The 57,671-nt window shown below is 36.5% G+C and carries 48 protein-coding genes, 3 tRNA genes and 2 pseudogenes (1 of these 53 running past the window's edge); 14 read left to right on the forward strand and 39 right to left on the reverse strand.

The window, feature by feature from the left end:
- The 7 genes from DEU40_RS08770 to DEU40_RS08800 form a co-directional block, all read right to left on the reverse strand.
- Positions 1-527, reverse strand: a 527-nt coding sequence (locus DEU40_RS08770) for a DUF6443 domain-containing protein (protein ID WP_228406474.1), incomplete at its 3' end; no start/stop codon positions are given.
- A gap of 6 nt (positions 528-533) precedes the next feature.
- Positions 534-3,968, reverse strand: a complete 3,435-nt coding sequence (locus DEU40_RS08775) for a hypothetical protein (RefSeq protein WP_110009499.1) — start codon at positions 3,966-3,968, stop codon at positions 534-536.
- Between the two features lie 9 nt (positions 3,969-3,977).
- The gene (locus tag DEU40_RS08780) at positions 3,978-5,582 is read right to left on the reverse strand and encodes a T9SS type A sorting domain-containing protein (protein ID WP_110009500.1); all 1,605 of its coding nucleotides are present in this window, start codon (positions 5,580-5,582) and stop codon (positions 3,978-3,980) included.
- Positions 5,583-5,840: 258 nt separating this feature from the next.
- Positions 5,841-7,298 carry a TolC family protein gene (locus DEU40_RS08785; protein ID WP_110009501.1) on the reverse strand — a complete coding sequence of 486 codons (1,458 nt, stop codon included), beginning with the start codon at positions 7,296-7,298 and terminating at the stop codon, positions 5,841-5,843.
- Complete coding sequence (locus tag DEU40_RS08790; RefSeq protein WP_110009502.1) at positions 7,270-10,461, reverse strand: efflux RND transporter permease subunit; 3,192 nt, start codon at positions 10,459-10,461, stop codon at positions 7,270-7,272. The genes DEU40_RS08785 and DEU40_RS08790 overlap by 29 nt, the downstream gene beginning before the upstream one ends.
- A 21-nt stretch (positions 10,462-10,482) precedes the next feature.
- The gene (locus DEU40_RS08795; protein ID WP_110009650.1) at positions 10,483-11,565 is read right to left on the reverse strand and encodes an efflux RND transporter periplasmic adaptor subunit; all 1,083 of its coding nucleotides are present in this window, start codon (positions 11,563-11,565) and stop codon (positions 10,483-10,485) included.
- Between the two features lie 146 nt (positions 11,566-11,711).
- Positions 11,712-12,098, reverse strand: a complete 387-nt coding sequence (locus DEU40_RS08800) for a hypothetical protein (RefSeq protein WP_110009503.1) — start codon at positions 12,096-12,098, stop codon at positions 11,712-11,714.
- 639 nt (positions 12,099-12,737) lie between these two features.
- Between DEU40_RS08800 and DEU40_RS08805 the strand changes: the two genes are divergently transcribed.
- Both DEU40_RS08805 and DEU40_RS08810 read left to right on the forward strand, forming a co-directional pair.
- Positions 12,738-13,130 (forward strand): multicopper oxidase domain-containing protein, encoded by a 393-nt coding sequence (locus DEU40_RS08805; protein WP_110009504.1) that lies wholly within the window; start codon positions 12,738-12,740, stop codon positions 13,128-13,130.
- A gap of 38 nt (positions 13,131-13,168) precedes the next feature.
- Positions 13,169-13,603 carry an META domain-containing protein gene (locus DEU40_RS08810; protein WP_110009505.1) on the forward strand — a complete coding sequence of 145 codons (435 nt, stop codon included), beginning with the start codon at positions 13,169-13,171 and terminating at the stop codon, positions 13,601-13,603.
- A 58-nt stretch (positions 13,604-13,661) separates the two neighbouring features.
- On the opposite strand, the gene DEU40_RS08815 is transcribed toward DEU40_RS08810, so the two are convergent.
- The 9 genes from DEU40_RS08815 to DEU40_RS08855 form a co-directional block, all read right to left on the reverse strand.
- Positions 13,662-13,922 (reverse strand): SemiSWEET transporter, encoded by a 261-nt coding sequence (locus DEU40_RS08815; protein WP_110009506.1) that lies wholly within the window; start codon positions 13,920-13,922, stop codon positions 13,662-13,664.
- 34 nt (positions 13,923-13,956) lie between these two features.
- The gene (locus DEU40_RS08820) at positions 13,957-14,991 is read right to left on the reverse strand and encodes an NAD(P)/FAD-dependent oxidoreductase (RefSeq protein WP_110009507.1); all 1,035 of its coding nucleotides are present in this window, start codon (positions 14,989-14,991) and stop codon (positions 13,957-13,959) included.
- A 55-nt stretch (positions 14,992-15,046) separates the two neighbouring features.
- The gene (gene gldN, locus DEU40_RS08825) at positions 15,047-15,985 is read right to left on the reverse strand and encodes a gliding motility protein GldN (RefSeq protein WP_110009508.1); all 939 of its coding nucleotides are present in this window, start codon (positions 15,983-15,985) and stop codon (positions 15,047-15,049) included.
- Between the two features lie 22 nt (positions 15,986-16,007).
- Positions 16,008-17,600, reverse strand: coding sequence for a GldM family protein (locus tag DEU40_RS08830; protein ID WP_110009509.1), 1,593 nt, complete (start codon positions 17,598-17,600; stop codon positions 16,008-16,010).
- A gap of 52 nt (positions 17,601-17,652) precedes the next feature.
- The gene (gene gldL, locus DEU40_RS08835; protein ID WP_110009510.1) at positions 17,653-18,345 is read right to left on the reverse strand and encodes a gliding motility protein GldL; all 693 of its coding nucleotides are present in this window, start codon (positions 18,343-18,345) and stop codon (positions 17,653-17,655) included.
- A 56-nt stretch (positions 18,346-18,401) separates the two neighbouring features.
- The gene (gldK, locus tag DEU40_RS08840; RefSeq protein WP_110009511.1) at positions 18,402-19,823 is read right to left on the reverse strand and encodes a gliding motility lipoprotein GldK; all 1,422 of its coding nucleotides are present in this window, start codon (positions 19,821-19,823) and stop codon (positions 18,402-18,404) included.
- A gap of 108 nt (positions 19,824-19,931) precedes the next feature.
- Positions 19,932-21,785 (reverse strand): glutamine--fructose-6-phosphate transaminase (isomerizing), encoded by a 1,854-nt coding sequence (gene glmS, locus DEU40_RS08845; RefSeq protein WP_110009512.1) that lies wholly within the window; start codon positions 21,783-21,785, stop codon positions 19,932-19,934.
- 30 nt (positions 21,786-21,815) lie between these two features.
- The gene (locus tag DEU40_RS08850; RefSeq protein WP_110009513.1) at positions 21,816-23,465 is read right to left on the reverse strand and encodes a DUF4270 family protein; all 1,650 of its coding nucleotides are present in this window, start codon (positions 23,463-23,465) and stop codon (positions 21,816-21,818) included.
- Between the two features lie 14 nt (positions 23,466-23,479).
- Entirely contained in the window at positions 23,480-24,250 is a 771-nt protein-coding gene (locus DEU40_RS08855; RefSeq protein ID WP_110009514.1) for a glycogen/starch synthase, read from the reverse strand.
- Positions 24,251-24,420: 170 nt separating this feature from the next.
- Here DEU40_RS08855 and panC point away from each other — a divergent pair, with 170 nt between their 5' ends.
- Positions 24,421-25,269 (forward strand): pantoate--beta-alanine ligase, encoded by an 849-nt coding sequence (gene panC, locus DEU40_RS08860; RefSeq protein WP_110009515.1) that lies wholly within the window; start codon positions 24,421-24,423, stop codon positions 25,267-25,269.
- 183 nt (positions 25,270-25,452) lie between these two features.
- Here panC and DEU40_RS08865 read toward each other — a convergent pair.
- The 3 genes from DEU40_RS08865 to DEU40_RS08875 form a co-directional block, all read right to left on the reverse strand.
- Positions 25,453-25,525 (reverse strand) — tRNA-Lys (locus tag DEU40_RS08865).
- Positions 25,526-25,580: 55 nt separating this feature from the next.
- Positions 25,581-25,663, reverse strand: a tRNA-Leu gene (locus DEU40_RS08870).
- Positions 25,664-25,698: 35 nt separating this feature from the next.
- Positions 25,699-25,771 (reverse strand) — tRNA-Lys (locus DEU40_RS08875).
- A 115-nt stretch (positions 25,772-25,886) separates the two neighbouring features.
- Here DEU40_RS08875 and DEU40_RS08880 point away from each other — a divergent pair.
- A complete protein-coding gene (locus tag DEU40_RS08880; RefSeq protein ID WP_047428102.1) occupies positions 25,887-26,402 on the forward strand; it encodes a shikimate kinase in 516 nt (171 codons plus the stop codon).
- Between the two features lie 19 nt (positions 26,403-26,421).
- Here the strand turns inward: DEU40_RS08880 and DEU40_RS08885 are convergent, their stop codons facing one another.
- A complete protein-coding gene (locus DEU40_RS08885; RefSeq protein ID WP_110009516.1) occupies positions 26,422-26,859 on the reverse strand; it encodes an RNA-binding S4 domain-containing protein in 438 nt (145 codons plus the stop codon).
- A 55-nt stretch (positions 26,860-26,914) separates the two neighbouring features.
- Between DEU40_RS08885 and DEU40_RS08890 the strand changes: the two genes are divergently transcribed.
- Positions 26,915-27,682 carry a hypothetical protein gene (locus DEU40_RS08890; protein WP_110009517.1) on the forward strand — a complete coding sequence of 256 codons (768 nt, stop codon included), beginning with the start codon at positions 26,915-26,917 and terminating at the stop codon, positions 27,680-27,682.
- A 63-nt stretch (positions 27,683-27,745) separates the two neighbouring features.
- Here DEU40_RS08890 and DEU40_RS08895 read toward each other — a convergent pair whose 3' ends face one another.
- From DEU40_RS08895 to DEU40_RS08915, 5 genes are all read right to left on the reverse strand, one after another.
- Positions 27,746-29,263: an FMN-binding glutamate synthase family protein gene (locus DEU40_RS08895; protein ID WP_110009518.1), complete on the reverse strand. Its 1,518-nt coding sequence runs from the start codon at positions 29,261-29,263 to the stop codon at positions 27,746-27,748.
- Positions 29,264-29,317: 54 nt separating this feature from the next.
- Entirely contained in the window at positions 29,318-30,664 is a 1,347-nt protein-coding gene (gene mtaB, locus DEU40_RS08900) for a tRNA (N(6)-L-threonylcarbamoyladenosine(37)-C(2))-methylthiotransferase MtaB (protein ID WP_110009519.1), read from the reverse strand.
- 66 nt (positions 30,665-30,730) lie between these two features.
- Positions 30,731-31,321: a DUF1572 domain-containing protein gene (locus tag DEU40_RS08905; RefSeq protein ID WP_110009520.1), complete on the reverse strand. Its 591-nt coding sequence runs from the start codon at positions 31,319-31,321 to the stop codon at positions 30,731-30,733.
- 84 nt (positions 31,322-31,405) lie between these two features.
- On the reverse strand, positions 31,406-33,508 hold the full coding sequence (locus tag DEU40_RS08910; protein WP_110009521.1) for a T9SS type B sorting domain-containing protein: 2,103 nt from the start codon (positions 33,506-33,508) through the stop codon (positions 31,406-31,408).
- Positions 33,509-33,707: 199 nt separating this feature from the next.
- On the reverse strand, positions 33,708-34,505 hold the full coding sequence (locus DEU40_RS08915; RefSeq protein ID WP_110009522.1) for a hypothetical protein: 798 nt from the start codon (positions 34,503-34,505) through the stop codon (positions 33,708-33,710).
- 203 nt (positions 34,506-34,708) lie between these two features.
- On the opposite strand from DEU40_RS08915, the gene glgP reads away from it, so the two are divergent.
- Positions 34,709-36,373, forward strand: a complete 1,665-nt coding sequence (gene glgP, locus DEU40_RS08920) for an alpha-glucan family phosphorylase (RefSeq protein ID WP_110009523.1) — start codon at positions 34,709-34,711, stop codon at positions 36,371-36,373.
- A 2-nt stretch (positions 36,374-36,375) separates the two neighbouring features.
- Here the strand turns inward: glgP and DEU40_RS08925 are convergent, their stop codons facing one another.
- From DEU40_RS08925 to DEU40_RS08980, 10 genes and pseudogenes are all read right to left on the reverse strand, one after another.
- Positions 36,376-37,473, reverse strand: a complete 1,098-nt coding sequence (locus DEU40_RS08925) for a formylglycine-generating enzyme family protein (RefSeq protein WP_228406476.1) — start codon at positions 37,471-37,473, stop codon at positions 36,376-36,378.
- 41 nt (positions 37,474-37,514) lie between these two features.
- A complete protein-coding gene (locus DEU40_RS08930; RefSeq protein WP_110009525.1) occupies positions 37,515-39,116 on the reverse strand; it encodes a sulfatase in 1,602 nt (533 codons plus the stop codon).
- Between the two features lie 18 nt (positions 39,117-39,134).
- Positions 39,135-40,730 (reverse strand): sulfatase, encoded by a 1,596-nt coding sequence (locus tag DEU40_RS08935; RefSeq protein ID WP_110009526.1) that lies wholly within the window; start codon positions 40,728-40,730, stop codon positions 39,135-39,137.
- A 421-nt stretch (positions 40,731-41,151) separates the two neighbouring features.
- Positions 41,152-41,340, reverse strand: coding sequence for a DUF6496 domain-containing protein (locus DEU40_RS08945; protein WP_110009528.1), 189 nt, complete (start codon positions 41,338-41,340; stop codon positions 41,152-41,154).
- Positions 41,341-41,350: 10 nt separating this feature from the next.
- Entirely contained in the window at positions 41,351-41,824 is a 474-nt protein-coding gene (locus DEU40_RS08950; RefSeq protein WP_110009529.1) for a hypothetical protein, read from the reverse strand.
- A 302-nt stretch (positions 41,825-42,126) separates the two neighbouring features.
- Positions 42,127-42,828, reverse strand: a complete 702-nt coding sequence (locus tag DEU40_RS08955) for a hypothetical protein (RefSeq protein WP_110009530.1) — start codon at positions 42,826-42,828, stop codon at positions 42,127-42,129.
- 223 nt (positions 42,829-43,051) lie between these two features.
- A pseudogene (locus DEU40_RS22845) lies at positions 43,052-43,162 on the reverse strand (hypothetical protein); the annotation flags it as partial.
- Positions 43,163-43,417: 255 nt separating this feature from the next.
- On the reverse strand, positions 43,418-43,663 hold the full coding sequence (locus DEU40_RS08965; RefSeq protein WP_146207840.1) for a hypothetical protein: 246 nt from the start codon (positions 43,661-43,663) through the stop codon (positions 43,418-43,420).
- Positions 43,664-44,037: 374 nt separating this feature from the next.
- On the reverse strand, positions 44,038-44,226 hold the full coding sequence (locus tag DEU40_RS08975) for a hypothetical protein (RefSeq protein WP_110009534.1): 189 nt from the start codon (positions 44,224-44,226) through the stop codon (positions 44,038-44,040).
- A gap of 242 nt (positions 44,227-44,468) precedes the next feature.
- Positions 44,469-44,576, reverse strand: a pseudogene (locus DEU40_RS08980) (IS1595 family transposase); the annotation flags it as partial.
- A gap of 135 nt (positions 44,577-44,711) precedes the next feature.
- Here DEU40_RS08980 and DEU40_RS08985 point away from each other — a divergent pair.
- Positions 44,712-46,841: a S9 family peptidase gene (locus tag DEU40_RS08985; protein ID WP_110009535.1), complete on the forward strand. Its 2,130-nt coding sequence runs from the start codon at positions 44,712-44,714 to the stop codon at positions 46,839-46,841.
- Positions 46,842-46,897: 56 nt separating this feature from the next.
- On the opposite strand, the gene DEU40_RS08990 is transcribed toward DEU40_RS08985, so the two are convergent.
- The 4 genes from DEU40_RS08990 to DEU40_RS22215 all read right to left on the reverse strand — a co-directional run bounded on the left by DEU40_RS08990 (position 46,898) and on the right by DEU40_RS22215 (position 49,458).
- Positions 46,898-47,719, reverse strand: coding sequence for a GLPGLI family protein (locus tag DEU40_RS08990; RefSeq protein ID WP_110009536.1), 822 nt, complete (start codon positions 47,717-47,719; stop codon positions 46,898-46,900).
- Positions 47,720-47,725: 6 nt separating this feature from the next.
- Entirely contained in the window at positions 47,726-48,250 is a 525-nt protein-coding gene (locus DEU40_RS08995) for a DsbA family protein (RefSeq protein ID WP_110009537.1), read from the reverse strand.
- Between the two features lie 7 nt (positions 48,251-48,257).
- Entirely contained in the window at positions 48,258-49,082 is an 825-nt protein-coding gene (locus tag DEU40_RS09000) for a GLPGLI family protein (RefSeq protein WP_110009538.1), read from the reverse strand.
- Positions 49,083-49,254: 172 nt separating this feature from the next.
- Positions 49,255-49,458, reverse strand: coding sequence for a bacteriocin-like protein (locus DEU40_RS22215; RefSeq protein WP_137904888.1), 204 nt, complete (start codon positions 49,456-49,458; stop codon positions 49,255-49,257).
- Between the two features lie 146 nt (positions 49,459-49,604).
- On the opposite strand from DEU40_RS22215, the gene DEU40_RS09005 reads away from it, so the two are divergent.
- From DEU40_RS09005 to recG, 7 genes are all read left to right on the forward strand, one after another.
- Positions 49,605-49,973: a helix-turn-helix domain-containing protein gene (locus tag DEU40_RS09005; RefSeq protein ID WP_317047525.1), complete on the forward strand. Its 369-nt coding sequence runs from the start codon at positions 49,605-49,607 to the stop codon at positions 49,971-49,973.
- 147 nt (positions 49,974-50,120) lie between these two features.
- Positions 50,121-51,776, forward strand: coding sequence for a peptide MFS transporter (locus DEU40_RS09010; protein ID WP_110009539.1), 1,656 nt, complete (start codon positions 50,121-50,123; stop codon positions 51,774-51,776).
- A 134-nt stretch (positions 51,777-51,910) separates the two neighbouring features.
- Positions 51,911-53,665 carry a peptide MFS transporter gene (locus DEU40_RS09015; RefSeq protein WP_110009540.1) on the forward strand — a complete coding sequence of 585 codons (1,755 nt, stop codon included), beginning with the start codon at positions 51,911-51,913 and terminating at the stop codon, positions 53,663-53,665.
- Positions 53,666-53,722: 57 nt separating this feature from the next.
- A complete protein-coding gene (locus tag DEU40_RS09020) occupies positions 53,723-54,715 on the forward strand; it encodes a YhcG family protein (protein WP_110009541.1) in 993 nt (330 codons plus the stop codon).
- 23 nt (positions 54,716-54,738) lie between these two features.
- Positions 54,739-56,274 carry a peptide MFS transporter gene (locus tag DEU40_RS09025; protein ID WP_110009542.1) on the forward strand — a complete coding sequence of 512 codons (1,536 nt, stop codon included), beginning with the start codon at positions 54,739-54,741 and terminating at the stop codon, positions 56,272-56,274.
- A gap of 41 nt (positions 56,275-56,315) precedes the next feature.
- Positions 56,316-56,849: a thioredoxin family protein gene (locus DEU40_RS09030; protein WP_110009543.1), complete on the forward strand. Its 534-nt coding sequence runs from the start codon at positions 56,316-56,318 to the stop codon at positions 56,847-56,849.
- A gap of 166 nt (positions 56,850-57,015) precedes the next feature.
- Positions 57,016-57,671: the 5' end (the start) of an ATP-dependent DNA helicase RecG gene (recG, locus tag DEU40_RS09035; RefSeq protein WP_110009544.1), read on the forward strand. 1,432 nt of this gene lie beyond the right edge of the window; the window shows 656 of its 2,088 coding nt (coding positions 1-656); it begins with the start codon at positions 57,016-57,018; its stop codon lies beyond the right edge, outside the window.

Raw genomic sequence — 57,671 nt, forward strand, 5'->3', positions numbered from 1 at the left:
GTTTTTTTGTCTGTTCCAACCGTTGTAGTTACTGTATTGGTGATAAATTTCTTTACCTCACTCCCCAGGTTTGTTTCATATTTAAATTTCTGGGTGTGTCCGCCGCTCATCTTCCATGGATCACCCGGCTGGGCCACTTGCAGCACCCTGTCCAATGGAGAATTTTCAATCTCCTTTTCTGTGTAGGCATTGGCAGTCCCATAATAGGAATTTGCCGCAGTTTCATTCACAATCCCGGTATGAATGGCCGAATTGAGCGAATTGGCAGGAACAGGAAGAATATCCTTAACCTGTCTTCCAAATCCATCATAGGTAATGGGAGTCACCAGATCTTTCCCGGTAGTGGTGGCTTTTACACTGATAATCTGTTTGGGCCTTCCTAATCCGTCAAAATAGGTAATGGTTTCCGTTTTCTTGCTGCAATCCCCGCTCAGGCAGGTTTTAGAATGTATATAGTTTTCTGTAGTGCTTTGTGCATAGGCCGTCATGGCTGTAAACAGCAGACCTATTAGTTGTATTTTTTTCATGGGTGTTTACTGTTTATAGTTATACTTGAATTCTTTCACTACTTTGAAGCTATAGTTTCCGGCGTTGTCTCTTTCCCTTATCTGAACCTGTTTCAACCGGTTGGCAGTATCATAGACATAGAGTTCCCTAACTCCTGATGGTGGTGTGATGGTCGTTACTCCCACCAAGGGATCGTAGGTATATTTGGTTACCATCCCCACAGGTTGGAAGGCATCAAGAGCCAATAAGAGTTCAGCTTCTTTGGCTGGGTTAGCAGCATCTTCATTGGATTTGGCTACGATAGTACTGATCATTCCTTCGATTTGACTATAGGTAGAGCCTACCACTTTGGCAATCGGCTTGGTCTTGTTATACCCCCAGACAATACTCACCGGAGTGCCGTCTTTCTCCCTGTATTGAAGGATATTTCCTTTTTCATCGTATTTTTCATAAGATACCTCCTTAGAGGAAACAGTTGGGTTCAGAGTATCATAGGAATATTCAGACAACGGAAGCACTAAGTTTCCGGTGATAGCATGAGGCACAGCAGTGGGATAAATAGTTTCTTCACGTGAAGTTACTTTGGTGATGCCGTTTACTGTCTGCTGGGTTTTGGTTTCCAAAGGAATCCCGATCATATTTTTGGAAATCATGAGCTGGTTATTTTTCTCTTTAGCATATTGATAATAGCTTGAATAAGTATCCCCTCCTAAAACACTTTGTGTTTCAGATAATGGATAATCTTCAGTATTATATATATAATCAGTCATGGTAATTAATTTATTCTGAACTCCATTTTCGTAGAAATAAGAAGTTTCTTCCTTTTTGGAAGGTAAGGTAACTCCGAACTTCTCAAAGTTTTTATAAGGTGTAGTAAGAGCTATCGATATTCCTGTTTGGTTTAGAGCAAATTGATAGTTCGTAAAACTAAAAAACAGGGAAATCATTGAATTGTAAAAGTTATCAATCAGTTTTACCCCGTCATTTTTAATAAATTCCGACGTAGTATATTTTGTATTCGTTTCTAAAAGTATTTTTCCTGCTTCATTATATTTTTTTTCTGAAATAACCTGTCCTCTAAGGTAATCTTCATTGGGAATTGGACGAATCGGCATCTGAAGAGCCATTGTGGAAGTATTTGGATAATCCAACGGTGATCTGTAAGTATATACCGTCTTTCCATTTGTATTTTCATCTTTATCAATCTCCTGTACTGTTACATATTTATATCCCACATCAGCCCCTTGAGTCTTTTGAACAGGGAGAATATTGTAATCAGTTGTTACGTCAAAATTAGCACTGTAAATAAGAGTAGGATAGACATGTTTGTTATTATACGAATAGCTATACGTATATTTATTGATTGGTTCAGGAAATACCAGTGAACCACTGCTTTTCTGTGCATTTTCAATATTTTTATAATTGTAAACATATTTTTTCGAAGGATCTGCCGAAGAAGCATCGGCAAAATATGCAATGCTATTAATCCTTAAACCTCCCCCCTTACGTACTTTTTCTTCAATAAAAACATCTTCTACGGTTGTTGCCTCAAACCCATCTGCCGTATCACCTGGAATTGATACAGAAAAATTACCTTCCAAAGAAGCATAATAAACACCAGGTTCAAAATAAACATCGTAATTATATTCTGAATGGATTTCACTTCCTCCATCCACTCCTCCTGTCATACAGGTAGGAGGAGGTCGGTTACAGGTTTGGCTTCCATTACCTGCTTCATAGACTTTTACAAAAGTATTATCACCTGTCTTTTTATATATCTTAAAGATCCAGTTATAATAAATCAGATTTCCCAATATATAATGAAGCTTAACATATTGTGCCGTATTTACTGTGAAAAATGGTTGTTTGTAAGTAGTACTAAATTGCCCAAAATTGATATATGCCCCAAACTGTTGTGTTTCTGTATGACCTGTAACCTCTTCCATTACTGCACCATTATAGTAATGGCTGTAATCATTCGAATCAAAATCAAAAACGGTCTTTCCTTTCGTAGGGTAAGTTAAAGATTGGAGAACATCTGTTTTAACACCGCTACCTTCACCTTTGTAATATCCCCATTGATCTTTCACAAGATTACCAGTTGGAAGAGTATATTCCATCTTATATTCCTGATTTTGACCGTTAGGAGTTATTTTTGTTACTTTGTTCAACAGCATTTTGTTTTCTGTTTTCTGTTGACCGCTAGTTTGCTGGTAAGTGGTGTTAGTATATTTATAATCAAACACATACTTATCAGTATACTGAGAAATACTTTGACCAGCATAGTTAGATTGAATAGACTTCAGTTTATACATTTCTGAAGATTCCTTGTAATTTGTATCTAATCTTCCTTTTTCATAGTTGAGATAAATCGTTCCTTTTCCTATCACCTCAACGCTTGTAAGAAGCATTGTTAACATCTCATTATTCACCGTTTGAGATTCGATAGCACCAGGCATACTATCATCAGGATTATCTAACCCTCCACTAGTATTATTGGCAGTATTATAGTAATAAACATCTTTCGCAAGTCTACGGGTTATAGTAGGTGTCTCTTCAAACTTTATTACTGAGGAAAGTTCATATTTGAAAACAGCTAACGTAATATTGTTTTGATCTTCAATCTTTGTCAAATGAAAAGAAGACCAATAATTATCCATTTCATAACTTGAATCAATATTCGATTGCAAATTGACTAATCCTGTTTTAACTGTTGTAATCGACTGATGCGATTTTTCCATTGGACTGAAAATATATCGTATTCCTTTGTCATCAACTATCGTAAAAGAATTAACCACTCCTTGAGAATCTGGTGTACAGATGATCTGAAGATTATTTTTATCCAGTTTTTCTATTTTATAGTTTCCTCCGGCATCTTTCGCAATATAAAACCGACCTGACTGACCCATAAAATTATACTGATACAAATCATATTCTGTATCAAATTTCCCCAATCCTGAAGCATATTTATATTCATTTTGATCATAGGGTTCATCCCTCATCAATTTACCCGTAGGGTTATAGACTTCGTTATAAATACCAAATTTCACTTTTGGTGGAGTTGAGAATCCAATAGTTACGTTTTTTTCATCAATACCTCCTCCTCTGATAGTTCTGGATATTGTCCCACCTGCTATTAAACTCCACCCTAAACCAGTTTCTCCTGATCTGTCCTCTGGTTTGGCACTTAAAGGATGGTATTTAAGCTGTACTCCAATTCCGATTTCTGTCCCACTGGTTGACATACCTACCAATGGAATACTTATGTCAGGAATCCCTGTATAATAACTTACCGGAACTTCTTCGAACTTCATTAGATTGTTCGCAGTAGGTGCTGCAGCAAACATCTTATTAATATCACCTACATAACTTTTACTTCCACTTCCTGGTGAGGTTTGAGCATAAAGTGTATGGCTCCAAAAAGCTATTAACAAAATAATAGCTGGAATATTTTTTCTCATAAAATATGTTTATTTTTTGATCAGCTTAGAGCTGGCAGTTTTACCTGTATCTGTTTTTATCGTCACCAGATAAGCTCCCTGAATCAAAGCCTGGGTATTGATCTTAGTAACTTTATTCTTAGTCTTTAAATTCTGAAGCTGCCTTCCACTCATATCATACAACAAAATATCAGCCTCCTTAAAATCAAAGCCGATTTCTACATATGCATAATCAGATACGGGATTCGGATAGATCTTAATATCATATTTTTCGATTAACTGATCTACCTGTTTGTCTCCCAGTTTTACAATCTTCCAGTTCTCTTTCCCCAATTCTTCTGCGCTGGTTCCTGCCAGAACAATAGAACCATCTCTATTAAGTTTTAAATCCGAAAGCCTTTCTTCCTTTTTTCTTGATTCACCTTTGACGTGCTTTCTCCACTGCTCGGTACCATTCTGATCCAGGTACAGCATCCAGAAAGTTTCATCATCAGTTTGTATTCTCCCCTCAGCCTGAGTATAGCCTCCTAAAAGAATACCTTTGGAAGATTTGTCATCTGCTGAATTCAGGACGTTCATTCCCATCAGAATATCTCTGTTTCCAAAGCTGTAGGATTTTTGAAATTGCTCATTTCCGTTTGGGTCTAATACAATCAACCATAAATCCGTTCCCTCTTCTATTCCTACCGTTTTATTGCCTGATCTTTCCGATCTTGATTCTCCACCAATGATGTATCCGGCAGAAGTTAAAGCCAATGTTCTCAAGTGATCATCTCCTTTTCCTCCGAAATTCTTTTCCCATTCTACTTTTCCGGTTTTGTCGAGTTTTACGATCCAGTAGTCGCCTTCACCGAAATTTTCAGTTTGTTTCGAGGTGCGGGATACGGGGTTCGGGGTGGTTTCACGTGTACTTTCTGATGATCCCGAAACACGAACCTCGGAACTTCTGGAATAAATTCCCAATAAAGCTCCTCCATCTTTCGTTGGAATCATCTTCTCAACTTCGTCTAACCCTTTTCCGCCTAAAACTAATTGTGATAATTCTTTTCCGTCTTTGTCTAATCTAGTGATCAAAACATCTTTTGAACCGTAACCTTTAGAGGAGTTTTGTACATTGCCAGCTACAATAAACCCTTGATCTGTAGTCTGAATCACGGCTCTTGCTTCTTCATCTGAAGATGTTCCTATCGTTTTCTGCCACAATTGGTCTCCAAATTCATTGATTCTGATCAACCAGATGTCTGAGCCTCCATTAGAATCATCCTTTTTATCAAGACCTTTTCCTGAATATGACGTTCCAGAAATAAGAAAACCACCGTCCTGAGTAGTGACAGTTGAAGACAGATAGTCATGATTGTTTCCTGAAAAGTATTTTTCAAAGACCAGTTCTCCCTGCTGATTTAATTTTACCAATTTGAAATCATAGCCGTTGTTTTGCTTACTTCCAGCCTCCAGCTTCCCGCTTCCTGACTGTATAGAACTTCCTGTGATAAGGTATTGCTGATCAATGGTTGTAGTGACCTGGCTTAGAAAATCCTGGGTAGAGGATTTGATGTCCTTCTGCCATACCACTTCCTGAGCAGATAGGCCCAGGGCTGTGCATAAAGTGAATGCACCGAGATAGATTTTTTTCATTCTATGTTTTCTGAGTTAGTAATTAGTTATTAAAACGCAGCGAATTTAATACTTTTTAAGACATGAAAATCACTTTAATGTGGTATCCTGTAAATCATGCTATTTATCATTAAATTCTCTGTATATTTTTCATTCTGTTAATGCAAAAATATCTACCCGAAGCGACAAAACTTGTCGTGTTAAAATAAAAAAGGGCCAACTCAAAAGAATTGACCCTTCCAAAAAACATTAACTGTTTATTGATAGAATTATGATGTTTTATTTCCAGCCTCCACCTAAACTTTTATAGATGTCGACTACAGTGCTGAGCTGTTTTTGTTTTGCTTCTATAAGCTCCATTTTAGCATCCAATGCATCTCTCTGGTTCAGAAGAACTTCAAGATAATCTGCTCTTGAATTACGGAACAACTGATTGGCAATATCAATAGACTGATCCAGGGCTTTTGTTTCCTGTGATTTTAACTGATAATACTGATCTATGTTTTTAACTTTTGACATCAGATTGGCAACGTCCAGATAAGCATTCAGAATAGTTTTGTCATATTCGTACAACGCCTGAACCTGTTTTGCATCTGCTGTCTGGAAATTGGCTTTTATTGCACTTTTGTTAATCAGCGGACCTGCCAGTTCACCTGCCAGATTATAGGCAATTGATTCCGGCAATTTAACAAGATAGGATGGTTTGAAAGCTTCCAGCCCTAATGTTGCAGAAATTTCCAAAGAAGGATAGAATTCTTTTCTTGCAGCTTCCACATCTAATTTTGAAGCCTTTAATTCCAGTTCTGCCTGCTTAATATCAGGACGGTTGGCTAATAACTGAGATGGAATTCCGGTATATACTGTGGGAGGAATGGTAGACATAAAGTTTTCCTTGGTTCTCACAATTGGCTGCGGATATCTTCCCAGCAAAGCATTGATTTCATTTTCCTTCTCTGTGATCTGCTGGCGGATTGTATATTCTGCGGCTTTGGATTTCGCCAGTTCTGCTTCAAATTTTTTCACTGCCAGTTCTGTTGCAGCAGCAGCTTCTTTCTGAATTTTGGAAATTTCCAATGCTCTCTGCTGAAGCTTGATGTACTGCTGTATAATATCCAATTGGTTATCAAGTGCCAATAACTCATAATAATTATCCGCAACTTCTTCAATAAGATTAGACAAAACGAAGTTCTTCCCTTCCACCGTAGAAAGATAATGAGCAACTGCAGATTCTTTTTCCGTTCTGAGTTTTTTCCAGATATCAATTTCCCAGCTTGCGTTTAATCCTGCTCCAAAATTACCAAGCGGATCAGGCATTTCTTTTCCTGGTTCAATCTCTGTGGTAGCATCCCCTGCACCTTCACTGGTATAGCGCCCTGCTTTTTTCAATCCTGCTCCTACTCCTGCAGAAACAGTTGGACTCAATCTTCCTTTTTTAGCTAAAACACCACTTTTAGCAATCTCAATCTCCTGAAGAGTGATCAGCAGCTCCTGATTATTTTTTAAAGCAGTTTCAATAAGGGTTACCAGGTTTGGATCAGTAAAAAACTGTCTCCAGGGTGTGGTTCCGCTATTGTTGTTGGCATCCTGCTGCTCTTCCTGATTAAAGTTCTGAGGAATATTTTCTTTTACCTCATCTTGTATAACAGTCGCCATCGGTGCCTTACAACTTGCGAGTACAAGTGATAAGGCAATGGCGATGATTATATTTTTAGTCTTCGAATTTTCCATCATGTTCATAAGGTTCAGTTTGTTCTGTTAAAGGATTCTCTTCTTCATATCTCGCCAATCGTGACTTATCAGCAATGGTTCCGAAGATATAATACAATCCGGGGATAATCATCAATCCGAAAATAGTTCCGATTAACATCCCTCCTGCTGCTGCTGTACCAATGGTTCTGTTACCAATCGCTCCCGGCCCCGTTGCAATTACCAATGGAATTAATCCGGCAATGAAGGCAAATGAGGTCATCAAAATCGGACGGAAACGGATCGCAGCTCCTTCAATAGCAGCTTTTGCCACTGGGATGCCTTCTTCGGCTTTCTTCTGTACGGCAAATTCAACAATCAACACCGCATTTTTACCTAATAGTCCGATCAGCATAACCATCGCTACCTGTGCGTAAATGTTATTCTCCAATCCTAAAAGCTTTAAGCATAAAAAGGCTCCAAAAATACCTGTAGGCAGAGATAAAATAACCGGAAGCGGAAGGATGAAACTTTCATACTGTGCGGAAAGAATCAGGTAGACAAATCCTAAACAAACCAGGAAGATAAATATAGCTTCATTACCACGGCTTACTTCGTCTTTAGAGATACCCGCCCAGTCGATACCAAAACCTCTTGGAAGTGTTTTATCTGCAACTTCCTGAATCGCTTTGATCGCCTGGCCACTACTGTATCCGGGAGCAGGCGTTCCACTTACTTCTGCAGAGTTATACATATTGTGTCTTGTAATCTCCGATAGTCCGTATACTTTTTCAAGCCTCATAAAATCTGAGTAGGGAACCATCTGGTCTTTATCATTTTTAACATACAGCTTCAACAGGTCAGTTGGAAGTGCACGATATTGAGGGCCAGCCTGAACAATGACCTTATACGGCCTGTCAAAGCGGATGAAACTCGTTTCATAGTTGGAACCGATCAATGTAGACAGGTTATCCATTGCTTTTTCAATGGTTACTCCTTTTTGCTCTGCAAGATCATTGTCTATCCTAAGCATATATTGCGGGAAACTTGCAGAATAGAATGTAAATGCCGAACCAAGTTCCGGGCGCTTCTTAAGCTCCTTCACAAAGTCATTACTTACCTGTTCCATTTTATGATAGTCGCCACTTCCTGCTTTATCCAGCAAACGAAGTTCAAAACCTCCTGCAGCTCCATATCCGGGAACGGAAGGCGGCTGGAAGAATTCAATATTGGCTCCCGGAATATTTTTGGCTTTTTCCTCAAGCTTTTCAATAATTTCTGCAGCTGATTCTTTACGTTCTTCCCAGCTTTTAAGGTTGATCAGACAGGTTCCTGAATTGGATCCGGTACCTTCAGTCAAAATCTCATATCCTGCAAGAGAAGAAACGGATTGTACTCCGTCAATATCTTCAGATTCCCTCAAAAGCTCTCTGGCAATCTGATTGGTCCTTTCCAAGGTGGATCCCGGAGGTGTCTGAATAATGGCATAAATCATTCCCTGGTCTTCAGCCGGAATAAATCCGGAAGGTAAAGAGTTGCTCAGGAAGAATGTGCATGCACAGAATGCTAATAACAGCGGTAGTGTTATTGTCTTTTTCGTCACTGTTTTATTCAACAGCTTTTCATATCTCCCTGCTCCTTTTGTAAACAGGTTGTTGAATTTATCGAGGAAAAGAGTAACCGGAGTTTTCTTCTTAGCTTTTCCATGATTATTTCTCAGGATCAGAGCACATAATGCCGGTGTCAAAGTAAGTGCCACAACCCCAGATAAAATAATGGACGAAGCCATTGTAATGGAGAATTGGCGGTAGAATACCCCAACCGGTCCGGACATAAATGCAATCGGGATAAATACCGATGCCATTACAAGTGTAATTGCGATAATTGCTCCACTGATCTCATGCATGGCCTCTTCTGTTGCCTTTAACGGAGAAAGATGTTTTTCTTCCATCTTGGCGTGAACAGCTTCAATAACTACAATCGCGTCATCTACCACAACCCCGATGGCCATTACCAGGGCAAATAGGGAAATCATATTCAGAGTAATTCCAAAAGCGGACATGACAGCAAATGTTCCCACCAATGAAACCGGAACAGCTAATGCCGGAATCATTGTTGAGCGCCAGTCTCCAAGGAACAGGAATACTACGATAGCAACCAGAATAAAGGCCTCAAACAATGTGTGGATAACTTTTTCCATGGAGGCATCCAGGAATCTTGAAACGTCATAACTGATGTCATAATGCATTCCCTTAGGGAAGTTATTTTTTTCAAGATCTTTCATCAATGCTTTCACATTTTTGATAACGTCACTTGCATTGGATCCATAGGATTGTTTTACGGTGATCGCAGCTGAAGGTTTTCCGTTCAATGTGGAATAAATATCATACATGGAACTTCCAAACTCAATATCGGCAACATCTTTCAGTCTTACAGATTCTCCGTTCGGTTTTGCTTTTAAAATAATGTTTCCGTAATCTTTTTCATTATTGAAACGACCAGGATATTTTAATACGTACTCGAAAGACTGAGAGCGTTTTCCTGAACTTTCACCTGTTTTCCCAGGAGAAGCTTCCAAACTCTGCTCATTCAGAGATTCCATTACTTCATCTGCTGAAATATTATAAGCTGTTAACCTGTCCGGCTTAAGCCAGATACGCATGGCATATTCACGGGTTCCCAGGATATCTGCAAAACCGACACCACTTACCCTTCTCAATTCAGACATTACATTGATATCTGCATAGTTGAAAAGGAATTTCTGGTCAGCTTTAGGATCATCACTGTACAGGTTAATATACATCAACATGTTGGGTTCTTCACGCGTGATTTTTACTCCTTCACGTACTACCAGAGGCGGAAGTTTATTAACTACTGAAGATACACGGTTCTGCACGTTTACTGCAGCTACATTGGGATCCGTACCCAGATCAAATACAATCTGAATGGAAGCTTCCCCGTCATTTCCGGCATCTGAAGTCATGTATTTCATACCGGGAACTCCATTTAATCCTCTTTCTAAGGGGATTACTACGGATTTAATCAACAGTTCGTTGTTGGCTCCGGGATATTCTGCGGTGATATTTACTTTAGGCGGAGAAATGGAGGGAAACTGTGTCACCGGAAGTTTTACCAATGACAATATTCCCATAAATACAATAATCAATGAGATTACTATGGACAGAACTGGTCTGCGAATGAATTTCTTAAACATACTGTTTCGTTTTAGAGACCACTACTCTGCTTTTAGTTTCAATGATTGAAGAACTTTCTTAGGATCCTGGAATTTTGTTTTCACTTTCTGATCATCCTTTACTTTCTGAACGCCTTCCAAAAGAATCTGATCGCCTTTTGAAATTCCTGATGCCACTACATACAAGTCCGGAAGTTCATAGGCTACTTTGATATTTCTGGATTTAGCTACTCCATTTTTATCAATCACAAATACATATTTCTGATCCTGAATCTCATAGGTTGCTTTCTGCGGAATGATCAATGCATTATGAACCGGCATTGACATCTGTACTTTTCCGGTTTCTCCGTTTCTCAGAAGTTTATCAGGATTAGGGAATTTGGCACGGAAAGCAATATTTCCTGTTTCATTATCAAATTCTCCTTCAATCGTCTGAATTTCTCCTTTTTGTGTATACATTTCTCCATTGGCTGTAATCAGAGAAACCTGGCTGCTGCCACGGTCTGAAGCATGAGTCTGATAGCTCAGATATTCCGGTTCAGAAACATTGAAATAGGTATAGATACTTGTATTGTCTGACAATGAGGTCAGCAAATCGCCTTCATCTACAAGGCTTCCCAGCTTCAAAGGAATTCTGTTGATAATACCGGAAAACGGTGCTTTGATGTCAGTAAAGGAAAGATGGATCTGAGCCAGTTTCATTTCTGCATTGGCAGCATCCAGCTTGGCTTTTGCCATTGCTCTTTCATTTTTAGAAACTATATTGTTTCCTGCTAATGTACTTGCGTTTTTCAGCTCAATGGAAGCCTGTTCCACTTCTGCTTTTGCTTTTAATAATTCTGCCTGATACAATTTAGGCATGATCCGGAACAATGTTTGTCCGGCCTGTACGTACTGGCCTTCATCTACAAAGATTTTTTCCAGGAAACCTTTTTCCTGAGCTCTCACTTCAATGTTTTTTACAGATTGAATCTGGGCTACATATTCTTTATTGATTACGGTATCCATTACCACAGGAGATGTCACCGGATATACGGTAACTTCTTCTTTTTCTTCTTTTTTCTTATTGCAGCCAACTGCCAACAGAAGGACACTCAGCGCAATTCCCGAAACAACTCTCTTTATCATAATTCTAGAGTTTATATAAATCGTTAATGTTTTGATAGAATAAAACGGTAATAAAAGCGGTACGATGTGATGATTACCGGCATACACAGCGTAAAGTATTTCTACCCGGAATCAGGCAGAAAATCAATAAAAACGGGGAATTCTTAAATTCTAATGGAACGGATAAGAATGAATCTTTTGGTAGATAGGCCAAGAACAAAACCATGAATATCCGGTTTTGACCGCTTACAACTTTTCAATCCAAAAATATAAACAAGACTGAAAACTCCGGCAAAAACAACAATAGCCTGCCATACATCAGACAGCTGGAAATCGTTTTCGGTAAGTTCTAAAGTGGAATTGTCTACATTATCTGCCATTTGCTGAATAGAGAGCTTTTCAAAAGTCTGATTCAGGCGGTTGGCTCTTTTGGGCATATGATGAGAAACATGACCGGAATAGTCATTTCGAAGCGTTTTAACGTTGAGTCTGCTTTCCACTACAAAGAGCAGAAAAAGACCGGTTAAAAAGTATACTATAAAGTTTCTCATTTTGAAGTTGCAAATGTACACCCAGATTATGATACTATCATAGCAGATTAACAAAATTTAACTCTCCTTTAAAATACCTGAAAATAAAAGGATGAAAAGTATTTAATATTTCCTTTATTTAAGCATAATTCAAGCAATTCTAATCTTTCATCTGTGCTCATTTAAAATTTCAAATATTAAGCCACTTTTTCGGATTTAAGGAAATTTTAATTTTAATGCTGTTGCTTTTTTGAACATTTCCGAGTATCCCGGTATTCTATTCTGCCCCCTCCCTTATCCAAACCTAAACTTCATCATAATTTCAGATTATTAACATTAACTTATTGTTGTTCTCTTCTTTTTGAGTTATTTTTGCCAAAAATTTACACAACAAATGAAAAATGAAGAAAAACTACTTTATCCTTCTGGAAAAAAATCCTTTTAAAAATCCTGAATTAACAAGGTTTATCCTAAATTTTCCACAATAATTATTACTTTCTGTTTCGTGAATTCTGTTTCAAAAAACTGTGAGTTAAATGAGCTAATATTTTAATTATCTGTTAGTTTATGAAAAATTAACACATATTTATTAAAAATATTTGTAAATTTATATAGCATTAATATCATAATTCATGAAACACTTTAAAATCACTTATCACTATGAAAAATTTATTATTACCAATCCTTTTTGGATTGACCATTATTTCCCTAACAGCGTGTAAGCATCCCGGAAAAGAAGCTGAAACCATTACCGCTGCTGCCCCAGAAAATACAGATGACATTTCAAAAAATGTGTATGTTGACAGTTATGGAGAAAAAATAGAAGTGACCATCAACAATACCAAAAATACAGCAACAATACATTTAAACGGTAAAACTTTTGACCTCAAAAAAAGTGATGCTTTACCTGAATATACAGCCTCCAATGAAGAGTATCAATATTCTGATATTAAAGGCAATATCACTTTCCTGAAAAAGAATGTAGATATGGTTCTGTTTCATCTTAAACAGGCAAAAAAAGAGTCTGGTCCCGCAAAAATGGCATCGTATTAGCATAGGGATTAGCAATTCATATTAAAAAAATAAACATTATGAAAAGTTTATATTATTATTTTTCAGCACTTGTTATCGCAACATTTTTAGTTGTTTCGTGTACAACACAAAATGCTCAAAAAGCGACGACTGATATAACAGGAAAAACGTGGAAACTTACGGAACTTAACGGGAAACCGATTGAACTGAAGAATCCTAAAAACAATCCTTATTTCAAACTTGAAATGGATGGAATGAGATATCAGGGACATGCAGGATGTAACGGTTTAGGAGGGACATTTGAGATCAAACCTGAGGTAATGAGAATTAAGTTCAATCAGGGAATGTCTACCATGATGGCTTGTGAAGATCTTGATATTGAAAATCAATTTACGAAAGCAATCCTGGCAGCAGATAATTATTCTGTAAACGGAAATACTCTTACATTAAACAAAGCAAGAATGGCTCCTTTAGCTAAATTTGTTCTTCAGTAATTGAATCTCACTTAAATAAAAAAATAAAGACGCCCTATTTATACGGCGTCTTTCTTATTTATCTTCTTTTATTGTAGATCATATAGCATATCAGAAGGCTGACATTGACCAGAACAGCAAATGCGTTTGACAAAATAATGGGAAGTTCATCTTTTGCAAAGCCATACCATACCCACAAAGAAAGCCCTGAAATTAGAACCAGCAGCATGAGTAAGGAAATATCTTCCACATTTTTTTCTCTGATTACTTTGACAAGCTGTGGAATCATTGAAATGGAAGTGAGAACTCCGGCAACGATACCTAATATATTTTCATCCATAGATTTTCAGTTTGGAAATTGATACTAATATAAGTTATTGAAATCTTTTCCATGAAACTTCTTCATGCAATGGAACATCTTCTTCAATAAAACGGAATAAATCTCTTGCAAAATAGCAACCGTTGAGGATACCACGGGCACCAAGCCCGTTAAAAACGTAAAGATTACCGAATGTTTCATGTCTTCCAATGATGGGTCTTCTGTCTTTTACTGTGGGGCGGAATCCAAAATGTACTTCTTCCACTTCAAAATCATAAGGATAAAATTCTGAAAGTCCCTTCACCAATTGGTCAACTGCTGATTCATCAATGTGATGGTGAAGCTGCTCTCTGTCATAAGTTCCACCATAAAAATACAGTCCGTTTCCGGTTGGAAATAAAAAATGTTTTTTCTTAATGGTTATGTTTTCAGGAATTGGCTGGGAAAGTTTCACCCTGATGTGGTGGCCTTTGTTAGGATTCACGGTGATCTCCGAAAAATAGGGATTGTCTTTCACCCCCATTCCTTCACAGAAAATAATATTTTTGAAGGTATAATCTTTATAAGTGGATTCAGAAGGATTTAATTTTGAATAATCAAATTTTTCCTTTATCAATTGATCATTTTTTTCAAAATAATTGAATAAACCATTAAAAAATCCATTAACATTCAATCTAGCAGATTGATTCACCTTTCCTGTAAGAAAGTCGTTTTTTACCACCTCTAAACGATCAAAATTCTGATCAAGAAAATTCGACAATTCTTCATTTGCTGATTTTTTCAGCCATAAATTCTGTTCATTCTCATCATGAAAAATTCTGTGAATAGGAGCATTGATCAGATAATTTTCCCCTGTATATGATTCTATTTCTTTAAGACTGTCTTTTAGAAAATCTATTTGTTCCTGCGCTTTCCAGAATGTGGTAAACTTCTTCAGGACCACAGGATTGATAATTCCTGCTGAAACCTGGGAAGCACTTTTTCTTCCTTCCGTAAAGATGACAAAGGATTTATTATTTTTAATTAACTGGTGAGCCAGAAAAAGTCCTGCATATCCGTCTCCTACAATAATATAATCTACATTTTTCATAATAAAAAAAACCTGAGTAAAAATACTCAGGTTTTCTATAAATATCAAGTGAAATCTAGTAATTCCACATATCATTTTCCATGTCAAGAATCTGTGCTTTGATTCTGTCGCTTTCTTCCAGCTGCTCCTCAGCATTTCTAGGAATATAGTCTTTAATAGTACCATCTCCTAAACCGCTTGAAGATTTGTAGATAATAGAAGAGAATCTTCTTGCATTGATAACATCATCGAAAGATAAGTCAGCAGAAGAATTTTTTCTATTGAAAACATAGTTGTTTGCTAAAATATCACGAGCACTTGGATAATAAATCCAGAACAAGTCGATCAGTTCATCAGCACCAGCTAAAGGTTGACCATCAGGACCAATTCTTCCAACAGATGTCGGATCCGGACCCATAGCTGCGATACCAAGCGGTCTGTATTTCATCTGACCATCTCTTTTATCGATAAACCACATACCCATCACTTTAAGAACTTTTACTTTATCAGTAGTTGTTCTGATGATATCTGTTAATCTTTTCTTCTCGTCTTCTGTAAGTGTTCTTCCAGAGTTAAGGATATCGATAGCTTCTTCGTCAAGTCTTACACTTTCCAATCTTTTCTGAATGGCTTCCGGTGAAAGTCTGGTAACGAAGTTTTCGTCATCATAAACTTCTTTGATGTCACCTTTAAGGGCTCCATCAAGTAATAATTGATATAATGATCTTGTAGAGCTGGAAAGAAGACCATCCGGATTGTCATAATAAAACGGCTGGTTGATCTTATCATTCATATCAATGATTTCCCAAACAAACATACTTTTGTAAATATCCTTGTCATCAACGAAACCATATTCAAGAGGCTTTACTTTATTGCTGATAACAGTATCCCCTGCTTTTCTCATTGATTCAGCTCTCATTTGTCTGAATTCCTCAGGAGAAGCAGCATTCAGAATAGTCTGGGAAAAAGCGAATCCCGAAACTAAAACTAAAAGGGTGCTAATATATTTTTTCATAATATGATTTTACAAATTAACCTTATTGAACATTAATAATTACAGGTGAAATTTCCTTAAGTCTCTGGTTACCCAATCCTGTAGCCGTAGCCTGAATATCATAAATCTGAACTACATCACCAGGTCTAAGGTTTCTAAGCATACCTTCTGCTCCTGATAGTGAGCTACCTTGAATCAGAGTACCTGCTTTTCCTGGAAGCTTAATAATAAAGCTATTAACAGTGAATGAAACAGGGAAGTCAAAGTCTGGTAAAGTAGCAGAAACAATCTGGTTAGGAATAGAACCTACCGGCATAAAGTTTACAGCTTTACCTCTGATCTGACCTTGTGGTCTAGGGATATTCTTAATTCTATATTCAAATACCTGAGAAACTGTTTTACCATATGGATCTGTTCCTGATAATGTTAACTTCACTACATTTCCTGTTGTAGGAGTAACATTCCATTTACCCTGACCTGTACTCTTCACAGTAGCTCCTGCTGCAGATAATGAAAGTTTAGAATTGTCAGCACCTAAGATTGATCCTGAAACAGGGTTCTCAAGTCCTCTATACATTACATTCATCTTATCGGCAGAAAGTAATAATCCTTTTTCAAGTTTTACTTCTCTTGGTCCTGCAATTACATTATAAGTATGTGTCCAAGGGAAAGACTGAGGTTTCCCTGAAGCATCTGTTAATGTAATCGTACCTCCTAATTTATGTTCACCAATTCCAGAACCTGAAATTTGCATAACACCTTTACCGTTTTCTACTCTGCTTACTCCAGAGATGCTGATCTTGTTACTGTTAGAATAAGTTCCCAGCATTACTTTTACTTCAGCCTGTTTTCCTGCCTGGATATCTACCGGACCTGAAACAATAGGCTCATAGCTTGAGAATTTAATATTCGCATCTACTTTTTCCTGAAGTAATAGTGCCAATGCATCAGACTGAACGTTTCTGGCATCATTTTGGATAATTTCCAAATTAGATATCGCAGCGATTAGCGGCTGATGGTAAAATTTATTCTGAAACCAGGTCTTTTCATTGGGAGATGTTCCTTTAGGATACTCCGCAATAAGAGACTTATTGGCTCTCGCTACTAAATCCTGTAACTGGGCATTGCTTCCGAAAGTAGCATTGATGTAGTTTCTTACATCATCAATTTTAGCTTTCAGATCCAGTGCATTCTTTGATGGAGTATTTTCATCTCCTTCCTTAAAGAAATATTCAGTAGTCGCTTCATTATTGTTAAGTGCAGCAAAGTTTTCACTTACATCAATATCCTTTCCTGTTTGAGGATCCTTATCGTGAAACTCAGATTGTTTTTTCAACAAATCTTTAACATCCTGAGCAGATTTCACCAATGCATCAATTTTGGTTTTCAGTACTTTGTACTGAGCCCAAGGCTGTGCGTAAGTATCAGGAACTTGCTGAGCTTTAGCTTCCAACGTTCTCTCAAAGATCTTCTCGTTCTTTCTTTCTGTTAAAGTTCTGGTTTCATTCAATGCTCTGGTAGAGTCATAGTATGATCTGATGATTTCTGCATCAATATTTAGGGCCATCATCGCGATGAACACCAAATACATCAGGTTGATCATCTTCTGACGAGGGGTCTGTTTTCCTTGTGCCATTCTCTTTTCTTTGTTTTTTGATTAAGTAGTTAAATTTAGAAATGGTTAGGAATTAAGACTTCATAGCAGTTAGCATACCACCATAAACTCTATTTAAGTTATTAAGATTAGATGTTAAACCTTGTAGCTCTTGGTTGAATTTTTCAGATTGCTCTGCAGATTTCTGCATATCAGCAACATACTTGTTAGCAAATTCAGATTGTCTCTTACCGCTTTCAAGCTGCATTGCATACAGTGCATTCATACTTTCCATATGCTGAGCTGCTTTATTCAACTGGTCGTTATATTTATGAGTAGAAGCAGATACGTCAACAGTCTGATTGATCTGATCAACAGAGTTTGAGAATTTATCAATTCCTGTTCTTAATCTTTCAAATAATTGAACGTCTAATCTGGCATCTTCAAGCATTTTATCCAATTTGCTGGAAAGAGAGTTTTCCAATTCAGCAAATTGAGCGCTTGTATTTTTAGTTGTTACATTAGAATGTAAAGGATTTGGATTCGCATGTTTATCTAATAACTCAGGATAAACATTTTCCCAGGCATAAGACTCTTCAGTTTTTGGAGGGTCAAATGCAAAGATGATAAAGATAATAGCCTCAGTAATAAGTCCTACAGTAAGCGCGATGTTACCATTAATAGGTCCTAAGGTAATGTGAGTAATTTTAAGCCAAGCTCCAAGAATTACAATTGCAGCACCGAATGAATAAAAGAAATTCATCCAAGCATCTTTAGTCTTAAACATATTGAGTTAGTTTTTTTAATGTTAAATAAAATTGTTATTGAAAATTGTCTGATTAGTTATCTGTTAACTCTTCTTGGTTTAACGGCTGCTTCAGGAATGTCCTGTACAGTTCTGAATCCGATATAGCTTCTTGCGGAATCTTTTCTTTCCCAATCTCTCGCACCTGTCATCAGTGCATATCCTATATCTTTCCAAGATCCACCTCTTACGGATTTCTTCGTATCCTTTTTATCCTTAGTAGAAGGATTTAATGTAGAAGTGAATCCAGCTGAAGAGTTGTTAAAAGAAGATAATGTCCATTCAGAAACGTTTCCAGCCATATCAAATAACCCAAACCCATTTTTCTTAAATTTCTTAACTGGAGCTGTATATGTATAAGTACCTTTTTTCTCGTCTTCCATGTAGTTACCTCTCTTAGGCTTGAAGTTGGCAAGGTAGCAACCTCTGTCATCCATTAAATATGGACCACCCCAAGGGTAAGTAGCATTTTGCATACCACCTCTGGCAGCATATTCCCATTCAGTTTCTGTTGGAAGACGGAATACTAATGGTTTTTGTTTTTTTCTTTTTAAACTTTCGTTGTAATCTGATTTCAATTTAGATCTGAAGTTACAATAAGCCCTTGCCTGATCCCAGGTAACCCCGACAACAGGATAGTCTTTATAAGCCTTGTGCCAGAAATACTGTTCAAACAATGGCTCATTGTAAGCAAAGTGGAAATCTTTTACCCAAACTGTAGTATCAGGATAGATCGCGATACTTTCACTTTTCAGGTAGTTAGCTCCTCTTTCGTTATCTGCAACAGCAGCGTCCATATCTCCCCAACGGTAAGTATATTTCAGCTTACTTACATCTAAAATTCTTTCGTTTCCAATTCTTGAAGAAGAAGGCAGATACATAGATTCTAAAACTTCTGCGTATTCTACATCCGGATATTTTGATGTGCTCCAGTGTAAAGGGATTTTCCAATCTAATCTTTTGCTGGCATCATAGCTTCCGTCTTCACGGCCGCCCTGGCCTTCCATATATTCTTGATAAGGTGTTAAATTTTCTTCTTTTTTAGCAAGGTATGCGTAATCTCCTATGCTTGCTCCTTTACGTCCACCTTCGTCACCACCTTCTCCGGCAGCTTCAGCTAGTAAAGTTCTTGCGATAGAGTCTCTTACATAATTGATAAATACTCTGTACTCCGCATTGGTAGTTTCTGCTTCATCCATGAAGAAAGAAGAAACAGTAACTGTCTTCAATGATGCTTTTTCAGGCGTATTTGTCGGATCCTGGTCTGCTAAACCAGCAACAAACGAACCTGCAGGAATTGCGACCATTCCGTATGGTCTTTCCGCAACAAATGATTTAGTTTTTTCTCTTGGTATCAATTCTCCTTTTGTTCCTGGCTTCCCTACAGAAGAGCTGCCACCACCTGAACAAGATACCGATGCTACCGACGCAGACAATAATAAAAGAAATATCCTTTTCATGTTAATTTTTATAATTAAGCCGTAAATATATAATTTTTTTAAGAAACTTTTAAGATTTTTTTTGAAATAACGGAAGAAATCTAAATTTATTTTATTTACAACAACTTTTTATTCCACGGTAACAGATTTTGCAAGGTTTCTCGGTTGATCTACGTTGGCTCCTCTATATACTGCAATATAATAAGCAAGCAGTTGAAGAGGTACGGAAGCAACGATTGGAGAGAAACATTCTGAAGTTTCAGGGATTTCGATAACATAATCTGCCATTTCGCTCACCTGACGGTCTCCTTTATTTACTACAGCGATAATTTTACCTTTTCTCGCTTTAATTTCCTGAACGTTACTCACAATTTTATCATAGTGGCCTTTTCTAGGCGCTATAATTACAATCGGCATGTTTTCGTCGATCAGGGCAATCGGACCGTGCTTCATTTCTGCAGCCGGGTATCCTTCTGCATGGATATAAGAAATTTCTTTTAATTTTAATGCTCCTTCCAGGGCTGCAGGATAATTGTATCCTCTTCCCAGATAAAGGAAATTGGTAGCTTTCACAAAATCTTTTGCAATATTCTGCGTAAGCTCATGAGTGGTATTTAACACATCTTCAATTTTCTTAGGAATAGCATCAAGCTCAGCAATTAAGCTCATAAATTCAGCGTTTCCTAAGTTTCCGTTGTGTTTTCCTAATTTAAAGGCAATTAAAGTAAGAATGGTAAGCTGTGCTGTAAATGCTTTGGTAGAAGCAACCCCGATTTCCGGGCCAGCATGGGTATACGAACCTGCATCTGTAATTCTTGCTATAGAAGAATCTACAACATTACATATACCATATATAAATGCACCTTTTTCTTTTGCTAATTTTAAAGCAGCCATTGTATCAGCGGTTTCTCCGGACTGAGAAATAGCAATTACCACATCTTTATCTGTAATGATCGGGTTTCTGTATCTGAACTCTGATGCATATTCTACTTCAACAGGGATTCTTGCATATTCTTCAATCAGATATTCTCCGATAAGACCTGCATGCCATGAAGTACCACAGGCAATGATAATAATCCTGTTGGCGTTTTTGAATTTCTCAACATGATCCCAGATTCCTGCCATTTTAATAACTCCTTCATCTACAAGAAGTCTACCTCTCATTGTATCGTGTACAGATTTAGGCTGCTCGAAGATTTCTTTAAGCATGAAATGCTCGTATCCCCCTTTTTCTATCTGTTCAAGGCTTAATTTAAGCTCCTGAATTTCAGGCTCAATTTTAGAGTTTTCATTGATGGTTCTGATATCTACTCCGTTTTCAAGAGAGATCGTTGCCATATGTCCTTCTTCAAGATATATAGCTTCTTTTGTAAATTCTACGAAAGGAGAAGCATCAGAAGCGATAAAATATTCTTTATCTCCGATTCCGATTGCTAAAGGAGATCCTAATCTTCCTACGACCAATACACCTGGATAATCTTCATGAAGTACAGTGATGGCATATGCTCCATATACTTCATTCAATGCATATCTCACTGCTGTAGGGAAATCAATTTCAGGATTAAGATCCATAAAATACTGGATAAGGTTTACCAATACTTCAGTATCTGTCTCTGATTTGAAAGTGAATCCTTTTTCAGTAAGCATTGTCTTAATGGTATCATAGTTTTCAATAATACCATTGTGTACAATTGCAATTTTCCCGTTGTTTGACAAGTGCGGATGGGAGTTTCTGTCACTTGGAACTCCATGGGTTGCCCAACGGGTGTGTCCCATTCCAATTTTAGACTTTCCTTTTAGCTCTTTGGAAATATTCACCAAATCCTCCACTTTACCTTTTGTTTTTTCTACTTCCAGCTTGTTATCTGAACCTTCTAAAACAATTCCGGCACTGTCATACCCTCTATATTCCAATCTTCTAAGACCATTAATTACAATTTCATAAGCGTCTTGAAATCCTGTATATCCTACTATTCCGCACATATTTTATTTTGTATAGTGTTGTTTGTTGTTCTATTTTTTCGTTCCATAAGTCACCAATAACTGGATTCTCTTCGGATTCGTATTGGTTTTATCTACTCCTGTAAGAATAATTCTGTTCATATCAAATGCTCTTGTTGTATTACGAACTCCTAAAAGGGTTCCTGTAGCATTGGCAGCAAATGTTCCTGCGCTGATTATTAAAGGTTTATTAACAACCAGCTGTTCAGTTCCATCTACTGTTTCTTTCTTCCCTTCTACAAGATCCTTAACTGTTTTTGTTACGACAAAATCATAATAACCTGGCTCAGGTTTATCTTTAAAATAATACAATCCAAGTCCGTTGGTAAGATCTGAAGTGAACGCCAGTTTTTTGTAATCAATTTTACCACCAGCATCTAATGTATTGGTTAAAAGTGAAAATCTGCGGTCTTCGGTAGAACCTGTATTTTTCCATGTCGCAGCATCAAGATAGATTCTGATTTTAGCACTTACAATACCTGCTTTATCTTTAACAAAAATATCCTTAAGCTTTGCAATCGTCTCATCTTTTATCTTAACTACCACTGAAGGTCCTCCCATTCCCTGAACAAAAAGTCTTTCATCACCTTCACTAGGATTACTTGCAGCCAATGCAGCCGCAACAGATGATCCGGATCTGCTGTATTCATACAGACCGAGATGCGCATTAGAACCTCCTAAGTTGAAATTAAGGGTTGTCTGTGGTCTTGTTGTTGTTCCGTTCTCTGTTTTATCATATTTATAATACATGATAAGCTGTAAATCATTAGGAGAGAACTGGTAAAGATATTTATCCGTTTCATCTACTGAAATTTTTATTCCTTTAAAATATCTGATGAAGTTGGAAGCATCCTGAAGCTCAGGTTTTCCTTTTTTATCAAGAATATGAGTCTGGAAAAAGTCCGTATTACTCAACTTCATTCTGAATCCTAAGTTTCCGGTAAATACAACTGAGTTGTCAGATTTTTTAGTGATAGATGTAGAATTGATAGTACCGTCAAATACTCCTGATCCCAGCAGTTCACCAGTACTTATTGTTTTATTGGAACGTTTGAAACTGTCATCATTTGCATCGATGAACGTGGTTACTTCATGTACGTTGATTTTCATTGATTTTGAACCTGCTGTTTTACCGTATTTACGAACAGGGTACATTTTCTTTTCAATGGAAACTGCTGTAGCAACTCCATCTACCGGGAAATCAGTTTTCTCAAATGTTTTTGTTTTTAATGAATCGCCTTCAAAGAAGTAGGTATTCGCAGCAGTATTTGCAGGTGGTCTCACTACAAGAACTACAGAATCTACTTTTGGATTCGCTCCGTTAAAATCATAATTATCTACCGGCATTCTCAGTTGAGTAACATAAGAAGCTTTCTGCATTCCAAACTGGTTTTCAGTAAATGCTCCAAGAACACCTACATAGGAAGCCGCACCAGATTCGCTTACCGCACTGATCAGTCTGGCAGCATCACTTCTGATTGAATCGTTGTTACTATAATTGTATGCGATAACGGGATATGCAATTTCATTACCTTGTGCTGCATCATCATTAAACAACTGCTCACCAAGAGAATCCGGATCCGGTTCACAGTTATGAAGGAATGTACTTCCGAAAAACGCCATCAAAAGTATGGCGAAGGTCCTTTTAAGATTATGAGTCATTAAAAATGTGTTTTTTAATAAAGTTGATTTATTGAATCTATGTCCAGATACTCTGATTTTTGGGTAGCAGTTTCGTTGAAAGCCTTATCCAGATCTTCATCCAGAAACTCATCACCTTTCACAACGGCATCTACATAGTTCATACTTTCGATAACAAAACTTTTAATCGTTGGGTTATCTAACGCTTTTAATCCTGAAATATTATCAAACTGCAGTTTTTCGTCAATCTTTTTATCCAGGTCGGCATCTTTCTCATTGTAAAGAGAAAGTATAATTTTTGCGTCTTTGAAATAAGTATCTGATTCGTAGTACGTTTTAAGATAAATTGGAACAAAAGAAGACATCCATCCATTTAAATGGATAACATCTGGTACCCAGTTTAGTTTCTTAATGGTTTCAATAACACCTCTGGCAAAGAAAATAGCTCTTTCGTCATTGTCTTCAAAAGGGTTTCCTTCATCGTCGAAATAATATTGTTTTCTTTTGAAGTATTCTTCATTGTCAATAAAGTAAACCTGAAGTCTTTCCCCCGGAAGAGACGCTACTTTAATGATCAGAGGCTGATCCAGATCATTGATAATAATATTCATCCCTGAAAGACGGATTACTTCATGAAGCTGGAATTTTCTCTCACTTATTTGTCCAAATCTTGGCATAAAAACTCTTACATCATTGCCTTCTTGGTGCATCTTAAGTGCCATTTTGTTTACCACTGCAGCCATATTTGTATCTTCCTGATATGGATACATCTCTGTAGTAATGTACAGTATTTTTTGATTCGGCATAAACTTTCTATCTAATTTTTGTAAAAATGCTTTAATGTGCAAAATTACAAAAAAACATCCAACATTATTTTAATTAACATTTTTTTACGAAAATTCCCTTTTCAAATTATTAAAACCACATATTATTATGCGATATTTTTAGTATTTTTGAAATAGTATTAAAATAAACTATGGAAGTTCTAAAAAACAGAAAAGTCCTTCAGGATTTCATTGAAAGACAGAAAGAAATGGGAAAAAGAATTGGCTTTGCCCCTACCATGGGTGCCCTTCACAAAGGCCATCTTTCTCTGTATGAAGAGGCAAGAAAGGAAAATGATCTTGTTATTTCTTCGATTTTTGTAAATCCAACTCAATTTAACAATCCTGAAGATCTGGAAAAATATCCAAGAGATGTCAACAGAGATATATTGATTCTTCAGAATTCTGGCCTTGTAGATGCAGTTTATATTCCGGAAGTAGCAGATATTTATCCTGAGAAAGCCGAAAGCCAGCGATATGATTTTGACGGACTGGAAAATGAGATGGAAGGTAAATCAAGACCGGGCCATTTTGACGGCGTAGGAACTGTTGTGGAAGAACTTTTCAGACAGGTACAGCCTGATAATGCTTATTTTGGTGAAAAAGATTTTCAGCAGCTTGCTATTATTAAAAAAATGGTAGAGAAAAAGCATCTTCCTGTTAAAATAACCGGAGTTCCTATTTACAGGGCAGAAAACGGACTGGCGCTAAGCTCAAGAAATCAAAGACTTCATGAAGACCGGAGAGAAGCCTCTAAAGTAATTTATGAGACTTTAAAAAAAGTAAACGACTGGTTCAGAACGGTTACGATTCCGGAAATCAAGGAAAGAGTAGCTGATATTTTTGATGATCAGCAGGGAATGAAACTGGAATATTTCCTGATTGCTGATGAAAAAACATTACAGGAGACTGATTTTTTCTATAAAGACAGAAGCTTCAGAGCATTTATTGTAGTGGTAGTAGATGGTGTAAGATTAATTGACAATATGCATCTGGATTAATCTTTCCAGATTTAAATATCAGATCCCTGACTTAGGTCGGGGATTTTTTTATTGAATAAAGTAAGGCAAACATTATTTTACAACCTTGATGCATACAAAAATCAAAGGCCTCCTGAAGGAAGCCTTTGAAACACCAAATCACAAAATATTAATATGAAAAAAATTTACTTTTCAGTAAACTTGTGACCCGGCTGGGATTCGAACCCAGGACCCATACATTAAAAGTGTATTGCTCTACCAGCTGAGCTACCGAGTCGGCCACAATTAAAATGAAATAAATTTCAATATTAATTATAAAATTTTCTTTGCAGTGCCTGCGACTGGACTCGAACCAGCACATCCTTAGGAAACCACCCCCTCAAGATGGCGTGTCTACCAATTTCACCACGCAGGCAATAAAATCACAAATTAAGTAATTATTATTGCTAGTGACCCGGCTGGGATTCGAACCCAGGACCCATACATTAAAAGTGTATTGCTCTACCAGCTGAGCTACCGAGTCGGCCACTTGTGCAACAAGTTTTCATTTAAGTAATGTCCCTTGTTTTAAGTGGTGCAAAGATATGACTTTTTTCTTTATCTCAAAACTTTTTCGCAAATTTGTTCAAAAAAAATTCATGGTAATTTCATTGATCGGATACATGGGAAGTGGCAAATCGCACATTTCCAAAATATTAAGCGAAAAAATCGATTTTAAATTAATTGACCTCGATAAAGAGATTTCCAGAAGAAATAAATTAACCATCCCCGAAATTTTCGAGAAAAAGGGAGAGATTTACTTTAGAAAACTGGAAAGGGAGGCACTTGAAGAGATATTGGCTTCTGAAGAAAATGTAGTTTTAAGTCTTGGCGGAGGAACCCCGGTGTATTATAATAACATGGAGATCATTAATCACAACTCCAAGAGCGTTTTTTTAAGAACCGGAGTGGGAACACTGGTGGAAAGACTTTCAAAGCAGAAAGAAAAAAGGCCGCTGATTGCCAATATATCAGATGAAGACCTTCCGGAATTTATTGCCAAACATTTATTTGAAAGAAATCAGTTTTACAGCAAAGCACAATTCACTGTCGGGACAGATTCCAGAGAACCGGAAGACATCGTTAACGAAATAATAGAAAAGCTCTATCTCTAGAGCTTTTTTACTTTTTATATTAATCTTCATCCTCACCTTCACTGCCGGTCTCTCCGAAGAAATCATCCCAGTCTGTAAAATCGGAGTCGATATCGTTGCCTACATATTCATCCATTTCTCTTCTGTCTTTTTTGGTAGGCCTTCCCTCTCCTTTGTTTCTGTAATAATCCTGTGACATTTTACGAAGTTTCAGCAATTCGTATTGTTCTTTGTCTGTGACGTCCTGAATGTGAAGAGGCACCAGCTTGGCTCCAATTCTGCTTTTGGGGATCTGAATTACCTTTATTTTATAATCAATCTGATTCTTACGGATTTTGATCGTATCTCCTTCTTTTACTTCTTTAGACGACTTTACGGCAGACGTTCCTATAGAAACTCTGTTCTTTTTAATCTCCTCTGCTGCAATACTTCTCGTCTTATAAAAACGAATGCTCCATAAAAATTTATCTATTCTCATATTTTTTTATACTTTTGCCGTTATATTATTTGTAAAGTAATTAAAGTTTTTTGAAATGAAAAAAATATTTTTATATATCCTTGCAGGATCTTTGTGTTTTTCTGCTTGTAAGAAAGATGATGATGTATCAACCTATGTAGAGCCGGAAGATGTTGCTACGCAAAACACGTATGATGATCAGGCCATTAAGAAGTTCATGGATGAGAATTATCTGGATGCACAGGGTAATATAAAAGCTTTCAGTTCTACAGATACTGCGGATGATACTGAAAAGAAGCTGTCTGAACTGAGTCCCATAACACTACCTTCAGGAACTATCTACATTATGAGAGACGGAGCTCAGCCACCAGCTGCCTCTGCAAAAACCATTGGAGATACTGATATTATTAAAATCATGGGAAGAGCATACTCTTACCTGGCGGTTAATTCTGACGGAAACACTTCATTTACATCAAAAACCGCTTTTTTAAATACTATTGACGGAACAGGTGTTCCTGTTATTGACCCTACATATTATTATGTAAAAAAATCAATACTGGAAGCTGGTACAACTGATGCTGCAAAAAAAGCAAAATATTATCAAATCCCTGGGTTCAGAGAAGCTTTACAGAAGTTCAAAGCATACAATAATCTTTCCAGTGAGGCACCTTACAACCTACAGGGAGTAATCATTGTTCCTTCCAGAGCTGCTTTTGCAAGAAACCCTCATTATCCATATTCAAACATGTCTTACAGAAACAGAACTTTTGTATTCAACTTTCAGATTTATGGAAGAGAGGACAGACCTGATAGTGATAAACAGACAACAGAACAACAACAATAAAAAATATTCATACAATAAAAAACACCGCATAAATGGCGGTGTTTTTGTTATATGTAATGTTAATTACGATCTTGCTTTCTGTTTTACATTTCCTAAAATATCCGGGAAATAAAGATCTGCAAGGTGGTCAAACTCATCTCCTCTCATAAACATGGTGGCGTCTACTTCTTCATAAGAACTTCTTCCTGCAGCCGCAATGAGTTCATTGCAGGTGTGAAGTGTATTTTTATGGAAGTGATACACTCTTTCTGCCTTATCTGTTACATCGAGTCCTTTAATAAGCATTTTATCCTGTGTAGCAACTCCTGTAGGACAATTGTTGGAGTTACATCTCAGGGCCTGGATACATCCCAAAGAGAACATAAATCCTCTGGCATTGTTACACATATCGGCTCCCATGGCAATGGCTCTCAGAATATCAAGACTGGTAAGAACTTTACCACTGGCAATCACTCTTAATTTACTTCTCAGGTTATAGTTATTAAGCGTTCTGTTCACAAATATCAAAGCAGGTTCCAATGGCATCCCTACTCCATCTGAAAACTCCGGTGGTGCAGCTCCTGTTCCTCCTTCTGCACCATCTATGGTAATGAAATCAGGATAAATTTTCAATACATTCATCTGCACACAGATATCTTCAAATTCTTTGGTATCACCGATACAAAGTTTAAAACCAATCGGCTTTCCTCCTGAAAGTTCTCTTAGCTGCTGTACAAACCTCAGCAATCCGGCAGCATCAGAAAAAGCGCTGTGTGAGGGTGGTGAAATAACAGTCATTCCCGGTGTGACATGACGAATCGCTGCAATTTCCGGTGTATTTTTTACTCCCGGAAGCACTCCTCCGTGTCCTGGTTTTGCTCCCTGTGATAATTTGATTTCAATCATTTTCACATTAGGAAGGGTGGAATATTTTGTAAATAATTCAGGATTGAATTTTCCCTCGCCGTCGCGACATCCGAAATATCCTGTTCCGATCTGCCAGCAAAGATCTCCTCCTTCCAGGTGATAAGGTGAAATTCCTCCTTCCCCTGTATTATGATAGAAGTTTCCTTTTTTTGCACCTCTGTTCAGTGAAATCTGTGCTCTGTCACTCAAGGCCCCGAAACTCATTGCTGAGATGTTAAATAAAGAAGCATGATAAGGCTGTGTACACTGTTCTCCTCCAACCCATACTCTCGGAAGTTCTTCTGATGGTGATTTTGCATAAATAGAATGCTTGATCCCTTCATACTTTCTGTGATTTACTTCCAGCTGCGTACCAAAAGCTACCGTGTCACTTAAATTTTTTGCACGTCTGTATACTGCGGAACGCTGGTTTCTTGGAAATGGCTTCCCATCTGTTTCCCTTTCAATAAAGTATTGCTGCATTTCGGGTGAAATACTTTCGAAAAAATACCTGAAGTATCCCAATACAGGAAAGTTCCTCAAAATAGCATGTTTCGATTGGTAAGCATTGTAAACACCCAATGCATAAATTGCGGATAACAGCGTAGGTATCCAATAATGCGCTCTGATCAGTATTGCTATAATCCATGTAGCAGCTACTAATACAATTCCCCAAGATAAAAACTTATCTCTCATGAATGTAGTATTTAAAAGTTTAAAAATAAATTTAGTAGAATTTTAGCAAAGAGCCTACGCTTTTGCTAAAAAATTTTGGTAAGAAGATTGCACAGAAACCGTGCCATCTGACAGGATTTTTTCTAAATTCAGAAATTCAATTTGATTTACGGATGCAGGATCAAAGTCTTTCTGGACTCTCACATAGTTTTCTGTGAAGCCGAACATTTTCCCGTCTTTATTTTCGTGTTCCCAAAGAACAGGCAGCGTTTTCCCCAATTGAGTCTGATAAAATGCCATTTTCTTCTTTTCAGAAAGAATTCTCAGCATTTTATTACGTTTTTTTCTTTCCGCTACGGGAACTACTCCGTCCATAGCTGCAGCTTCCGTATTTTCTCTTTCAGAATAGGTAAATACGTGAAGGTAAGTGATAGGAAGTTCATTAAGGAAATTATAGGTTTCCATAAATCTTTCTTCTGTTTCTCCCGGGAATCCTACAATAACATCTACTCCGATAGCCGCATCAGGCATTACCTCGCGGATCTTGTTTACTCTGTCATTATACAGTTTGGTCAGGTAACGACGTTTCATCTTTTTCAAGAGATCATCGCTTCCGGATTGTAACGGGATGTGAAAATGCGGAACAAAGCTTTTGCTTTTAGAAACCAGTTCAATACTTTCATCTTTCAAAAGATTAGGTTCGATGGAAGATATACGGATTCTTTCTATTCCTTCTACTTTATCCAGTTCTGAAATAAGATCAAGAAAGGTATGTTCGTGTTTTTTATTTCCAAATTCTCCTTTACCATAATCACCGATATTTACTCCTGTAAGAACAATTTCTTTGATATCTTTTGCAGCGATTTCCGTGGCGTTTCTGAGAACATTTTCAATGGTATCTGAACGTGAAATTCCTCTGGCTAATGGAATAGTACAGTAGGTACATTTGTAATCACAGCCATCCTGTACTTTCAGGAAAGCTCTGGTTCTGTCTCCTATAGAATAACTTCCGATAAAGAAATCGGTCTCTTCAATTTCACATGAGTGAACTACACCTTCACTTTCAGATTTCTCCAAATCGTCAAGGTAGCTCAGAATATTGAATTTTTCTTTTGCTCCTAAAACAAGATCAACGCCTTCAATCTGTGAAATTTCTTCAGGTTTTAGCTGTGCATAGCATCCTACAATAACGACCAGTCCTTCCGGATTGGCTTTCATTGCTCTTTTCACGTGAAGTTTACATTCACGGTCAGCATTTTCTGTTACTGAACAGGTGTTGATAACATATACATTGGCTTTTTCATCAAAACTTACCTTCTCATAACCTGCATCTGTTAATTGACGGGCAATAGTAGATGTTTCTGCAAAGTTTAATTTGCAGCCCAGTGTATGAAACGCGGCAGTTCTGTGAAAAGTAGACATTTGTTACTCCTGAATTTTATGGGTGCAAAGATAGTAATTTTAATAAGAACTCAAGATTGATTCAATCTATTGTTTATATTCATCTCTTACTTCAGGGCTGTTTTGAAAGCAGACGGGCGACGAATTGGGAGCTGTATCCTGACCTGAAAATTTGGTTTTCATTTCTGTATTAAATTCCTGAGACCGGTTTCTGGCAATAGAAAGTGTATTCCAATTTTCATTCTTTATCATTTTAGCGATATAAACAATTTGCCCGATGTGGTAAGGATAATGAGCCAATTGACGAAGAACTGCATCAATCACCGGATGTGCTTCTCCCCTGATATATGTTGTTGAGTAGAGATTTTCCTCGTTTATTTTATCTAGAGCATCAAAAAAGCATTCCCAACCCTGTTTCCAAAAATCAAGAACCTGTTGTTTAGTAGTAAAAGTATTGACAAATTCTCCATCACGGTTACGCCAAGGTTTCTCACCATCTTCGGTAAGGAAATTAGTCCATCGTGAAAGCATATTTCCTGCAAGATGTTTCACAATCACAGCAATAGAATTACTTTCTTCATTATACTGCCAGAACATCTGCTCATCTGTTAACTGTTCAAAGGTTTTATCACCAAGCGATTTATAATACTCAAAGCGTTTTACAAACAGGTCTTTCATTCTTTCTATTTTATTTCCTAATTTAATAACTTTTAAAACTAAAAACCACCTCAATTGAAGTGGTTTTTTCTATCTGTTTTATTATTATTCTCTGTTTTTCACCAGAACCCAGCCTGTATATTTAATGGCCGTATTCTTTTTATCATTTTCATTCCATGTGATAGAATACCAGTATGTACCTGTAGGGACTCTTCTTCCACCCTGGGTTCCATCCCATTTGTAGCCGTTGGATCGGTCTGCCTGGAAGATTTTATTTCCATAACGGTCGAAAACATTCATGATCAGATTTTGTTTGTTGGCAAGGGCTGAATAGTCGATAACATCATTTATTCCATCTGCATTAGGGGTTATCACATTAATCAAATTAGGTACAACGATTCCAATTTCTATCGGATCACAATCATAAGCATCTTTTACATATACTTTATGATCTCCTCTGGAAAGGTTATTGAAAACATTGGAATCCTGCCAGATGATATTATCTATTGAATATTTATAAGCCGGAGTTCCACCTATTATGGATACTGTGATTGTATTGTTCGAAATATCAATCCCGGAAACAACCGGCTGCTCGGAAGGAAGCACTTTTACCGTTTGTGTTGTCACACATTCTCCTGTTTTAAGTTTTACCCAATATACTCCTATTCCTGCTTTAATGGTTTGTGTAGTAGCTCCTGTACTCCACTCGTAACTTTTAAATCCGGGCCCTGCATCCAGCGTAGTCTGGTCTTCTGCACAAATAGTCACATCTTTAAGTTTATCAGAATAGACAGGCGGAATAACGATCAAAGTAACTTTAGCCACATTATAACAACCCTGAGCATTAGAAACCCTTATGTACACAAAACCATTGGGTGCAATGTAATTATTGGGATTCAGGATTTCATTGGTCTGATTAACAGCATCTGTCAATGAAGGATAATATTTTTTTGTCGGATTGGTCTGCCCGGTTACTGAAGCATTGACAAGATTGAAAGAAGCGGTGGCTGGACTGGATTCGATGAAGCATGATCTCAAAGTTGTTTCATTCACGACTACAACGGGATAAAATTTCAACGTAATCTGTGCCACTGCAGTACAGCCAAATTCTGATATTACCTTTACGTAAATAACTCCTTCTGCAGACACAAATGCCATTGGGTTGGTAATCTCATTGGTTCCGGCATTGAGATCCGCCATTGTAGGATAATATTTCTTAGTAACATTAGGGTTTGCAATAACATCTGCTGTGGTTAAATCAAATAAAGCTGTCCCTGCATTATTATTGTTACACTGGGTCAAAGTTGCGTTTGTTGCTGTGATAGAACCATTTTTAAATTTAAATGTTCCAACCTGCTTACATTTGTTGAGCGGATTAGATGCATTGGCCGGATCGGTATAATTGATACTGTAATAATAGACCGTTGTTGTATTGACTGTAATAGGAGCTGTAATAGGGTTATTCCCCGTTAAGGCATCATTCTGACTCAGATGATAACTTACCCCAAAGTTTTGATTTCCATTGAGAATTCCGGAGGATAATGTAGAAAAATCAAATAAAGCTGTAGCAGAGCATATTACCACTTCTCGTGGGTCTGCAGGATTCGCTGCAGGAATGCCCGGAGGAATAAATGGCTGGGTCTGAATAGCCGGATCTGTAAATGGTGAAGCCAGTGTGGCAGTTCCTCCCCATGTCAAAGAAAACGGAGCGGTTGTAGAGCTGGTACTGCTTACCCAGTTGTCGATAAACAAATAATAAGTCTGTCCCGGTAAAACATCAAGATATCTGCAATAAGGAGTCAGGGAACCTCCTGCAGCGCTTAGAAGCGTGCTTGTCATATTCAATCCTGTAGCAGGCCCGGGTCCGATAACTGTTGCAGCATTACAACGGATCGGTGATCCTAAATTTCCACAATTTACATTAGGACCAAAAATCGCCCAGTCATAATCGGCATCAGGATTATTCGGGACAAGGTCGAAGGTAAGTGTACCTCCTGTAGCGATTGTAATTTTATACCAGATTGAGTTGTGTTCTCCCGTAAAATCTATACAGCTTCCGGAGTTGACCAATTCCTTAATATTACCATATCCGGTAGGGCTATATGTGATATTTGAGTTTCCGCAAACGGAAAGTGCAGTAGCACAGTCAGCCTGGGCATAGAAAGTATGAGAGAGACATAGAAGTATGAAAAGTAAAAGTTTCCTCATAGATTTAATGTTTTTATGGTTATATCAGTTACACATTGCATTGATAATCAATACACATCAAATATAACTTAATTTTAATTAAAAACAATAAAATCTAAACAATTTTAAACTATTACAAATTAAAACATAGAATAATTCAAAATAACCTACATTATATCAAAATATACAACAAAATAATCAAACACGAATAACATTCACTTTATTTTATACTTGTAATATTTCCACAAAGATTTTCCAGGTGAAATATTTTATGGAAAGGACTTTTTACTTCTTTCAAATGTTCCTTATCCTGAATGAAAGTATATCTTGAGGCAATAGAATTCATATCGGAAACAATCACCAGCCAGCATTCATCTACTGAGGTGTCATAATAAGGAAATTTTTCGTTCTTCTTTTCAATAAGTTCCAGAATCTTTTCGGAGCACAGTTCATCAAATAAATTCATGCTATATTCATGAGTGATAAAGACATTTCTGCGGTGAAAAGATTTTCTCAGACTTTTTACACAGCCTACAGGCTTATTTTTTTTAATGCTTTTATAAATACTGATAACATTTTCCTGTTGTACTTCCAGATTATCAAATTTGGTTGCCGGGTGGAACTCCAAAAAATAAACACCACGATATTTCGTAGTGTCTTCCTGTTCTAATAATATTTCTGCCTGACGGAACATCTTGTTTAAAGTGCTTTCCACTTTTTTCATTTCCAGATGGTTGATTACTTCGGTCAGTTCTATTCCGATTTTTTTGTCGTTCAGTTTGGCGATAAAGTCCGGACTCTCGCAGGTAAGGTTTTCAAATTTCACTTCGGGAAAATGATGCATAAAAGAGTTGAGAAGAAGAATCTCGGATTTCTTTCTGTATTTTTCACGATCGTGCAGCGGAGATTCGTCTATGGTACGGTGATACTTCTCTATGGGCTTTTTTTTCAAATGCCTGTTCAGGTAATATAAACTCAGATTCTTGATCAGATCTTCATCAGAAAATGTCTTTTTCATGTGTGATTTTTTTATTTAATTAAAGAACACATGCAGCCATTGGCTTTCATCATTAAAAGTTTTTGATAATCAAAAATTTACACTCTTAAAGATAAGCAAAAAAACAATTCAACACTTAGTTTTTAATTAATTTATCGATTAATTAATGTAAAGTTTATTTTCATAATTAATACCTTTGCCTTTTTAAACACAAACCCACATTTATGGATTTCAGGAATTTCAGAATACCTTACACGATTAATCCTCACTATTCAAAAAAAGCCGTTTATTTCTCAATGGAATTTGCTCTTGAGCAGGTACTTAAAATATATTCTGGAGGACTTGGCTTTCTGGCAGGATCTCATATGAGAAGTGCCTATAACCTTAAGCAGGATCTTATTGGAATCGGTATCCTATGGAAATTTGGTTATTATGACCAGGCAAGAAACCACGATCAGACTTTACAACCTGTATGGACGAGAAAGATGTACAGTTTTCTTGAGGATACAGGAATAAAATTTCAAATCGAAATCCACAGTGCTCCGGTTTGGGTAAAAGTTTGGTACCTTGATCCTGAAATTTTCAATACGGCCCCCATGTTTTTCCTTTCTACGGATGTTCCGGAAAATGATCACGTTTCAAAAACAATCTGTCACAAGCTGTATGATGCGAATGAATCTACAAAACTTGCTCAATATATTTTATTGGGGAAAGGAGGAGCCAAGCTATTGGATGAAATGAACATTGAGAGAGAAGTTTACCATCTTAACGAAGCCCATGGGCTTCCGGCAGCTTTTTATCTCCTGAGAAAATATAACGGAGATCTGAATAAAGTTAAAGAAAAACTGGTTTTCACCACTCATACTCCTGAAGAAGCTGGTAATGAAAAGCACAGCTTTAGACTATGTTATGACATGTCCTATTTTTCGGGATACAGCATGGAAGAAGTGAAAAAGATTGAAGGATCTGATGATGACCGTTTCAATCATTCTCTATGTGCATTGAAAATGGCAAGAATGGCCAATGGGGTTTCCCAGCTTCATGGGGTTGTTTCCAGAGCCATGTGGAATAAATATCCGGGAATCTGTGAAATCACGTCTATCACCAATGCTCAGGAATTTAAATACTGGTCTGATAAGCCTTTATACAATGCAAAAGATGAAAACGACGCAACCGTTTTTGATTTCCGTAAGAAATATCTGAAGAAAAAACTGTTCAGCATTGTTGCAGATCAGACAGGAAATTTATTTAATCCTAATGTCTTTACCATGGTCTGGGCCAGAAGATTTGCCGGCTACAAGAGGGCAGAACTTCTTCTCCATGACAAAGAAAGATTCTACAGACTTCTGAACAATCCAAAATATCCGGTACAGATTATCTGGGCAGGAAAACCTTACCCAATGGACTACTCTGCAATTTCTACATTCAATACCCTGGTTGAAGAAAGTAAAAATCATAAAAATATGGCTGTTCTTACGGGTTATGAACTTTCTTTAAGCAAGTCTTTAAAACAGGGCTCTGATGTATGGCTTAATAACCCAAGGGTTCCAAGGGAAGCTTCAGGAACTTCCGGTATGACGGCTGCCATGAACGGATCTGTCAATTTATCTACAGATGACGGCTGGATCCCGGAATTTGCCAAACATGGAGAAAACTCCTTCGTAGTGCCCAAAGCAGATTATCTGAATATGAGTATTTACGAACAGGATAATTATGATTTAAATAAGTTGTATGAAATTCTTGAAAATGAAATTCTTCCCACCTATTACGACCGTCCTGATGAATGGAGAAAAATCCAGCACAATGCAATGGATGATGTAAAAGATCATTTCAACAGTGACAGAATGGCGGATGAATACTACAGAATCCTCTATAATAATCAAAAATAGAATTAATGAGCAATGTCTTGAACACACCTGAATCCGGTATGTTCAAGACTTGTATCAGGACTGCTTTTCATACGCCGGGCCACCCTGTATCCACTGCAGTAGCTATCATTGCATAAAAAACTCCCTCCACGAAGACTGCGTTTAACACTATAAGGTTCCTGAGGGTCATAAGATCTGTCAGCACCCTGAGGGTTTAAAACCAGCCTGCCTTCCAGTTTTTGATAGTAATCATAATTGTATAAATCGCTGCACCATTCCCAAACATTTCCAGCCATATCATACAATCCATATCCATTGGCTTTAAATGATTGTACAGGGGCAAGGGTACCATAGCCGTCTTTCTTTTCATTAAAGTACGGAAACTTTCCTTCCCAGCTGTTTGCTTTAGGAGTTCCTTCATTGACGGGTTCATTTCCCCATGGATATATATTATTTTTTAATCCGCCCCGTGCTGCAAATTCCCATTCTGCTTCTGTGGGCAAACGTTTACCTGACCATTTACAATAGGCCTGCGCATCATCCCAGCTTATATGCACTACCGGATAATTGTCTTTTCCTTCAATATTGCTTGCCGGCCCCTGCGGATGTTTCCAGCTCGCCCCTTTTACCCATTTCCACCATTGGTTGAAATCATTCAGATTCACAGGCTTGGTTGTCGGTTTAAACACCAATGAAGCAGCTACCAATAAACTATCCGGAAGTTTTGGAGTACCCTTGGGCAGATTTTTTTTTAATTCGTTCCAATCTGGTTTCCGTTCTGCTGTTGTGATATAGCCTGTAGCATTTACAAATTTACAGAACTGGGCATTCGTTACTTCGGTTATATCCATATAAAACGGAGAAACCTTCACTCTATGTTTAGGGTATTCGTCCGGATCAGCCTGACTATTATCACCTCCCATATCAAACTCTCCTCCGGGGATTAGCACCATTGCTTCCAGAGAAGCTTTTCCATTAAAACTGATATGAGAAGAATCTGTTGTCCCTAATCTCTTGGGAATAGTCATGCAGGTATGCCCGGGTTTATTTCCCACAGGTTCTACGGCTTTATTTTTATTACAGGAACATACCAAACTTAATACTCCTGTACAAATTATCATTTTTATGGAAAACATCATCTTTATCTGAATATTTACAGTTTTTATGATTCCGGTTTACTGTATCTCCATCCTTTTTTCAACTGTAAGGAAAGTTGATTGACTATTTTTTTTGAAGGAACTTCTTCAGCAATATTTATATTTTCGTCAGGATCATTTTTATGATCATAAAGCTCTCGGGCCAGATAAGCTCCGGGCTTTTCAGTCTCTTTATTCCATTCGAACCATTCTACATATCGATACCTGTCGGTACGGATGGCATATCCCATTCTTTCTACATTTTGCACACCTCTCGTTTTTACTCCGAATCTTCCTAATAAAAACTGGCTGTAGGCTGCTGTTTTCCACTTACGTTCAGGATCCGAAAGCAAAGGTTTCATACTGGTTCCCTGAAGATAATCGGGAATTTTTATTCCGCTCATATCACATAAAGTAGGGTAAATATCTACGAATTCTGTAAGAGCATTGCTTGATTTTCCTTTTGCTTTTACTCCTGCCCCGCTGATAATAAGCGGTACTCTGGTATCAATCTCGTAGTTGCTCTGTTTACACCAGCTGTTATGCTCTCCCAGTTTCCAGCCATGGTCTCCCCACAATACAATAATCGTATTTTCACTCAGTCCTAATTCATCAAGAGCTTTTAACAACCTTCCTATCTGAGCATCTGTATAAGAGACAGATGCATAATACGCATGGAGAAGCTCCCTTTGCTTTTCCACATCATAAGGTTTTTCCGATGGTAAAGGAAGGTCTGATCTGTCTTTATAAGCTCTCAGTTCGCTGTCACCATGTACGGCAAATTCCGGAGCATTTTCAGGTATGAATTGATTTTTCGCAAGCGGTATATCGTTTCTGTTATACAAATCCCAGTATTTTTTAGGAGCGTTAAATGGCAAATGCGGACGGTAATAACCTACTGAAAAAAAGAAAGGCTTATCTTTTCCTTTTAATTCTTTCAGCTTTTGAATGGCCATGGTTGTTTGCGCTCCGTCATAATAGGCATCATCATCAACGTCGGCCATTTCAACAGAATTCGCCTTTGTATAGATAAATCCATAAGCATCCGGTTTTCCTTTTCCTATTTTCTGAAGGGCAAGTTCCTTTTCTTTCTGAATCTGCTTGTTTTTCTCCAGTTGATACACAGCGTCAGGATCGAAGGGATATCCGTTTACATGAAGTTCTTCATTCCAGGATTTACCATCAGGTAAAGTGTTATGAAAGGTTTTTCCGATTCCTACGGTATAATACCCGTTATTTTTGAATACCTGCGGAAGAGTGATCACATCCGGCAGGTTTTTCCTGAAATCTGTCTGAAGATCCCATACACGAACAGAATCTGGTCTCAAACCTGTAAGGAGGCTTGCCCGTGAGGGGTTGCATACAGCCTGCTGGCAATAGGCTCTATTAAAAACAACTCCTCTTGCTGCAAGCTTGTCCATATTAGGAGTTTTTATAACTGTGTTTCCATAGCAACCCATTTCAGGTCTTAAATCATCAATAGGAATAAACAGGATATTGGGTCTTGTTTGTCTGATAGTAGTCCTTTTTGGTTTAGGATTGGCTTTATTAAAACTTTCACCTCTTACCGCTATGCAGTTACAAATCGATATAATGAATAGTATTTTTAAAAAATTGAAATTCTTCATGAGATATACATTTTCTTTTTATTGATAAGACTTAGTTGTCATCAGCTTATTTCTCACTTCCTTCCATCCTTTTTTACGCTGTTCAGAAAGCTTGTCAAGGATATCTTTATTTTCGGGATACACTGCAATATTGAAATTCTCTTTCGGATCTGAGGTAAGATTATAAAGTTCCCGCGCCACAAGTTCTCCCGGCTTTTGAGTTGCTTTGTCCCAATAGTACCACTCTATCAGATGATAGCTTTTGGTCATCATTGAATATCCCATATAATTTTTTTTGTTAAGATCTATCCCTTCGCCTGCCGGGCGCAAAAACTGGCTGAATACGGCTCCTTTCCATTCCACGCTGTTTTCATTGAGAAGTTTTTTAAAGCTCGTTCCTTGCAGATAAGAAGGAGTTTCTATCCCTGCAAGATCACAGAGGGTAGGATAAAGATCTACCAACTCTACCAGTTCATTGCTTTTACTTCCCGGATTTTTCATTCCAGGTGCATATACAATAAGAGGAACACGGGTATCATTTACATAATTAGTCTGCTTACCCCATGCATTATGTTCTCCTAATTTCCAGCCGTGGTCTCCCCATAAAACAATAATAGTATTATCTATTAATTTTTGTTTTTCAAGCTCATCTACGAGTCGTCCAATACAGGCATCAACATAGCTTACAGAAGCATAATACCCATGTTTCAAAATTCTGGCTTCTTTTTCCGGCATTCTGAAGTAGGCAGGATGTTTTACATATTCAAGATCATAACAAGCAGTCATCTCCCTTTGGTTATACATGGCCATGCTTGGTGCATTAAACGGAATAAAGCTGTTATCTGCCATTGGTATTTCCATAGGATCATAAAGATCCCAGTATTTTTTGGGAGCTACAAAGGGTAAATGCGGCCTGAAGTACCCCAGTGCCATGAAGAAGGGTTTCTTTTTATTTTTAATACGGTTGATAGTTTCAATGGCAAGCGATGTCTGAGCTCCGTCATACAATGAATCATCAGGGCAGTTTGCGGCCTCTACAGAACGTCCATATGCCCAGCCGTTACCATATCTTTTAGGGTCTTTAGCTAATCTTTCCAATCTTTTGGCCGCAAGCTCAGCTTTAAGTTCTCCACTGAAATAAAAAGATTCGGGATCTCTGTCTCTCATATTTTTAATGGCATATCCTTCAGGGCGAAGATCCGGCTCGCGGAAAGAGATAGAATCAGGCATGTGATTATGAAAAATCTTTCCGATGGATACTGTATGATAATTGAATTTTTCGAACTGCTGTGGAATCGTTACCACATCAGGATGTATTTTTCGAAATTCTTCTCCCAGCACCCATACCTTAGTGGAATCCGGCCGTAAACCCGTTAAAGCACTGGCTCTGGAAGGGGCACAAACTGCTACCTGACAATATGCATTTGTAAAAGTTGTACCTCTTCTTGCCAGCTTATCAATATTGGGTGTTTTAATGGCTGAATTACCGTAAACTCCCAGTTCCGGCCTCAGGTCATCAACGACAATAAAAATTACATTGGGTTTAGATTTTTTTTGTGACTGTCCTGCAATGATGCCAAATGGTAAAATCAATAGAAATGTACATATTGATTTCAAAGTTGAAACTCCAAACATATCAATTAGTTTTAAATAATCAGCCTTGCAGAAAGTGAATTACATTGTAGCAGCAAACAAAAGCTTCGCAAGGTTGTTTATTGATTAAACAGTGGATAAAGAAAACTTAAACATCCACAAAACATTAGGAGTCTTTTTCATCATTTGTGTATTATTTGAAAAGATATAACGAATTATGAATGATGTGAATTTAAAAAAAAAGAATAACTTATGCAAAGTAAACTATAGCACATACACACAAATAACACAAAACACATATTTACAGACACTTAAACAGCAAAGGAAAAATTGCACTAAAAAACAAAATCAGCTAATTTTCCCACTACTTCTTTTCCCTCTCTTCCTCCTCATTGTTCACAATAAATGAAATATAGAAGGTTAGATAAAAAAATCCAGAAAGAAAACTTTCTGGATTTATAAGTTATTTACCTTTTTTTTTCGATGGTACTTTCATACCTTTTTCCCGCGCTTCAGAAATACCGATGGCTACGGCTTGTTTTCTGCTTGTCACTTTCTTTCCGGAAGAAGACTTTAATTTTCCCTCCTTGAATTCGTGCATTACTTTTCCTACTTTGTCCTGAGCTTTTTCTGAATATTTAGTCTTGCTCATGATCAGATTTTTAAGATTTTGGCAGGGATACCCCTAATTCATAGACACACGCATGTTTCAAATATTTTGAACGCTCTCTCGATGTTACCGATTCAAAATGATCATTTTTGATCACAATAATCGGGTCTTCCGCATTTTCAATCTCAAAATTGGCTAAATATCTTTCATCCGGTGGAGATTGTTGCAGTTTTGCTTTTATTTTCTGCAGCTCATCTGCATATTTTCTAAATCCCGGATCTGAGGAATGGATAAATTTATACTCATCGCCTGCATCCACGTGGTAATGAAGTTTTTTCTCTATCAAACCTGCTTCATCCGCAATTTCGGGATTATCATTCCCGTCTCTAAACACTACTTCTACCAATGTTCCTCCTTTTTTATGTGCGCATTCTTCGGCGTCATTAAAACTGGAAAAACCTGTATAAACAATCTGGTCGTTTAATACATAACGGTTCAGTTTCTGGTTGTATGCATTCGTTTCCATAATTATTATTTGATTTAATTAATAGGAATACATCCAATTTTCTGCCAAAAGCATTATTTGAAAAGAATAATTTTAAAACATCAGTTTTCCAATTACTTACATAATTATAAAAATCCCTATCAATGTAGAATCTGGGTATATTCCATCATTAGCTTTTTTTATTAATGTTGTCCCCTCCTAAAATAAGTTGACAATTAATCAACTTATTTTAGGAAAGATCAGGAATTAAAAAAGGACATTGTACTCAAAATTCTCTGTTTTTAATTTTTCAATGTACTAGAAAATTGTACTAGAAAAAATCATTAAAGCTTTTGTAATGTAAATCCAGGAGTAACTTTTAGGCTGTTTACAGCAACTCCCAATGCTGTACCTTCTGTATTGTTAACTCTTCTTATCCTATAACTAATTTCATCTCCACTTTGTAAAGAGACAATCAAAGATGGTAAATTATGATCAAAATAAGAACCAGCTTTATACGGCATTGGAAGTATGTCACTTGACGACTGTAATTCTGTAAAAGTACTTCCTCGTTTGAGAAAAATTTTAAAATGTGCCCAAAAAAAGTCAGTACTTTGAGGATTATCTCTGTTTATGTATAAGGAAAATATTGAATTTAATTGATAATAGCCTGCACTATTAATTGTAACAGATCCACTACTAGTAATGGTAGATCCGATGGTATTTATATTAGTTGGATTTATTATTGGTACTGTAATCTCAACCAAATTGTTATAATCTGTTGTGGATAGTGTACTCATATTATCTTGATTGGGCGGAACTGATACAATCTGAGTTTCTTTCGCTATTAAAGCCGTTCCTAATCTACCGTCAGATGTAGCATAAATAGGTATAACATTCGTTGCAGATAGTGTTGGAATCGTTCTTAAACGAGCATCTCCATTAACATCTAAAGTTGCTGTAGGTGTTGAAGTATTTATCCCTATTTGTGAAAACATTGATAAGGAGAATAGAAGCCATACCAGAAAAATAGTTTTTTTCTTCATTGTTTTATTTTTTTGATTATGTTAGAAATGTAAAAGCTTTTGTTTTCAGCTTTGTATTGATTGTATTTGTTGAACGCAAATTTACGAACTAAACCATAAAAACATAGCACCGCATTTACACCGCATTTACACTGTATTTACACTGCATTTACACTGCATATATTTAAATAATTGAAAAACAAAAAAAAATTAAAAAGAAAAAGAAACTTTAATTATTATCTATTCAATATCCATCTGTTAAAATCAACCTCAGATTCAAACCAATTTTCTTTCGCAATCTGTATTTTTTAGATTCAACTGTTCTTATCGACATGTGTGTATATTCTGCAATTTCCTTATTGGAAAACTTTAATCACAATTAAAATAATGATCAGGCTCATTAAAATAACAACAGTAATGATAATAAAGATTACTTTTATTCTTTTCATGTTGTTCATTCTGATCATTCAGAAGTTTTTCTATCGGAAGGTGAGTCAGTTTTTTTTCTAGCAAATTCAAACTATCATTAAGCTTAGAATATTTAGCGAGGTATTCGTTTTCTTTTGAATATTATTCTGACCTTGTATGCTTCACAAATAAGCGTGTAAGATTACAGGTCTCTTTTCTGAAAATTCATTCTTTTAGTAATCTCAAGAGATTTGAAAAGATATTCCAAGGCCTTTTTAAACTCTCCTTTTTTAATGTATAAATTTCCGTACGTACGCAATACATTAGATTTTTCTTCAATCGGTGCTTTTTTTGCTACCACGAGATCATTCGCCTTATTGATATAATACTCAGCAGAGTCTATTTCATTTTTATTCAAATGTCTACTCGCGATTGTAATATACAGCATAGGCATTGGTTAAACCGTACATTTTCTTTCATTACTGTAAACCGAATCCATCATATTTAAAGATTCGAAGTTTGATCTTTTCCAGTCGTAAATATTGTATCTGAGTTTATCTGCCAACTTTTTATCTTTAATTTTTTGGAAAAATCAAATGATCTATTAAAATTCTTAATAGTTTCCTGCTGCAGTTCTAAACAAAAATAATAAGTTCCATAGAGAAAATATAACCGTGATTTTAGAGCAGGATCATTAAAATTTCCCAGGTTCTCTTCTGCAATATTCAGAAAACGAAAACACTCTTTCGGTCTATCCATTCCTCCAAAGGCATTAGCCAGACTAAGATACCCACAAACCTCGCCTTTTGTATATTTTATTTTTTAGGATTTTTCAATAACATCTTTTTGTAAAAGAATTGATTTTTTAAAATCTCCAAGATTCCATTCTATTTTAGAAATATTTTCCTGTAATGTATCGATTTCTGCTGTAGTAATTTTTTGTGCTTTTAATGGAAAAACTAAAATTATAAAAGCAAAACATATTTTACGCAAAAAAGGGAAAGATTTCATTTATACTTGAGTTTTTACAAAAAAAATGTTTAAGAAATAAAGAGCCTATTTAAACTTGCATTAAAATTTTATTTCTCGCGGATTTGGTTTACGAATAATTATCTGCTGAATCGGGAAAATCATCAGGAAAATAAGAAAATAAAGCGTTAAATTAATTAGACAAAATTATTAGTAATTAAATTTAAACAGGCTCTGAATAGAGAGGATCATTTACTAATAATTTTTATTGATTATCCGTTTATTTACCTAATATTAGTAATAATAAACCTTTCAAACAATTTATCTCCAAAATATCTTTGATTGAGCTTGTAAACAAATTCATTAAGATATAATTGAATACATTTTTCTTTTGATTATTGGGTTATTTTACCAATATTAAATCATTTTTAATAAACGATTCAATTTTACAATGATTCTGCCAACAGATTAATTTTGTCTTGCCATCTTACTTGAAATTATTAAATTTGGAATCATTAAAATTGAAAATGAAAAAACTCCTTTTAACTCTTACTGTTGCTGCTGTATTTCAAAATGTCTCAGCACAGGAAATTACTTTAGATAAAATATATTCAGGATATTACCGTGGAAAAGGGATTGCAGGAATCTCTTCCATGAAAAACGGAGAAAACTATCTTGTCATAGAACCATCAGGAATTGCAAAATATTCTTACAAAACTTCACAAAAAGAAGGGAATCTTGTAGATGGAAAATTTGAAAGTTATATTTTTTCTGATGATGAGTCTAAAATTCTTTTACAGACAGGAAGCCAGCCTATTTACAGACATTCTTTTCTGGGGAAATTTGATGTAAAAGATTTAAAATCCGGGAAAGTAATCAGCCTGAATGAAGGGAAACCTGTTCAGGAGCCTGCGTTTTCACCGGATGCTACGAAAGTGGCCTTTATTTCTGACAATAATCTTTTCTATCAGGATCTTAATTCAGGAAAAATCACACAGATTACAACGGATGGTAAAAAGAATTCAATCCTGAATGGTTTGGCAGACTGGGTATATGAGGAAGAATTCGGGCATGCAAAACAATATGAATGGACAAAAAATTCTCATGCCATCGTATTTGTGAAGTCTGATGAAAGCCAGGTTCCGGAAATCTATATTCCTATCTATGGAAAAACGCTTTATCCTACAGAAATGCGTTATAAATATCCAAAAGCAGGTGAGAAAAACTCTGTAGTTTCAGCACAGCTATACCGTCTTGATAACGGGAAAACAATGCAGCTGAACCTGGGTTCTTTCAAAAACTATTACATCCCGAATGTATTTCAGACTGCAAAACCGGACGAAATTGTTTTAATTACTTCTGAAAGGATACAAAACGCTTCGGATATTTTAAAGGTAAATACCAAAACAGGAGCAGTTCAGAAGTTATTTACTGAAACGGATGATAAATGGATTGATACCGACAGCCCTACTCTTGAATTTCTTGAAGATGATTCCTTCCTTTGGGCTTCTGAGAGAGACGGGAACCGTCACCTGTACTGGTATGACAAAGATGGTAAGTTGAAAAAACAGATCACAAAAGGAAACTGGGAGGTAACCGATTATTATGGGTTTAATCCAAAGTCCAAAGAAATTTATATTCAAACTACTGAAAAAGGAAGTATCAATAAAGTCATTTCCAAAGTCAATATTGAAAACGGAAAGACCCAGCTGATCTCCAATGCAGAAGGAAACAACTCTGCCAACTTCAGTAAAAACTATAATTATTTCATTGAAACATCTTCTACAGCTGCAAAACCTTATACATACGTTTTAAAAGACGGTAACGGAAAAGCGGTAAAAGAACTTCAAAACAACAATGATCAGCTTCAGAAACTCAAGGCAGATAATTTTGTTGAAAAAGAATTCATCACCATTCCAAACGCTGTAGGTGATCAGATGAATGCCTGGATTATGAAGCCTAAAAATTTCGATCCTAATAAAAAATATCCTCTGTTTATGTTCCAGTATTCGGGGCCGGGATCTCAGCAGGTAGCCAACTCATGGGATAACGGAAATGCTATTTGGTTCAATCACCTCGTACAAAAAGGATATATTGTTGCTTGTGTAGACGGCCGTGGAACGGGTTATAAAGGAGCAAAATATAAGAAAGTAACTTATATGAATTTAGGAAAATATGAGATTGAAGATCAGATCACAGCAGCCAAGTGGTTCGGAAACCAATCTTATATTGACAAAAGCAGAATCGGAATGTTCGGATGGAGCTTTGGTGGTTATATGACAAGTTTAGCCATGACGAAAGGAGCTGATGTCTTCAAAGTAGGAATTGCTGTAGCACCGGTAACGAACTGGAGATATTATGACTCTGTATATACCGAAAGATTTATGAGAACACCTCAGGAAAACCCGGATGGATATGATAAAAATTCTCCTACGGAATATGCTAATCTGTTGAAAGGAAAATTCTTATTAATTCACGGAACGGCTGATGATAACGTTCATTTCCAGAATTCTATGGAGTTCTCTGAAGCTTTGATTCAAAACAAAAAACAGTTTGATTTCATGGCTTACCCTGATAAAAACCACGGAATTTACGGTGGACAGACAAGACCTCAGTTATACCAGAAAATGACGGATTTCATCCTGAATAATCTATAATATTCAATTTATAACTCATAAAAAATCCCTTTCAGAAATTCTGAAAGGGATTTTTATTATTTAGGGTATTTCACCGCTTTATCCAGTTCTATAGGATTATTAAAGGCTTTTAACTTTTTTCTTTCGTTGGCTTCTGCGGGTTTCAGCTGTTCTTTGGAGAGAATTGTGCCATCATCCAGCAGCAACTTTTTCCCTTCAGGGATTGTAAGATTTCCATTAAAAGCGTATTTAAAGGGATTGGAATAGAGGTCCAACCTTAGTTTATTTAAATCCTTCTGGGTAACGGGAATCGCTCTGGATATAAAGCCTTCCAATGAAATACGTTGATAACTCTCCGGAATTTTTTCACTTTTGATTACTTTAAAATAATAATCTTTTTTTGAATCATATAGCTCCATGATTAAACCAGGTAAACCATTAAATTTATAGGGTCCGTAAGAAATTGGGATATCTTTGGAAAACCATGCTACCCAGCTCCTTCCACCAAACGCAGTTACTGCTTTTTGAACCCGATAACCTTCAAATGTTTTGATACTATCTGAAATTTTCCAATTCTGTTCAGCCTCTTCGTTAATCTTGTAGAAATTTACATCTCCTATGTATTCATAGTTTTGAAAGGATATAATATTCTTTTTTTTGATAAGAAAAGACGTCTGTTTATTAATTGGAGATCGTCCAGTAGTAGTAAATACCGAATCCCTAATATAATACAGCCTGTTATAATACGCTATATCCTCTTTTGTGATATCCAGATAATAATTTTCCCGGGTGATATCTTTTGAGGTTGAATCTTTCTTGTATTTCACCTCATAGATGAACCTGTTGTTCTGGGAAAAAAACATTACAGTTCCCAGCAATATAAATAATAAGCTTTTCATAACAATTTAATTTTCGGATAATAATTCCGGGATAAAGAACTCCAGATCTGCTCTTTCATACTGAACCGGATATTCTGTGTCATTAATAAAGATATTGGGTGTAAAATGCACCCCATTGCTGCTTACCCATTCTTCATGTCCTTTTAATACTGCAAGTGCATTCTCCGAGCTTCCAAAATATTTAGAATACTTTTGATACCAGCCACTTTTGTCTTCACTATAGCCCTGAACGTCATACCAGCCGCTCAACGCTTCCAGAAATTCTATTTTATTTTCGCTATTGATATAAATATTGGTAAGGTTGACATGAACCGTTCTATTATCCAGATCATCCCTGCTAAGGTCTATATCAAAGAAAATATTGATTCTTAACTCATCTGAATACTTTTTAACCAGCTTTAGAAAAACAGGGTAAAATTCTTTACAATGCTTACAAAAAGGATTGGTGACAAAGGTTAAAGTTCCACCAGCTTTTTCATTTCCAAATACAAAAGCTCCAGAAAAATTGGTATCAATAAGTTTCTTTTGCAAGGATAGATTATTTTTTCAACAGGTCAATTTCAATGATATTGTTATCTTTTTTTAATCTTTCTTTTGATAATTGATCAACTTCCCGAACTATTTCGGCTCCCGTACGATAGTTTCCATTGCTATCCTTCTGATTAGGTATTTTCCCCTGAATATAAAGTTGCTTTGTGTCGCTTGCCGGATCATCCCTGTATTTTTGAAAGAGTTCTCTAAATTTATTCTCATTTAATATGATCTCTTTAGTTTTTGGGTTTAGCTCAGGATATTTAACATCATCAGAAATGCTTTTAATTCCTACTAAATTATAAATATGACTTTTTGTGACATCCTCAATTTTTACGATTAAACCAGGAAGTCCATGAAATTTATATGGTCCGTCTTGAACTGGGATATCTGAAGTAAACCAGGCTATCCATTTTCTTCCACTAAAATCTAAGGAAGCTTTTTGGGTATCATAACCAAAAATTTTTTGTCTATCGGGAAGGATCATCCAATTCATTTTTCTTTCATCTTTTACTCTAATTTTATCTAATCCGTAATCACTTGTTAAAAAGAATATATCATTTTTCTTCTTTTCTATTTTATATAGTATATCTGCATTAGGTATATAAAACTTACCCTTTTCAGCTTCAGCCACAGATATTGAATCTTCATTATACTTATGCTGACTGTAGAATAAGGATCTGCTATTAGAGATATCTAAAAACATAAATTCTTTTACAACATTAGCCATATTTGTTGAGTCAGGAATAAAGGAATACTCATAAATAAATCGTTTATTCTGACTAACAATCAATTGTGAATAAAATAAGAATAGGATAATAATATTTTTCATAGCAGTAAATTTAAATAAAAAATGAGTGTGTCCTAAAAGTCAGATACATCTCTTGAGAATCAAATATTTGAACATGTCTCCTGTATAGGGGTACGAATAAAAACAACAAAAATTGAGGCTGTCCAAACTTTTCGGACAGCCTCATTCATTCACATTCACATTCATATTAAGCTTAAACAGCAACTAAATGCGATCCTTCAGAACAAGAAACAGATCCAGATTGTTCTACAGAAACAGTCACAGTTGCACTACATACCTGCGGGTTTCTGTCTGAGCAACATTTATAGCTACATCCAGTATCTCCACTTAGTTGGAAAGGTCCACCACCTTTTAAGTTTTTCAAATTCTCTCTCGAAAGTTTTTTTAAATTTTTCATAATGTTTTTTTAATGATTCTGTGTCACTATTGACATTTCAAAACTAAAAACAAAAATCAAACAACAGTGAAAAAAAACATGCAATTTTCCTGTAATTTTCTTGCAGAATAGGTACATATTTTGCACATTTGTAAAAAACATTTAAAATGATGGTTCAGGAAAAACTTAGAAATTTACGTAAACAAAAAGGTATATCCCAAGAAAAAATGGCTAAAATACTATCTACAGATCCATCTAATTATTCCCGCAAAGAGCGTGGGGAAGTAAGAATTCATGATGAAGAATGGCAAAAGTTGGCTGAAGCTCTTGAAGTTCCCGTTGAAGATATTAAAGAAGAAAAAGAGTTAAGACTTGTGCATAATGATAACTCAACATTTAATGATAATTCAGGAAATTATTATAATCAACATTTTAATATTCCTAACTCTGTTATAGAAAATCTTCAAGATTATATTTCTCTCCTAAAACAAAAAGTTTATGAATTAGAACAGGAAATTAAAAGTTTAAAATCTTAAGAAATTTTTGTTCTCAAACAATATTCCAAGCCTTCCAAGTATTTTGGTAGGCTTTTATATTTATTTCATTAATCATTTACGCAGCTATTATTTATTTTATCAATTAAAATTAAAAAGCTATTTTTGGGAAATTTGAAAATTGATTATATGAAGACTAAACATCCTAAAGGGCTGCCCTATCTCTTTTTTACAGAAATGTGGGAGCGTTTCGGGTATTACCTGATTCTTGGAATCTTTGTTCTATATGTTATTGAGCCTACGGGCATGAAAGGCGGGCTTGGACTTCCGGATAAAACTGCTGATGACATTTTCGGAACTTATATTGCTTTAACTTATCTGACGCCCTTTATTGGAGGATTCCTGGCAGACAGAGTATTAGGATATATTAAATCTATTTATCTTGGAGGTTTTTTAATGGCTGCAGGATATATAGGTATGGGAGTTTTTAAAGATTTACCCCTGTTTTATACCTCTTTGGCATTAATTATTATCGGAAACGGTTTCTTTAAGCCTACTATTTCTACACTCCTAGGAAATCTGTACTCTGAAGAACCTTATAAAGCTAATAAAGACTCCGGGTATAATATTTTCTATATGGGAATCAATATCGGGGCATTTATCTGTAACATTATTGCAGCTTTCATGCGTAATAAATTCGGTTGGGGTGAAGCTTTCATCACTGCGGGTGTAGGAATGCTTATCGGAATGGTTATTTTTACCATCGGAAGAAAGCATTACATTCATGCTGCACAGATGAAACCTGTACAGGAAGGTGATACAAAACTTTCAGAGATTCTGATCAAAGTATTTGTTCCTGCAATTGTTGCCGGAGCAATAGGTTGGTTTATCCCTGGTAATATTTTCGGAAGTGACAGTACAGATGCCTTTATTTTTGCATGCGTACCTGTCATTTATTTCTATGCATCCCTTTACTTTAAGGCTAAACCTGATGAAAAAGCCTCTATCGGAGCATTACTTTCTGTATTCCTGATCAGTATGTTCTTCTGGGCGGTTTTCAAACAAAACGGTACAGCATTGACAAGATGGGCTAATTATTACACGGACAGAAGTGTTCCTGCTTCTCTTGAAAAACCTCTGGAAGGTATCTATATGGTGGATGGTAAGAGTTATGAAGACAAAGAAACTCCTGTTTATGATAACCAGTTCCGTTCTCAGAAAGATGATAATGGGGAGACTAAAAAGGAAATGGGAAAAGATGTATACTTTAAAAACATATCCCCAGAGCAGCGTGCGGCTCTTGAGAAAAACCCTGAAAACAAAGTTTATCTGTACAATACGGAACTGTTCCAGTCTATCAATCCGTTCTGGGTTATTGCGCTAACTCCGGTTATTGTAGGATTCTGGGCATTGTTGAGAAGAAAAGGAAAAGAACCATTAACACCTACCAAGATTGTTTTAGGTTTATTTATTTCAGGACTTTCCTGCCTTGTCATGGTGTTAGCCGTAATGGCCGGAGACAATGGCGCTGTAAAAGTATCTCCTCTATGGCTGGTTGCCAGCTACGGAGTCATTACTATCGGGGAGCTATGCCTGTCTCCAATGGGGCTTTCTTTTGTCTCTAAACTTTCTCCTGCAAGAATTACAGCATTAATGATGGGTGGATTTTTCCTGGCTAACTCAGTTGGAAATAAGCTTTCGGGAATTCTTGCAAGTACATGGTACAATTATGAAAACAAAACGAATTATTTCCTTGTTAACTTCGCCTTGTTAATATTTGCTACACTTTTAGGTCTTTCTATGTTAAAAAGACTAAATAAGATTATGACAGAAAAAGGGCATTAAAATGCTCAATATGATAAAGATAACTAAGCTGCGGAATAGTCCCGCAGCTTTTTTATTTAAAAATAAAATTAAAACCTTGCCAAAAACCCAAAATAAACTATATTTGTCAGTCTTAACAAAAATTAACAATAGAAATGGATAATATTGAAGCATTGAGTCCGAAACCGGATGAATTTGTAGAGAATAAGAATTCCAGGCATCCTAAAGGATTATGGGTTCTTTTCGGAACAGAAATGTGGGAGCGTTTCAACTTTTATGGAATGAGAGCTCTTTTGACGCTCTTCATGGTAAATTCCTTATTGATAAAAGAAGCTGATGCAGCGATCATCTATGGTGGATTTCTAGCTTTATGTTATTTAACACCTCTTTTGGGAGGATTTATTGCTGATAAATATATCGGAAACAGATATGCGATCATCATTGGTGGATCGTTAATGGCTATTGGCCAGTTCTTATTATTCATCAGTGCCTCAACTTTTTCAGCGGATATTGGTAGTGCCAAACTTATCATGTGGCTGGCATTATTCGTGATCATTTTTGGTAACGGATTCTTCAAACCGAATATTTCTTCAATGGTGGGAAGTCTTTATCCAAAACAGGAAAAGTCTAAACTGGATTCTGCCTTCACTATTTTCTACATGGGGATCAACATCGGGGCTTTCCTTGGTCAGTTCATCTGTCCATACGTAGGAGACGTAAAAGATGCAGCAACAGGAGTAAGAGATATCTTCGCTTTCAAATGGGGATTCCTGGCAGCTTCTATCGCAATGGTTATCGGAACGGTAACATTCTTTATCCTTAAAAACAAATATGTAGTAACTCCGGAAGGAAGACCTATCGGAGGATTACCAAAAAATAACACAAGTGCAGACTTTGAAGAAGGAGAAACGCAGACTGCTAAATTCTCTGGCCAGGCTTTAGGAATCACTGGTGGAATATTTGTAGTTTTATTCTTCCTTTTCAGATATCTTCTTGTAGGTGAGTTTGGATTCAATTCTGTAGAAATGGGGCAATTGATTAAAGGAATCATTTATCCATTCATCTATTCAGCTGGTATTTCTCTTGCCTTCTTAATTATGTCTTCTGCTGAAAATAAGGTTGAAAGACAGAGAATCTGGGTAATTTATATCGTATCATTCTTTATTATTTTCTTCTGGGCTGCATTCGAGCAGGCAGGATCTTCATTAACATTTATTGCAGATAACCAGACTGACAGAAATATTTTCGGATGGAATATGCCTCCTTCAATGGTTCAGATCTTTAATGGAATCTTCGTTGTTATTCTGGCAGTTCCTTTCAGTTTAATCTGGGATAAATTAAGAGCTAAAGGCAAAGAACCGGTATCTCCGTTCAAACAGGCAATGGGATTAGCATTGATCGCTCTTTCTTATTTCATCATTGCACACAATGTAAAAGATCTTGGAAACTCAGGTTTATTGGCCATCAAATGGTTAATGTTACTCTATTTCATCCAGACATGTGGTGAGCTTTGTCTTTCTCCGATTGGTTTATCATTGGTAGGTAAACTGGCTCCGAAAAGATTTGCTTCATTACTTTATGGTGTTTTCTTCATTTCTAACGCTGCTGGTTATGCATTGGCAGGTTCATTAGGAGCACTTATCCCTGCAACAGGTGATAAATTCAAGAAAGCTGAAGAAATGGGTATAAATCTGCAGGATGTTTTGGATAAAAAAGTAACTCTTACAGCGGATCAGGTAGCTGCTTTTGATAAAGCTCAGTTACCATTACACAACCCTACTTTTGTAGGATTCGAAATCCATAACTTATTTGAATTCTTCATGGTATTCGTAGTACTTTGTGGGATTGCTTCTGTAATTTTAGGATTAATTTCACCTATCTTAAAGAAAATGATGCATGGTGTAAACTAATGTATCAACAAAATATCATAAAACCTCTGCCAAGTCAGAGGTTTTTTTTATTTTCGTATGATGGAAATTTCCGAAGATTCTTTATTCCAATCCGTAAAGGAAATCATTAGACAATCGCGCGAAAAAGTGTTTCGTATAGCGAATTCTACTCTACTGCTCACGTACTGGCAGATTGGAAAATTGATTGTTGAAGATGAACAACAGGGAAAAGAACGGGCAGAATACGGAAAATATACGCTGAAAAAACTTTCTCAGAAACTTACCTTAGAATTTGGAAAAGGATTTGATGAAAGTAACTTAAGAAACATGCGCTCTTTTTATCATGCATTTCCAATATGTGACGCATTGCGTCACGAATTGAGCTGGACCCATTACAGATTACTGATAAGGCTTGACAATGCTGATAAAATGAATTACTATATCAATGAATCCGTTCAAAATAACTGGAATTACAGAGATCTTAAAAGACAAATCAATTCCCTTGCTTATGAACGCGTTTTAGAACATAAAAAATCTTCTCCGGAAACTATTCACAGTGTTTTAAAAGATCCTTATATTTTTGAGTTTCTCGGTCTAAAAGCTGATGAACAATTTTCTGAAAAAGAAATTGAAACAGCCATTATTGACCATATTCAAAAGTTTTTGCTTGAATTTGGGAAAGGATTCGCTTTTGTAGCCAGACAACAACATATTTCAACAGATACATCGGATTTTTATATCGACCTTGTCTTCTATAATTACATTTTAAAATGCTTTGTCATCATTGACTTGAAAACCGGCGAACTCTCTCATCAGGATATCGGACAGATTGATATGTATGTAAGAATGTATGATGATCTGAAACGCGGTGAAGGTGATAATCCGACCATCGGAATTTTATTATGTTCAGAAAAGGATGAGACCATTGTAAAATACTCCGTTTTGAATGATAAAAACAATTTATTTGCCAGCAAATACCTGCTGTACCTCCCAAAAGAAGAAGAATTAAAACAAATTATTGACCAGGACAGAATCCGTTTTGAACTGGATCAGAAAGATAAAAACCCTTAATTAGAACTTAATCATATATCATTATGAGCTTAACTTTAGATGAAATACAAAATTTCAAAGGAAAATATCCCAGACAAATCTGGAGCCTGTTTTTCTCTGAAATGTGGGAACGTTTCTGTTTCTACGGAATGCGCGGAATGCTGGTCTTCTTCATGATCTCACAGCTTAATTTCCATGAAAAAGAAGCCAACCTTCAATATGGTGCCACCCAGGCTTTCGTTTATGCCTTTACCTTTGTAGGAGGTCTTTTTGCGGATAAAATTTTAGGATTCCGAAAATCCCTGTTCTGGGGCGGGCTGCTGATGATCGTAGGAAGTTTAATCCTGGCTACCGATCCCCATAAATTCTTTTTCTTAGGAATAGCTTTCACTGTCGTAGGAACAGGTTTCTTCAAACCTAATATTTCATCTATGGTAGGACAGCTTTACAAACCTAATGATGAAAGAGCTGATGCAGGTTTTTCGCTTTTCTATGCCGGAATTAATCTTGGAGCTTTACTAGGTGGTTACGCTTGTATTTCTATTGGTAAAACTGGATATATAGAATTAGGAATATTACAATTAGGTAAAGGATTGATACCCGAAAACCTTCAATGGCATGTAGCTTTTGGTTTAGCGGCAATTGTAATGGTAATAAGTTTAATTAACTTCATTTTTACCCAACGAAGATTAGGACCAATTGGTTTACAGCCGGGACATCCTTTAGCAGAGGTAAAAACAGCTCCAATACCCAAATGGAAAGAATACGGAGTATATGTTTTGTCATTGGTTTTTGTCCCCATCATCATGACCATGGTAGCCAAGACAGAGTATACAGATTATTTTATGTGGACCATCGGGCCTTTAACTTTAATCTATCTGTTCTATGAAATGTCTAAAGTAACGGCTTCTGAACGCAAAAAACTTTGGGCAGCTTTGGTTTTCATTATATTCTCCATTATCTTCTGGGGAATCTATGAGCAAAGCGGAGGTTCTTTAAGTATTTTCGCAGCTAAAAACCTGAATAAAGATCTTTTTGGATTAGACCCAAATGGAGTGAATAACTCAGGGGGCGCTTTCTTCATTATTTTCCTTGCCCCATTGATCGGACTTCTATGGATCTGGCTGAACAAAAGAAAAATTGAACCCAACACGATTATCAAATTCGGATTAGGATTTATTTTCTTAGGATTAGGATATTATGTTTTATTTGCAACGCGCCTGTTCGCAGACCTTCAGGGAATTACTTCACTGAATTTCTTTACTCTGGCACTCCTTATCATTACACTTGGAGAATTATGCCTCTCTCCTATCGGATTATCCATTATGACCAAGCTTTCTACCAAGAATCTTCAGGGAATGATGATGGGAATGTGGTTCCTTGCTTCGGCTTACGGACAGTATGTTGCCGGGATTATCGGCGCCAGTCTTGCCACATCAAAAGAAGGTTCCACCAACTATGATGCTTTGATCACTTATACTGATGGATATAAACAATTGGGATTGTATGCAGTAATTGCCGGAGTGGTATTAATTTTGATATCTCCGTACGTGAAAAAATTAATGCAGGATGTAAAATAAAAAATAAGTAATTATGCTTATTTTTACATAAATATCACAATATGAAGAAAATTTTAAGCATAGTTCTCTTACTTTTATTAAATTTTAGTTTTGCACAGGTAAAGTGGATGACCATAGAGGAAGCTTTAAAAGCTCAAAAAGAAAGTCCAAAAAAAATATTGATTGATTTCTACGCAGATTGGTGTGGTCCATGCAAAATCATGAATAAAAAAACATACGGCCACCCTGTACTGGCTCAGGTTTTAAATGAGAATTATTATCCTGTAAAGTTTAATGCGGAAGAAAAAAAGAGTATTGAAATTTTCGGAAGAACATTTTCCAATCCCAATACTGAACATAGAAAGGGAAAAAATTCTCTGCATGAGTTTACCCAATATATGAATGTAGGAGCCGTTCCAAGTACAGTATTTCTGGATGAGCACGGCGATCCCATCACCATTCTTCAGGGAGAATTGTCTGCCAAGGAACTGGAACCTTATCTGGAACTGATTTCCAAAGATCTGTTTAAAAAGATTAAGACCAGAGAGCAATGGGAAGATTACCAGAAAAAATTCAAATCTAAGATCAAAGATTAATTCAGAACTTTGAAACATGGATTTTCTGTTTCAATGCTAAAAATTCATTATAGAGACTTCCAATTTTTTTGGAAGTCTTTTTTATTTTACCGAAATTCGGACCTTTATTTTTATTATCCGAAATAAGAATCAAAAAGTTCGAAAAACAGTATCCTGAAACCTGACAATGAATCTCGAAACCTCCATAGAATATGTAAAAGGAATAGGTCCGGAAAGAGCCAAACTCATCAAAAGTGTGTTGGGCTTATCTACTGTAGAAGATATGTTGAATTTCTACCCTATCCGTTATCTGGACAAAAGTAAAATCTATACTGTTTCTCAGCTTAGAGAAGAAACCAGTCAGGAAATACAATTGAAGGGAAAAATTACTCAGGTACAGGAAATTCAAACCGGTAAAACCAAGCGATTATCTGCAAAGTTCAATGATGAAACAGGTAGTATAGATCTGGTTTGGTTTCAATATTCCAAGTGGTTGAAAGAACAGCTTCCCATCAACAGGGAAGTTTATATCTTCGGAAAGATTAATGTTTTCAACCGCCAGTTTTCTATGCCGCATCCGGAAATTGAAGCGGAAGAAAAAAAAGAGGGTGACACCCGCCTTAAACCCATTTACCCGAGTTCTGAAAAACTAACCAAACGAGGATTGAATCAAAGATTTTTCCAGAATGCCTTAAGAAATATTTGCAAAGAAATTCCGGGTCTTATTGAGGAAAATTTTCCGGAATACCTGATGAAAACCTTTAAATTCATGTCCAGGCAGCATGCCTTTCTGAATGTTCACTTTCCCAAAGATCAGGAACATTTCGATAAAGCGGACTACCG

Origin of the sequence: Chryseobacterium sp. AG844, from assembly GCF_003182335.1 — a bacterium.
In the GTDB taxonomy this organism is placed as follows: domain Bacteria; phylum Bacteroidota; class Bacteroidia; order Flavobacteriales; family Weeksellaceae; genus Chryseobacterium; species Chryseobacterium cupriresistens.

Excerpts from the sequence above, each read along its gene's own strand:
- DEU40_RS08775 (WP_110009499.1), bottom strand. The coding sequence starts at position 3,968 with ATGAGAAAAAATATTCCAGCTATTATTTTGTTAATAGCTTTTTGGAGC.
- DEU40_RS08780 (WP_110009500.1), bottom strand. The coding sequence starts at position 5,582 with ATGAAAAAAATCTATCTCGGTGCATTCACTTTATGCACAGCCCTGGGC.
- DEU40_RS08785 (WP_110009501.1), bottom strand. The coding sequence starts at position 7,298 with ATGAACATGATGGAAAATTCGAAGACTAAAAATATAATCATCGCCATT.
- DEU40_RS08790 (WP_110009502.1), bottom strand. The coding sequence starts at position 10,461 with ATGTTTAAGAAATTCATTCGCAGACCAGTTCTGTCCATAGTAATCTCA.
- DEU40_RS08800 (WP_110009503.1), bottom strand. The coding sequence starts at position 12,098 with ATGAGAAACTTTATAGTATACTTTTTAACCGGTCTTTTTCTGCTCTTT.
- DEU40_RS08805 (WP_110009504.1), top strand. The coding sequence starts at position 12,738 with ATGAAAAATTTATTATTACCAATCCTTTTTGGATTGACCATTATTTCC.
- DEU40_RS08810 (WP_110009505.1), top strand. The coding sequence starts at position 13,169 with ATGAAAAGTTTATATTATTATTTTTCAGCACTTGTTATCGCAACATTT.
- DEU40_RS08815 (WP_110009506.1), bottom strand. The coding sequence starts at position 13,922 with ATGGATGAAAATATATTAGGTATCGTTGCCGGAGTTCTCACTTCCATT.
- DEU40_RS08820 (WP_110009507.1), bottom strand. The coding sequence starts at position 14,991 with ATGAAAAATGTAGATTATATTATTGTAGGAGACGGATATGCAGGACTT.
- gldN (WP_110009508.1), bottom strand. The coding sequence starts at position 15,985 with ATGAAAAAATATATTAGCACCCTTTTAGTTTTAGTTTCGGGATTCGCT.
- DEU40_RS08830 (WP_110009509.1), bottom strand. The coding sequence starts at position 17,600 with ATGGCACAAGGAAAACAGACCCCTCGTCAGAAGATGATCAACCTGATG.
- gldL (WP_110009510.1), bottom strand. The coding sequence starts at position 18,345 with ATGTTTAAGACTAAAGATGCTTGGATGAATTTCTTTTATTCATTCGGT.
- gldK (WP_110009511.1), bottom strand. The coding sequence starts at position 19,823 with ATGAAAAGGATATTTCTTTTATTATTGTCTGCGTCGGTAGCATCGGTA.
- glmS (WP_110009512.1), bottom strand. The coding sequence starts at position 21,785 with ATGTGCGGAATAGTAGGATATACAGGATTTCAAGACGCTTATGAAATT.
- DEU40_RS08850 (WP_110009513.1), bottom strand. The coding sequence starts at position 23,465 with ATGACTCATAATCTTAAAAGGACCTTCGCCATACTTTTGATGGCGTTT.
- DEU40_RS08855 (WP_110009514.1), bottom strand. The coding sequence starts at position 24,250 with ATGCCGAATCAAAAAATACTGTACATTACTACAGAGATGTATCCATAT.
- panC (WP_110009515.1), top strand. The coding sequence starts at position 24,421 with ATGGAAGTTCTAAAAAACAGAAAAGTCCTTCAGGATTTCATTGAAAGA.
- DEU40_RS08880 (WP_047428102.1), top strand. The coding sequence starts at position 25,887 with ATGGTAATTTCATTGATCGGATACATGGGAAGTGGCAAATCGCACATT.
- DEU40_RS08885 (WP_110009516.1), bottom strand. The coding sequence starts at position 26,859 with ATGAGAATAGATAAATTTTTATGGAGCATTCGTTTTTATAAGACGAGA.
- DEU40_RS08890 (WP_110009517.1), top strand. The coding sequence starts at position 26,915 with ATGAAAAAAATATTTTTATATATCCTTGCAGGATCTTTGTGTTTTTCT.
- DEU40_RS08895 (WP_110009518.1), bottom strand. The coding sequence starts at position 29,263 with ATGAGAGATAAGTTTTTATCTTGGGGAATTGTATTAGTAGCTGCTACA.
- mtaB (WP_110009519.1), bottom strand. The coding sequence starts at position 30,664 with ATGTCTACTTTTCACAGAACTGCCGCGTTTCATACACTGGGCTGCAAA.
- DEU40_RS08905 (WP_110009520.1), bottom strand. The coding sequence starts at position 31,321 with ATGAAAGACCTGTTTGTAAAACGCTTTGAGTATTATAAATCGCTTGGT.
- DEU40_RS08910 (WP_110009521.1), bottom strand. The coding sequence starts at position 33,508 with ATGAGGAAACTTTTACTTTTCATACTTCTATGTCTCTCTCATACTTTC.
- DEU40_RS08915 (WP_110009522.1), bottom strand. The coding sequence starts at position 34,505 with ATGAAAAAGACATTTTCTGATGAAGATCTGATCAAGAATCTGAGTTTA.
- glgP (WP_110009523.1), top strand. The coding sequence starts at position 34,709 with ATGGATTTCAGGAATTTCAGAATACCTTACACGATTAATCCTCACTAT.
- DEU40_RS08925 (WP_228406476.1), bottom strand. The coding sequence starts at position 37,473 with ATGATAATTTGTACAGGAGTATTAAGTTTGGTATGTTCCTGTAATAAA.
- DEU40_RS08930 (WP_110009525.1), bottom strand. The coding sequence starts at position 39,116 with ATGAAGAATTTCAATTTTTTAAAAATACTATTCATTATATCGATTTGT.
- DEU40_RS08935 (WP_110009526.1), bottom strand. The coding sequence starts at position 40,730 with ATGTTTGGAGTTTCAACTTTGAAATCAATATGTACATTTCTATTGATT.
- DEU40_RS08945 (WP_110009528.1), bottom strand. The coding sequence starts at position 41,340 with ATGAGCAAGACTAAATATTCAGAAAAAGCTCAGGACAAAGTAGGAAAA.
- DEU40_RS08950 (WP_110009529.1), bottom strand. The coding sequence starts at position 41,824 with ATGGAAACGAATGCATACAACCAGAAACTGAACCGTTATGTATTAAAC.
- DEU40_RS08955 (WP_110009530.1), bottom strand. The coding sequence starts at position 42,828 with ATGAAGAAAAAAACTATTTTTCTGGTATGGCTTCTATTCTCCTTATCA.
- DEU40_RS08965 (WP_146207840.1), bottom strand. The coding sequence starts at position 43,663 with ATGCTGTATATTACAATCGCGAGTAGACATTTGAATAAAAATGAAATA.
- DEU40_RS08975 (WP_110009534.1), bottom strand. The coding sequence starts at position 44,226 with ATGAAATCTTTCCCTTTTTTGCGTAAAATATGTTTTGCTTTTATAATT.
- DEU40_RS08985 (WP_110009535.1), top strand. The coding sequence starts at position 44,712 with ATGAAAAAACTCCTTTTAACTCTTACTGTTGCTGCTGTATTTCAAAAT.
- DEU40_RS08990 (WP_110009536.1), bottom strand. The coding sequence starts at position 47,719 with ATGAAAAGCTTATTATTTATATTGCTGGGAACTGTAATGTTTTTTTCC.
- DEU40_RS09000 (WP_110009538.1), bottom strand. The coding sequence starts at position 49,082 with ATGAAAAATATTATTATCCTATTCTTATTTTATTCACAATTGATTGTT.
- DEU40_RS22215 (WP_137904888.1), bottom strand. The coding sequence starts at position 49,458 with ATGAAAAATTTAAAAAAACTTTCGAGAGAGAATTTGAAAAACTTAAAA.
- DEU40_RS09005 (WP_317047525.1), top strand. The coding sequence starts at position 49,605 with ATGATGGTTCAGGAAAAACTTAGAAATTTACGTAAACAAAAAGGTATA.
- DEU40_RS09010 (WP_110009539.1), top strand. The coding sequence starts at position 50,121 with ATGAAGACTAAACATCCTAAAGGGCTGCCCTATCTCTTTTTTACAGAA.
- DEU40_RS09015 (WP_110009540.1), top strand. The coding sequence starts at position 51,911 with ATGGATAATATTGAAGCATTGAGTCCGAAACCGGATGAATTTGTAGAG.
- DEU40_RS09020 (WP_110009541.1), top strand. The coding sequence starts at position 53,723 with ATGATGGAAATTTCCGAAGATTCTTTATTCCAATCCGTAAAGGAAATC.
- DEU40_RS09025 (WP_110009542.1), top strand. The coding sequence starts at position 54,739 with ATGAGCTTAACTTTAGATGAAATACAAAATTTCAAAGGAAAATATCCC.
- DEU40_RS09030 (WP_110009543.1), top strand. The coding sequence starts at position 56,316 with ATGAAGAAAATTTTAAGCATAGTTCTCTTACTTTTATTAAATTTTAGT.